General features: G+C 54.2%; 56 protein-coding genes, 1 tRNA gene and 1 pseudogene (2 of these 58 only partly in view). 25 read left to right on the top strand and 33 right to left on the bottom strand.

Going from position 1 to position 56,263, the window contains the following annotated elements; translation table 11 throughout:
* The 3 genes from PLU01S_RS08080 to PLU01S_RS08070 all read left to right on the top strand — a co-directional run.
* Positions 1-3,181 carry part of the coding region annotated (locus PLU01S_RS08080) for an Hpt domain-containing protein (RefSeq protein ID WP_139803979.1) on the top strand (this coding region is incomplete at its 5' end). 1,252 nt of the annotated region lie to the left of the window's left edge, so 3,181 of the 4,433 annotated nt are shown.
* Positions 3,174-4,196, top strand: coding sequence for a chemotaxis protein CheB (locus PLU01S_RS08075; protein WP_074824899.1), 1,023 nt, complete (start codon positions 3,174-3,176; stop codon positions 4,194-4,196). The genes PLU01S_RS08080 and PLU01S_RS08075, both read left to right, overlap by 8 nt.
* Before the next feature lie 11 nt (positions 4,197-4,207).
* Positions 4,208-4,687 carry a chemotaxis protein CheW gene (locus PLU01S_RS08070; RefSeq protein WP_010795382.1) on the top strand — a complete coding sequence of 160 codons (480 nt, stop codon included), beginning with the start codon at positions 4,208-4,210 and terminating at the stop codon, positions 4,685-4,687.
* Positions 4,688-4,723: 36 nt separating this feature from the next.
* Here PLU01S_RS08070 and PLU01S_RS08065 read toward each other — a convergent pair whose 3' ends face one another.
* From PLU01S_RS08065 to PLU01S_RS08045, 5 genes are all read right to left on the bottom strand, one after another.
* Complete coding sequence (locus PLU01S_RS08065; protein WP_074824896.1) at positions 4,724-5,443, bottom strand: 16S rRNA (uracil(1498)-N(3))-methyltransferase; 720 nt, start codon at positions 5,441-5,443, stop codon at positions 4,724-4,726.
* A gap of 167 nt (positions 5,444-5,610) precedes the next feature.
* Positions 5,611-5,958 (bottom strand): HopJ type III effector protein, encoded by a 348-nt coding sequence (locus PLU01S_RS08060; RefSeq protein WP_074824894.1) that lies wholly within the window; start codon positions 5,956-5,958, stop codon positions 5,611-5,613.
* Positions 5,955-6,248, bottom strand: a complete 294-nt coding sequence (locus PLU01S_RS08055) for a DUF1244 domain-containing protein (protein ID WP_010795379.1) — start codon at positions 6,246-6,248, stop codon at positions 5,955-5,957. The genes PLU01S_RS08060 and PLU01S_RS08055 overlap by 4 nt, the downstream gene beginning before the upstream one ends.
* A gap of 35 nt (positions 6,249-6,283) precedes the next feature.
* Positions 6,284-6,994 carry a dihydromonapterin reductase gene (gene folM / locus PLU01S_RS08050; RefSeq protein ID WP_074824891.1) on the bottom strand — a complete coding sequence of 237 codons (711 nt, stop codon included), beginning with the start codon at positions 6,992-6,994 and terminating at the stop codon, positions 6,284-6,286.
* Positions 6,995-7,089: 95 nt separating this feature from the next.
* Complete coding sequence (locus PLU01S_RS08045; protein WP_033351670.1) at positions 7,090-7,662, bottom strand: putative antibiotic biosynthesis monooxygenase; 573 nt, start codon at positions 7,660-7,662, stop codon at positions 7,090-7,092.
* Between the two features lie 280 nt (positions 7,663-7,942).
* Here PLU01S_RS08045 and PLU01S_RS08040 point away from each other — a divergent pair, with 280 nt between their 5' ends.
* Entirely contained in the window at positions 7,943-8,395 is a 453-nt protein-coding gene (locus PLU01S_RS08040) for a flavodoxin (protein ID WP_010795376.1), read from the top strand.
* 86 nt (positions 8,396-8,481) lie between these two features.
* Here PLU01S_RS08040 and PLU01S_RS08035 read toward each other — a convergent pair whose 3' ends face one another.
* On the bottom strand, positions 8,482-9,384 hold the full coding sequence (locus PLU01S_RS08035; protein WP_074824888.1) for a LysR family transcriptional regulator: 903 nt from the start codon (positions 9,382-9,384) through the stop codon (positions 8,482-8,484).
* An 88-nt stretch (positions 9,385-9,472) separates the two neighbouring features.
* Between PLU01S_RS08035 and PLU01S_RS08030 the strand changes: the two genes are divergently transcribed.
* Together PLU01S_RS08030 and PLU01S_RS08025 are read left to right on the top strand one after the other, a co-directional pair.
* Positions 9,473-9,847, top strand: coding sequence for a CidA/LrgA family protein (locus tag PLU01S_RS08030; RefSeq protein ID WP_010795374.1), 375 nt, complete (start codon positions 9,473-9,475; stop codon positions 9,845-9,847).
* Complete coding sequence (locus PLU01S_RS08025; RefSeq protein WP_074824884.1) at positions 9,840-10,523, top strand: LrgB family protein; 684 nt, start codon at positions 9,840-9,842, stop codon at positions 10,521-10,523. The genes PLU01S_RS08030 and PLU01S_RS08025 overlap by 8 nt, the downstream gene beginning before the upstream one ends.
* 33 nt (positions 10,524-10,556) lie before the next feature.
* Here the strand turns inward: PLU01S_RS08025 and PLU01S_RS26555 are convergent, their stop codons facing one another.
* The 9 genes and pseudogenes from PLU01S_RS26555 to yaaA all read right to left on the bottom strand — a co-directional run bounded on the left by PLU01S_RS26555 (position 10,557) and on the right by yaaA (position 21,616).
* Positions 10,557-11,285, bottom strand: a complete 729-nt coding sequence (locus PLU01S_RS26555; protein ID WP_376748366.1) for a methyl-accepting chemotaxis protein — start codon at positions 11,283-11,285, stop codon at positions 10,557-10,559.
* A 129-nt stretch (positions 11,286-11,414) separates the two neighbouring features.
* Positions 11,415-12,182, bottom strand: a pseudogene (locus PLU01S_RS26550) (MCP four helix bundle domain-containing protein); the annotation flags it as partial.
* Between the two features lie 125 nt (positions 12,183-12,307).
* Entirely contained in the window at positions 12,308-13,117 is an 810-nt protein-coding gene (locus tag PLU01S_RS08015) for a SirB1 family protein (RefSeq protein WP_010795371.1), read from the bottom strand.
* A gap of 157 nt (positions 13,118-13,274) precedes the next feature.
* Complete coding sequence (locus PLU01S_RS08010; RefSeq protein ID WP_074824879.1) at positions 13,275-15,893, bottom strand: DEAD/DEAH box helicase; 2,619 nt, start codon at positions 15,891-15,893, stop codon at positions 13,275-13,277.
* A 162-nt stretch (positions 15,894-16,055) separates the two neighbouring features.
* Positions 16,056-17,027 (bottom strand): 2-hydroxyacid dehydrogenase, encoded by a 972-nt coding sequence (locus tag PLU01S_RS08005; RefSeq protein ID WP_074824876.1) that lies wholly within the window; start codon positions 17,025-17,027, stop codon positions 16,056-16,058.
* 32 nt (positions 17,028-17,059) lie between these two features.
* Positions 17,060-17,935, bottom strand: coding sequence for a TIGR01459 family HAD-type hydrolase (locus PLU01S_RS08000; RefSeq protein ID WP_139208748.1), 876 nt, complete (start codon positions 17,933-17,935; stop codon positions 17,060-17,062).
* Positions 17,936-18,109: 174 nt separating this feature from the next.
* Positions 18,110-19,561 (bottom strand): mannose-1-phosphate guanylyltransferase/mannose-6-phosphate isomerase, encoded by a 1,452-nt coding sequence (locus PLU01S_RS07995; RefSeq protein ID WP_074824873.1) that lies wholly within the window; start codon positions 19,559-19,561, stop codon positions 18,110-18,112.
* Between the two features lie 497 nt (positions 19,562-20,058).
* A complete protein-coding gene (locus tag PLU01S_RS07990; protein WP_074824870.1) occupies positions 20,059-20,733 on the bottom strand; it encodes a PilZ domain-containing protein in 675 nt (224 codons plus the stop codon).
* A 106-nt stretch (positions 20,734-20,839) separates the two neighbouring features.
* Complete coding sequence (yaaA, locus tag PLU01S_RS07985) at positions 20,840-21,616, bottom strand: peroxide stress protein YaaA (RefSeq protein ID WP_010795364.1); 777 nt, start codon at positions 21,614-21,616, stop codon at positions 20,840-20,842.
* A 378-nt stretch (positions 21,617-21,994) separates the two neighbouring features.
* On the opposite strand from yaaA, the gene PLU01S_RS07980 reads away from it, so the two are divergent.
* From PLU01S_RS07980 to PLU01S_RS07960, 5 genes are all read left to right on the top strand, one after another.
* Positions 21,995-23,386 (top strand): PhoH family protein, encoded by a 1,392-nt coding sequence (locus PLU01S_RS07980; RefSeq protein ID WP_074824867.1) that lies wholly within the window; start codon positions 21,995-21,997, stop codon positions 23,384-23,386.
* 101 nt (positions 23,387-23,487) lie between these two features.
* Positions 23,488-23,964, top strand: a complete 477-nt coding sequence (gene moaC / locus PLU01S_RS07975) for a cyclic pyranopterin monophosphate synthase MoaC (RefSeq protein ID WP_010795362.1) — start codon at positions 23,488-23,490, stop codon at positions 23,962-23,964.
* A complete protein-coding gene (locus PLU01S_RS07970; protein ID WP_074824862.1) occupies positions 23,961-24,212 on the top strand; it encodes a MoaD/ThiS family protein in 252 nt (83 codons plus the stop codon). Before moaC ends, PLU01S_RS07970 begins: the two co-directional genes overlap by 4 nt.
* Before the next feature lie 2 nt (positions 24,213-24,214).
* The gene (gene moaE / locus PLU01S_RS07965; RefSeq protein WP_074824859.1) at positions 24,215-24,664 is read left to right on the top strand and encodes a molybdopterin synthase catalytic subunit MoaE; all 450 of its coding nucleotides are present in this window, start codon (positions 24,215-24,217) and stop codon (positions 24,662-24,664) included.
* Between the two features lie 36 nt (positions 24,665-24,700).
* A complete protein-coding gene (locus PLU01S_RS07960; RefSeq protein ID WP_074824857.1) occupies positions 24,701-25,090 on the top strand; it encodes a hypothetical protein in 390 nt (129 codons plus the stop codon).
* A gap of 45 nt (positions 25,091-25,135) precedes the next feature.
* Here PLU01S_RS07960 and rhlB read toward each other — a convergent pair whose 3' ends face one another.
* The 3 genes from rhlB to PLU01S_RS07945 all read right to left on the bottom strand — a co-directional run bounded on the left by rhlB (position 25,136) and on the right by PLU01S_RS07945 (position 28,496).
* Positions 25,136-26,587: an ATP-dependent RNA helicase RhlB gene (gene rhlB / locus PLU01S_RS07955; RefSeq protein ID WP_010795358.1), complete on the bottom strand. Its 1,452-nt coding sequence runs from the start codon at positions 26,585-26,587 to the stop codon at positions 25,136-25,138.
* Positions 26,588-26,692: 105 nt separating this feature from the next.
* Positions 26,693-27,631, bottom strand: a complete 939-nt coding sequence (locus PLU01S_RS07950; RefSeq protein WP_037030444.1) for a GGDEF domain-containing protein — start codon at positions 27,629-27,631, stop codon at positions 26,693-26,695.
* A 205-nt stretch (positions 27,632-27,836) separates the two neighbouring features.
* Positions 27,837-28,496, bottom strand: coding sequence for an alpha/beta hydrolase (locus tag PLU01S_RS07945; protein WP_074824853.1), 660 nt, complete (start codon positions 28,494-28,496; stop codon positions 27,837-27,839).
* A 403-nt stretch (positions 28,497-28,899) separates the two neighbouring features.
* Between PLU01S_RS07945 and PLU01S_RS07940 the strand changes: the two genes are divergently transcribed.
* From PLU01S_RS07940 to PLU01S_RS07915, 6 genes are all read left to right on the top strand, one after another.
* Entirely contained in the window at positions 28,900-29,928 is a 1,029-nt protein-coding gene (locus PLU01S_RS07940; protein WP_074824850.1) for an amino acid ABC transporter substrate-binding protein, read from the top strand.
* 71 nt (positions 29,929-29,999) lie between these two features.
* Entirely contained in the window at positions 30,000-31,175 is a 1,176-nt protein-coding gene (locus PLU01S_RS07935; RefSeq protein ID WP_010795354.1) for an amino acid ABC transporter permease, read from the top strand.
* 9 nt (positions 31,176-31,184) lie between these two features.
* Positions 31,185-32,282 carry an amino acid ABC transporter permease gene (locus PLU01S_RS07930; RefSeq protein ID WP_019364199.1) on the top strand — a complete coding sequence of 366 codons (1,098 nt, stop codon included), beginning with the start codon at positions 31,185-31,187 and terminating at the stop codon, positions 32,280-32,282.
* A gap of 13 nt (positions 32,283-32,295) precedes the next feature.
* A complete protein-coding gene (locus PLU01S_RS07925; RefSeq protein ID WP_010795352.1) occupies positions 32,296-33,063 on the top strand; it encodes an amino acid ABC transporter ATP-binding protein in 768 nt (255 codons plus the stop codon).
* A 132-nt stretch (positions 33,064-33,195) separates the two neighbouring features.
* Complete coding sequence (locus tag PLU01S_RS07920) at positions 33,196-33,462, top strand: GIY-YIG nuclease family protein (RefSeq protein ID WP_019364198.1); 267 nt, start codon at positions 33,196-33,198, stop codon at positions 33,460-33,462.
* A gap of 53 nt (positions 33,463-33,515) precedes the next feature.
* A complete protein-coding gene (locus tag PLU01S_RS07915) occupies positions 33,516-34,451 on the top strand; it encodes a glutathione S-transferase family protein (RefSeq protein WP_019364197.1) in 936 nt (311 codons plus the stop codon).
* Positions 34,452-34,494: 43 nt separating this feature from the next.
* On the opposite strand, the gene yejK is transcribed toward PLU01S_RS07915, so the two are convergent.
* The 7 genes from yejK to PLU01S_RS07880 form a co-directional block, all read right to left on the bottom strand.
* Positions 34,495-35,502 (bottom strand): nucleoid-associated protein YejK, encoded by a 1,008-nt coding sequence (gene yejK / locus PLU01S_RS07910; RefSeq protein WP_074824848.1) that lies wholly within the window; start codon positions 35,500-35,502, stop codon positions 34,495-34,497.
* Between the two features lie 84 nt (positions 35,503-35,586).
* Entirely contained in the window at positions 35,587-36,567 is a 981-nt protein-coding gene (gene rlmF / locus PLU01S_RS07905) for a 23S rRNA (adenine(1618)-N(6))-methyltransferase RlmF (protein WP_074824845.1), read from the bottom strand.
* Between the two features lie 16 nt (positions 36,568-36,583).
* Entirely contained in the window at positions 36,584-36,880 is a 297-nt protein-coding gene (locus PLU01S_RS07900) for a winged helix-turn-helix domain-containing protein (protein ID WP_074824842.1), read from the bottom strand.
* 74 nt (positions 36,881-36,954) lie between these two features.
* Complete coding sequence (locus PLU01S_RS07895) at positions 36,955-39,786, bottom strand: valine--tRNA ligase (protein WP_074824839.1); 2,832 nt, start codon at positions 39,784-39,786, stop codon at positions 36,955-36,957.
* A 94-nt stretch (positions 39,787-39,880) separates the two neighbouring features.
* Positions 39,881-40,249: a hypothetical protein gene (locus tag PLU01S_RS07890; RefSeq protein WP_074824838.1), complete on the bottom strand. Its 369-nt coding sequence runs from the start codon at positions 40,247-40,249 to the stop codon at positions 39,881-39,883.
* Positions 40,250-40,254: 5 nt separating this feature from the next.
* A complete protein-coding gene (locus PLU01S_RS07885) occupies positions 40,255-40,683 on the bottom strand; it encodes a DNA polymerase III subunit chi (protein ID WP_074824835.1) in 429 nt (142 codons plus the stop codon).
* Between the two features lie 69 nt (positions 40,684-40,752).
* Entirely contained in the window at positions 40,753-42,252 is a 1,500-nt protein-coding gene (locus PLU01S_RS07880; RefSeq protein WP_074824832.1) for a leucyl aminopeptidase, read from the bottom strand.
* A gap of 156 nt (positions 42,253-42,408) precedes the next feature.
* On the opposite strand from PLU01S_RS07880, the gene lptF reads away from it, so the two are divergent.
* Both lptF and lptG read left to right on the top strand, forming a co-directional pair.
* The gene (gene lptF / locus PLU01S_RS07875; RefSeq protein WP_074824829.1) at positions 42,409-43,521 is read left to right on the top strand and encodes an LPS export ABC transporter permease LptF; all 1,113 of its coding nucleotides are present in this window, start codon (positions 42,409-42,411) and stop codon (positions 43,519-43,521) included.
* A complete protein-coding gene (gene lptG / locus PLU01S_RS07870) occupies positions 43,514-44,575 on the top strand; it encodes an LPS export ABC transporter permease LptG (RefSeq protein WP_010795341.1) in 1,062 nt (353 codons plus the stop codon). Before lptF ends, lptG begins: the two co-directional genes overlap by 8 nt.
* A 50-nt stretch (positions 44,576-44,625) precedes the next feature.
* Here the strand turns inward: lptG and PLU01S_RS07865 are convergent, their stop codons facing one another.
* The 4 genes from PLU01S_RS07865 to PLU01S_RS07850 all read right to left on the bottom strand — a co-directional run bounded on the left by PLU01S_RS07865 (position 44,626) and on the right by PLU01S_RS07850 (position 47,259).
* A complete protein-coding gene (locus PLU01S_RS07865; RefSeq protein ID WP_074824827.1) occupies positions 44,626-45,105 on the bottom strand; it encodes an RDD family protein in 480 nt (159 codons plus the stop codon).
* A gap of 79 nt (positions 45,106-45,184) precedes the next feature.
* On the bottom strand, positions 45,185-46,105 hold the full coding sequence (locus PLU01S_RS07860; protein WP_074824824.1) for a bestrophin family protein: 921 nt from the start codon (positions 46,103-46,105) through the stop codon (positions 45,185-45,187).
* Positions 46,106-46,161: 56 nt separating this feature from the next.
* Positions 46,162-46,404 carry a hypothetical protein gene (locus tag PLU01S_RS07855; RefSeq protein ID WP_074825179.1) on the bottom strand — a complete coding sequence of 81 codons (243 nt, stop codon included), beginning with the start codon at positions 46,402-46,404 and terminating at the stop codon, positions 46,162-46,164.
* 768 nt (positions 46,405-47,172) lie between these two features.
* Positions 47,173-47,259: transfer RNA gene (locus PLU01S_RS07850), tRNA-Leu, on the bottom strand.
* Positions 47,260-47,362: 103 nt separating this feature from the next.
* Here PLU01S_RS07850 and queA point away from each other — a divergent pair.
* The 6 genes from queA (at position 47,363) to PLU01S_RS07820 (ending at position 53,355) form a co-directional block, all read left to right on the top strand.
* On the top strand, positions 47,363-48,406 hold the full coding sequence (queA, locus tag PLU01S_RS07845; RefSeq protein WP_074824817.1) for a tRNA preQ1(34) S-adenosylmethionine ribosyltransferase-isomerase QueA: 1,044 nt from the start codon (positions 47,363-47,365) through the stop codon (positions 48,404-48,406).
* A 10-nt stretch (positions 48,407-48,416) separates the two neighbouring features.
* Entirely contained in the window at positions 48,417-49,535 is a 1,119-nt protein-coding gene (gene tgt, locus PLU01S_RS07840; RefSeq protein ID WP_074825177.1) for a tRNA guanosine(34) transglycosylase Tgt, read from the top strand.
* A gap of 30 nt (positions 49,536-49,565) precedes the next feature.
* Positions 49,566-49,904 (top strand): preprotein translocase subunit YajC, encoded by a 339-nt coding sequence (gene yajC / locus PLU01S_RS07835; RefSeq protein WP_010795334.1) that lies wholly within the window; start codon positions 49,566-49,568, stop codon positions 49,902-49,904.
* A gap of 63 nt (positions 49,905-49,967) precedes the next feature.
* Positions 49,968-51,836 carry a protein translocase subunit SecD gene (gene secD, locus PLU01S_RS07830; protein ID WP_074824814.1) on the top strand — a complete coding sequence of 623 codons (1,869 nt, stop codon included), beginning with the start codon at positions 49,968-49,970 and terminating at the stop codon, positions 51,834-51,836.
* A 9-nt stretch (positions 51,837-51,845) separates the two neighbouring features.
* On the top strand, positions 51,846-52,754 hold the full coding sequence (secF, locus tag PLU01S_RS07825; RefSeq protein ID WP_074824812.1) for a protein translocase subunit SecF: 909 nt from the start codon (positions 51,846-51,848) through the stop codon (positions 52,752-52,754).
* Between the two features lie 55 nt (positions 52,755-52,809).
* The gene (locus PLU01S_RS07820; RefSeq protein WP_074824809.1) at positions 52,810-53,355 is read left to right on the top strand and encodes a glycine zipper 2TM domain-containing protein; all 546 of its coding nucleotides are present in this window, start codon (positions 52,810-52,812) and stop codon (positions 53,353-53,355) included.
* A 51-nt stretch (positions 53,356-53,406) separates the two neighbouring features.
* Here PLU01S_RS07820 and PLU01S_RS07815 read toward each other — a convergent pair whose 3' ends face one another.
* The 4 genes in view from PLU01S_RS07815 to PLU01S_RS07800 are tightly spaced (at most 27 nt apart) and all read right to left on the bottom strand, a layout consistent with a single transcriptional unit that may run on beyond the window.
* Positions 53,407-53,979: a BON domain-containing protein gene (locus PLU01S_RS07815; protein WP_010795330.1), complete on the bottom strand. Its 573-nt coding sequence runs from the start codon at positions 53,977-53,979 to the stop codon at positions 53,407-53,409.
* Positions 53,976-54,569: a phosphoheptose isomerase gene (locus PLU01S_RS07810; protein WP_010795329.1), complete on the bottom strand. Its 594-nt coding sequence runs from the start codon at positions 54,567-54,569 to the stop codon at positions 53,976-53,978. The genes PLU01S_RS07815 and PLU01S_RS07810 overlap by 4 nt, the downstream gene beginning before the upstream one ends.
* Positions 54,570-54,596: 27 nt before the next feature.
* Entirely contained in the window at positions 54,597-54,968 is a 372-nt protein-coding gene (locus PLU01S_RS07805) for a YraN family protein (protein ID WP_010795328.1), read from the bottom strand.
* Positions 54,965-56,263: the 3' portion of a penicillin-binding protein activator gene (locus PLU01S_RS07800; RefSeq protein ID WP_074824806.1), read on the bottom strand. Its footprint extends 456 nt past the window's final position; only the last 1,299 of its 1,755 coding nucleotides appear in the window; its start codon lies beyond the right edge, outside the window — the gene reads right to left on this strand; the stop codon is at positions 54,965-54,967. Before PLU01S_RS07800 ends, PLU01S_RS07805 begins: the two co-directional genes overlap by 4 nt.

The raw sequence follows: 56,263 nt of genomic DNA, 5'->3' as shown, positions 1-56,263 counted from the left end.
GGAGCCGACCAACCATAACAATCTCTGGATTCTGCAGCGCGACCTACATACTCTCAAGGGCGGGGCGCGGATGGCTGATATCGAGCCCATCAGCCTTTTGGCCCATGAACTTGAGACGTTATACGAGGGGCTTGTTGACGGTCGTTACCAACCAAGTGACGACTTGAAACCGCTGCTCCAGCGTTGTCATGACCGCTTGGCTCAGCAGCTTGACCAGTTGCAGAATCATCAAGCGCTTAGTCAGCCTGATGACCTGGTCGATGCGATTCAGGCCTATCGGCAGGGTATACAGCGGACGCAGCAGGTCGAGCAGGATGAAGACGCTGCGTATTCCGAGGACACGTCAACGTCAGAGGTTCAACCTTTCGAGCCTCTGGACGAGGCTGACGAGGAACTGATCGATATTTTCCTTGAGGAAGGTTTCGATATTCTTCAAAGCGCGGCAGGCTCTCTGCAACGTTGGCAGATGGATACGCATAACAGCTTTGAGCTGGAAGCCTTGCAGCGTGACCTGCATACGCTCAAGGGCGGTGCCCGTATGGCTGACATCACACCCGTCAGCGATTTGGCCCATGAGCTTGAATTCCTATACGAAGGATTAAGTGCAGGACGCCTCCGTTCGAGTGAGCACTTGTTTGGCCTTCTACATCAAAGCCACGACCTGTTGCTTGAGATGCTGGAAAGTGTCCGTAATCGCCAACCTGTACCGTCTGGCCAGCGTCTGGTGGAGGCCATTCATGCTTTCCGTACCAGCACGGATCAGCAGTTGGAGCAGCCTGTCAGCATTACATTGCCGTCTGCTCAAGTAGAAGACTCCGATGAAGACGAAATTCTGGAGATCTTTATCGAGGAGGCTGAGGACTTGCTCACCAATATGGAGTTGGCGCTCCATCGTTGGGAGGAAGTCGAAGGCTCGAATGAGGCCGTTGATGATCTGCTGCGCTGCCTGCATACCTTGAAAGGTGGTGCTCGTCTCGCAGGCCAGTTCGCACTGGGTGACCAGGCCCACTTGCTTGAACAGGAGCTGGGGGACGCCAGCCCATTGAACGGGCCCGTTGCCTCGGACCGTATTGTTGAGTTGAAAGGCAAGGCCCGTGACGGCTTGGCTGATCTAGGGGCACGAATTGCGGACCTGCGTGAACATTTCACCGCAGCGCCCATGCCTGCATTGGCTGTAGCGATTGAACCTGAACCAGTGAGCGAGCCCGAGCAACCTCTGGAGGTGCTTGCCCCTGTCATGGCCGCCGCACCGCAAGAGTCCAATGATCAGGTTCAGGTGCTGCCTTTCGTACAACGGGCGCAGGAAGCGGCGCGCAAAGACAGTAACCGTCGAGCTCCTCAGGAATTGGTACGCGTTCCGGCTGACCTGCTCGAAAACCTGGTTAATCTGGCCGGTGAGACTTCCATTTTCCGAGGTCGTGTCGAGCAGCAGGTTAGTGATATCGGTGCCACGCTCAGTGAGATGGAAGCGACCATTGAGCGGGTCCGCGATCAGTTACGTCGCCTGGATACCGAAACGCAGGCCCAGATCCTCAGCCGTCACCAGGATGAGCATGAGCGTGCGGGCTATGAAGAGTTCGATCCATTGGAAATGGACCGATATTCGCAACTGCAACAGCTGTCCCGCTCCTTGTTCGAGTCGGCGTCTGACTTGCTCGATCTGAAAAACACACTGGCATCCCGTAACCGTGATGCGGAGACCCTGCTATTACAGCAGGCTCGCGTCAACACGGAACTTCAGGAGGGCCTGATGCGTACGCGCATGGTGCCTTTCGACCGTATGGTTCCACGCCTGCGCCGCGTTGTTCGGCAGGTGGCGGGTGAGCTGGGAAAGCAGGTTGAGTTTGAGGTAAACAACCCCGAAGGCGAAATGGATCGCAATGTGCTGGAGCGCATTGTCGCTCCGCTCGAGCACATGCTGCGTAACGCGGTAGACCATGGTATCGAAAACAGTGAAGCACGTAAGGAAACAGGCAAGCCCGAAACGGGCAATATCCACCTCTCCTTGAGTCGTGAGGGCGGTGATATTCTGCTGACGCTTTCTGACGATGGCCGTGGTATCGATTTGTCTGCGGTACGTCGCAAAGCTATAGAGCGCGGGCTGATGGATGAGGGCAGTGAGCTTTCCGAGCAGGAGGTCATGCAGTTCATCCTGGAGTCGGGCTTCTCCACCGCTGCACAGGTGACTCAGATTTCCGGACGCGGCGTTGGTATGGACGTGGTCCACTCCGAGGTTAAACAATTGGGTGGAACCATGGGCATTCACTCGGTTGCAGGAGAGGGAACAACCTTTTCGATCCGTTTGCCCTTTACGGTGTCGGTTAACCGGGCACTGATGGTGCACTCTGGCGAGGACCTGTATGCAGTTCCGCTGAACACAATCGAAGGTATCGTTCGTGTGTCGGCGACGGAGCTGGAAGCTTACTATCAGGCCGGTGCTCGTTCCTTCGAGTATGCAGGCCAGACGTATGAGCTGAAATACTTGGGTGAGCTGCTGGAAAATGGGCAACGGCCTAAACTGATCAACCAGCCGCTTCCCTTGCCGGTTATTTTGGTGCGCTCGAATGACCATGCCGTGGCTATACAGATCGACAGCCTGGCCGGTTCGCGAGAGATCGTAGTAAAGAGCCTGGGCCCACAGTTTACCGGCGTGCATGGTATCTCTGGCGCTACGATTCTAGGGGATGGTCGAGTAGTCGTGATTCTTGACCTGCTGGCCTTGATTCGCAGCCGCTATGCTCGTGCCGTTGGCGCGCCGGCCGACCTGTCTATTGCGATCGACTATGCCGTGGAGACCGAAGTTGAGCGGCCGACACTGGTTATGGTGGTTGACGACTCGGTTACGGTTCGCAAGGTGACTAGCCGTCTGCTTGAACGGAGCGGGATGGACGTGATTACCGCTAAGGATGGCGTGGATGCGATTGCTCTACTTCAGGAGCGCAAGCCCGATATCCTGTTGCTTGATATCGAGATGCCGCGGATGGATGGCTTCGAGGTGGCTTCACTCGTGCGTCACGATGAGCATCTCAAGGACCTGCCTATCATCATGATTACGTCACGCACAGGCGAGAAGCACCGTGATCGTGCTTTCACTATTGGCGTAAATCATTACCTAGGCAAGCCGTACCAGGAAAATGAGCTTCTCAATCACATCCAACAGTTGGTCAAGGTAAATGACTGAGAAAGCAATAGTTCGAGTTGCCATTCTGGCTGATACCTCTTTGCAACGGTATGTGTTGCAACAGGTATTGGCTGGCAACGGCTATCAGGTGGTATTCAACAGCGATCCGATGCGGCTTGATGTGGAAGCCTTGCGAGCCTGTGAGACGGATCTTTGGCTGGTGGATCTGGCTGAGTCGGAAGACTCCAACGTGCTGGAGGATCTGCTTGAACATACCTCTACGCCTGTCCTCTTTGGAGAAGGCCAGGCACCTGAGTTCAGCTCGGATCTTTTCCCGCGCTGGGAGCGCCGTCTTATTACCAAGCTGAAGCATTTGGTGGGTGATACGACCGAGGCAGTTGGTCCGAGCCTTCAGGCGCTTCTGGCTGATACCGAGCGTCCGGAGCGACTGAGTTTGCCAGCGTCTCTGGCCTCAACACCCTTGCAGATGGGGGAGTCTGCCAAAGAGGTATGGCTGTTGGCCGCATCGCTGGGCGGACCGGATGCAGTAAAGACTTTTCTTGACGCTTTGCCAGGCGGACTCCCGATTGGCTTTCTTTATACGCAGCATATCGATGCCAATTTCGAGGCGACACTTCCAATGGCGGTAGGTCGCCACAGTCAATGGCATGTACAAATTGCGCAGCCGGGACTTGAGGTCAAGTGTGGTGAGGTCATAGTCGTTCCAACACAGAACGAGCTGAGCTTTCGTAATGATTCCAAGCTGGATGTCCTGAGCCGCAAATGGCCGGAGCCCTATACGCCTTCGGTCGACCAGATGATGCTCAATCTGGCTCAACATTTCGGTTCGCGTTGCGGCATGATCATTTTTAGTGGCATGGGTAATGACGGTAGCAGCTCAGCAGCCTATATGCGCCGAAGAGGTGCGGAGATATGGACTCAAAGCGCCGACAGTTGTAGTTGCGCCAGTATGCCAGAGACACTTCGAGAGGCAGGATTCTCTTCGTTCACGAGTGATCCGCGGGGGCTGGCCGAAGCACTGGTCAACCGCCTAGCCAAGCAGCATGCTCATTGAAAGGAGTTCCTATGAGCCAAACACCAGCACTCACAAGCACACCTGAAAACCTGACAGGACTGCTGCTTTCCCTTACGGACCGCACGCTTTTGCTGCCTAACGTTGCTGTGGCTGAGCTGATACCGTATCGACCGGTTGCCAAGCTGGCCGATCAGCCTGACTGGTGTTTGGGACAGGTAGCGTGGCGAGACCTTCGGCTCCCGCTGCTCAGCTTCGAAGCCGCCTCGGGAGCGCCGTTGCAGTTTGACCGTAACAGTACGTCAGCCCGGGTCGCGATCATCAATGCCTTGGGAGGGCGTGCTCATGTGCGTTTCCTGGCCATCCTCGTGCAAGGTATTCCACGTTCCATGAGAGTTACACCTGACCTTGAGTCGGCTGATGTTCCTCTGGATCCTCTGGAGCTGGCAGCTGTGAAGCATCAGGGTAGTGTAGTGAAGATTCCCGATCTGATTGCGCTGGAAGAAAAGCTGGCTGAAATCGGAGTGATTTAATCAGAAAGCCCGGTTGAGACCAGGCTTTCTAACCTTCTAGAAGTCTCCCCAGAGCTGCTGTGCTACAGCCAGCGCCACAACCGGCGCTGTTTCAGTCCTGAGTACACGCGGTCCCAGACGTGCAGAAACAAAACCGGCCTTCTGGGACTCTGCCACCTCGTTATCAGTAAGACCACCTTCTGGGCCTATCAGAAAGGCGAGACTAGAGGGTGGTGTGTGGCTGGTAAGCGGCTCCGCAACGGGATGAAGTACAAGCTTCAAATCGGCCTCGACCTTTCCAAGCCACTCGGCTAGCGTGACGGGGGCATGGATGATAGGGAGGGTTGAACGTCCGCACTGCTCACAGGCGCTAATAGCGACCTGCTTCCAATGTAGAAGACGCTTGTCGGCTCGCTCATCTTTCAGGCGCACCTCGCAGCGCTCCGTCATGACAGGAGTGATTTCGGCGGCGCCCAGTTCTGTCACTTTTTGTATAGCCCAATCCATTCTTTCCCCTCGGGAAAGACCTTGTCCTAAATGGACACGAAGCGTTGATTCCTCCATTCCGGAAAAGCGCTCCTGTATGTCCACGTGCGCCGACTTTTTCCCGATCTCGGTTAGCACTCCCTTGTATTCATAGCCAGACCCATCGAATAGTTGTACGGCTGTACCCGAGGTAAGACGTAATACACGCCCCATATAATGAGCCTGTGCTTCAGGGAGGATCTGTTGCCCGAGCGAAAGGGGAAGGTCGACGTAAAAGCGAGATAGGCGCATTGGCAGTCACAGGTTTAGAAAGCAGTCGCTGCCTATTATTACTGACCCATGAGCTGAAGGCACGGCTTGATTCAATTAGGTAAGTAGGATCTAGCCACTGAGCGCGAAAAAGTTATGAGCAACACTGTTGCGCCTTGATCGGTTCGGATCAAGGCGCAAGCGACAGATCAAACCGACTGTTTTGCTGCCAATGGCAGCTGGGCGAAGCGGACGCCTGCCAGACCATGGGTGATCAGCGAGCGGATGTTAGCGTGATCAGCACCTTCAGGAGTCGCAATAACGCTACGGTAATGCTCCCCAAAGGCCAACAGGGCTTCCTGTGTCTCGAAGCCCTCCAGCAGCGCAAGGCCTAGGGTTTTGCAGGAGCCTTCATTTTGGCCAGCTGCGTTTTCTACCGAACCATTTACAAAGGCTTGAGGCGTGTAATCATAGTGATCTGTAATGAAAGCCAGGGTATCGGCAAACAGATGCTCATCATTACGAAGCCGAGCGCGAAAGGTCTCGAGGGGAGTCATGGCTTGGCACTCTCCTTGAAAGCAGCAGCCTGTTCAGGTGTGGCTTCCTTCTGGTAACGCGATTTCCACTCGGCATACGGCATTCCATAGACGGCTTCACGTGCATCGTCCATGCTCAGTTCCACGCCCTTTTCATCCGCCGCCGCCTTATACCATTTCGATAGGCAGTTCCGGCAAAAGCCTGACAGGTTCATCAGGTCGATGTTTTGTACGTCGGTACGCTTGCGCAAATGTTCTACTAATGTACGAAAGGCCGCAGCCTCCAGCTCAATGCGCTCTTGTTCGGTCATGGGTCGATTCCTCCAAAAATGAATGCCTGGGACAATCAGGCATTCTTCGAATGACGCAGGTGGCGGCCACCATTGGCCGTAACCGTACTGCCTGTTGTATAGGTGGACTGCAACAGATAGCTCACAGCCTCGATGATCGGCGCGGCTCCAGGCTCATACGGAAGTAGAGCCTTTTTCAGCGTAGCCTCCTGATAATCAGCACTGCTGTCTTCTTTGAAAATGAGGAGACCGGGAGCAATGGTATTTACTCTGACAGTCGGTGCGAGCTTTTCAGCGAACGACAGGGTCATGTTACTCAGCCCCGCCTTGGTCGCTGCATAGGCGATGTGATTCTTGCTGCCTCGGGAGGCACTGTCGTCACAAATGTGGATGATATCGGCGCGCGTACTGGCAAGCAGGAGCGGCCCCAGAGCCAGGTTCAGGTGATACGGCGCTTCGAGATGTACCTGATACATGGTCTGGAAATGATGAAGCGAGTCGTTCAGCCAAAGCGATGCATTATGAATGATACCGCGCAGGCTTTTAGCGCAAGTGAGTACATAGTCGATAAACTGTTGCCTGTCTTCAACGGAGGTCAGGTCTACCTGAAAAGGGTAAACATTTTCCAGCGTCACCAGCTCGCCAGGATCGTTGCGGTACGTGGCTACGATCTCATACCCCTGACTGCTCAACGTCTTGGTCAAGGCAAGGCCGACTCGTTTATTGGCGCCCGTGATAATCAGCGGGGCAGCAAACGTGTGATGCATGGGATGGGGCTCCGACAGACGAAAGGGCTGTCTGCTAGAGCTTCGATACTCTGCAGACAGCTTTCGATTATCGCAAACCCTTCACCATCGTGACATCATGAATGACGGGTCGTAGCAGGCCGGAGTGTTCTCCGGCGAGCCTGCGAGGCATCACTATTGAGCCAGCCGGAAAGCAGGCGAGTTACCCATGGGATAAAGAAGCACACCATGATAGGGGTCAGGATCAGGGTGCTGAGCAATATTCTGGGTACCAGTGGCAACCCAGCCAACCTGTCGCCTAACAAGGCATTGAATAGCAGCGATACAGGAAAGAACGCAAGCCAGACAGCAATGCTTTGCTTCCAGCGAGGGGGTGTGCGGCGGGCATCGCCAAACCAGGTATCAAGGCCCTGTGCACGAAGCTCCTGCGGCTGCTCGAAGAGATCCTTGCCCCGCTCAAGCCAGTGCTGACGCGTCGAGGAATGTTCCCAGGCACCTAATGTCTGCTCATTAGAAAAACGAAACACGATCTGGACTTCATTATCGCCTGGCGGCGGGGAGAGGACGCCCGATCCAAGATAGCCTTCATAGCAGGTCGCCAAGCGCTCACCTTCGCGGAGCCATTCGAGAAAATTATCGTAACAGCCATCGGCGACACGGCGAGCCACCATCAGGGTGACGGGATGCATCATAGAACTCTCCACATGCAACTATCCGGATAGGACGGTCTGATCACACAGCGCCGGGTAGGCACTGCGGTCGAGAACAGGAAGCGACTCGTTTTGGAGTGCTTCGATCGCCTGAGTATCAGGCTGTGCAAGCATATACAAGGTTCATTCCATTTGCGTTAAATGCCGATGAGCGCTGGCTAGACATAAGTAGTAGGCGTCATGTCAGTGCAAGAAGCGCTGTGTGTGAACCAAAGGGCAGCATGGTAAGGTTAGGCATACCAGTGATTAAGGAGGTGTCATGAAGGTCGCCATTTTATGTGGCTCTGTTTACGGCACGGCTGAGGAGGTCGCCAGGCACGCCAAGCAGATTCTGGAGGCAGGTGGGCATGAGGTCTGGCTCAATTTGCGTGGAGGACTGGACGATTTGCTGGCTTTCGATGCCGATGCGTTTCTTGCCGTGACATCGACAACCGGAATGGGAGAGCTGCCGGACAACGTACAGCCGCTTTACTATGCGCTGCGCGATACGCTTCCGGATTGGCGTGGCAGGCCCGCAGCCGTGATCGGTTTGGGGGACGCCAGCTACGGCGATACTTACTGTGGTGGTGGCATGCAAATGCAGGAGCTGTTTGCCGAGCTTGGACTGCAGGAAGTGCTGCCTATATTAAAGCTCGATGCCAGTGAAACCGTTACTCCCGAAACAGACGCGGAGCCGTGGCTGGATCGTCTGATAACAGCCTTGATCCGCTGAGGGGAACGGTAGTCTGCTAGGTCATCAGGCGCTTATGGCTTGATGACTATGTTGTCATGGCAGACTTTAATTCAAGATATTCAGACTCAAGTATCCAGTTTGCCGAATTGCTCCAGGCTGACTTCCTGCATGAGATCGAGCCAGGCTCTTGCCGCCCGGGAAAGGTATGCACCACGCCGCCAGATAAAGGAGGCGTCCCACCGGAGGTCAGGTTGGGTCAGAGGAATGCGTACGACATCGGGACGTATCAGCTTTTGGGCCACGATTCGGGGTAGGAGAACAACGCCTTGTCCTGCTGCTGCCAATGCTATTAGAAAGTCCGCCTGTCCACTTCTGCCACCTTCTTGGGGCGTAAAGCCCGCTTCGCGGCACGCCTGTAACAGTCGATCGTTCAAGGTATAGCTCTGCTGATATAGCAAGAAGGGCGTAGCGGCCAGCTCCGCTAACGCCAATCGGGGCCTATTGGCCAATGGATGAATACATGACAGCACGGCATCCAAAGGCTCATTGCAAAAAGGTTGATAATCAAAAAAAGGATCATTAGGGGTAAGACAGCCACCAATCTCTATATCACCCTTGATGACCAACTCCTCCATGAGCTTGCTGCCACCTTCCACCAAGTGAACCGTAATTTGCGGATAGCGCTTACGGTAGAGGGAAAAGGGGGCTGCAAACAATGTTTCTGCACCCAGAATGGGCAGCCCAACGCGCAGTTGTCCTTGACCCAGGCGGGCTAGATCATCCAGCTCCGTCAGCATTTCGCGGTGTTGGCGCAATATGTGCTCAGCATGTTTGAGCACAACATGTCCTGCATCGGTCAATTGTAGGGCGGGGCCTGTCCGATCCAGCAGACGCAACCCCAGACTTTGCTCCAGATGGGCAATCTGCTTGCTGACGGTCGATTGAGTCGCGTGAAGCACGCGTGTACTGGCAGTAAAGCCGCCCTGGCGTACAACCTCGACAAACATGCGGAGTTGTTTGAATTCCATTTTGGAATGGCTCTGATTCTAATAATTCGCTTCTGGGATAGTAAGGCCGGGCGTATCCTTGAAGCCAGTTAAACGTAATGGATGTCTTATGGTTCCCCGTTACATGCGGACGCTGGTTGAGTTGGCTGTATTGTTAGGTATCTGGTGGCTAGGCGGATGGCTTGGGCAGTATTTCGGTTTGCCTATCCCAGCAGGTGTTCTAGGTCTGGCGATCCTTCTGCTATCTCTTGCGCTGCGAGTGATAAAACCAGAGTGGCTTGAAAGCGGTGCCCGTGTGCTGGTCGGTGAGATGCTGCTGTTTTTCATCCCAGCGCTGATGAGTCTGCTTGATTATGGGCCTCTTGTCCGGGAAGAGGGCATCCGTATTCTTATGGCGGTGTGCTTCAGCACGCTTCTGGTCATGATCAGTACCGCTTTGACGGTGGAATGGATGTTTCGTCGCAGGAGCCGCCAGGATGCTTGATTGGACTGGCGTGTTCTGGCTGCTTCTGACGTTGGGTGGGTATATCCTGAGCCGGATGATTTACAAGCGCATCAAGTGGTATGTGCTGGCCCCTATTGTCTTTGTGCCGACTATTCTTTACCTGATTGCCATTCCGACAGGCACGAGCTATGCGCAGTATTCCCACTACACCGGTTGGCTGATCGGCCTGCTTGGGCCGGCTACCGTCGCGTTTGCCGTACCGATCTGGCAGCAGCGTCGACTTCTGGTCCGTTATTGGCGAGCACTTATGGCCGGCATTGTAGTAGGCAGCTTTGTGTCAATCTTCAGCTCTTGGGCATTGGCCCATTTGCTGGCTTTGGAAGCGCCTGTCACGTTATCCCTGCTGCCACGCTCGATTACGACACCGTTTGCCATGCCTATGTCCAAGAACCTGGGGGGTGTACCTGAATTGACCGCTGCTTTCGTACTGGTCACAGGTGTTTTTGGCGCTGTGGTGGGTAGCCTTCTTCTGCGCTTTCTTCCGTTGCGCTCTGCTCTGGCGCGAGGTGCGATGTTTGGCGTAGGTGCCCATGGTGCCGGTACAAGCCGCGCTTACGAAGTAGGCATTGAGGAGGGGACAGTGGCCGGACTGACGATGGTATTGACCGGCTTGTTCAATCTGCTGGGCGCCCAACTGCTGATCTGGGTGCTTTGATGGAGGGGGTGCATCCTTGCACCACGTTCATCCTTAAACCTTGAAATGAGATACCAAGGTATTCAGCTCAACAGCCAGGCGCGACAGCTCTTGGCTGGCTGCCGTGGTATCACGAGCACCTTCCGAGCTCTGGACTGACAGATCCCGAATATTGACCAGATTGCGGTCTACTTCGCGAGCTACCTGGGCCTGTTCTTCGGCTGCGCTGGCAATGACTAGGTTGCGCTCATTGATCTCGCTGATGGCGCGGGTAATTTCTTCCAGCGCTTCGCCGGCACGACGAGCCACTTCCAGCGTAGAACCTGCTCGGGTCGTGCTGGACTCCATTGAGTTCACGGCCTGCTCAGTGCCGTTTTGGATACTCATGATCATCTGCTCAATTTCACGAGTCGACTCCTGGGTACGATGCGCCAAGGCCCGCACCTCATCGGCGACGACAGCGAAGCCGCGACCTGCCTCTCCCGCACGGGCCGCTTCAATAGCGGCGTTGAGTGCCAGCAGGTTGGTCTGGTCAGCCAGGCCACGAATCACATCAAGCACCTTGCCAATATCGCGTGATTGACTGGCAAGTTCACCGACCAGACATGCGGTCGTCTGAACCTCCGAGGTCATGTGCTCAATGGACGAAACGGTCTCCAGTACGCGACCCTGACCCTCCTGAGCCGCACTGGCAGAGTGCTTGGAGGCTTCGGACGTTGTCATGGCATTGCGGGCCACTTCTTCTACTGCCGAGCTCATTTCCGTTACGGCCGTTGCAGCCATCTGGATTTCGTCATTCTGGCGATTCAGGCCACGTGCACTCTCGTCAGTGATGCTGCTGAGCTCTTCAGAGGCGGCAGCCAACTGGCTCGAGGAGCCTGAGATGCGCTCTAACGTATGACGCAGTTTTTCCTGCATGGTACGCATGGCCATCAAGAGACGAGCGGGCTCATCCTTGCCGGTAACCTGAATGTGCTTGGTCAGGTCACCGCTGGCAATTTCTTCAGCCGCACGCAGGGCCTGATCAACCGGCTGCACGATGCTGCGCGTCAGCAGCCAGGCCAGGAGTACGGTCAGTAATGCAACGATGACCAACAAAGTAATAGCGGTGGCAACAGAGGTGGAATAGCTCTGGGCAGCACTCTGATTAGACTTTGTCGTTGAGTCTGCATTGATATCGACAAGTTTGCCTAACACCGCATTGATTGCGTCAGAGTTCTTCAGAAGCTCATCGTTAAGTACAGCCTTAAGCTCATCAAGTTGATTTGCTGAAGAGAGCTGCATCATGCGGTTCTTCAGCTGAAGATAATCACCCCACAACTTTTGGAAATCGTTATAAAAGCCGCGCTCCGCCTCCGATGCAATCAGCTTCTCATAGCGTGTCCGCGCAGCTTCAACCTGACTGATCCGCTGATCAAACAATGCCAACGTCTTTTGCAGATTCTCCGGTTCGCGGTTGATAAGCAAACGATAGGAGAGCACGCGCAGGCGCAGGGTTAGCGATGTAATTTCATCCAGGCTGGTTATGCTGGGGAGCACATTCTGTTCAAAGTTAATACTGTTCTGGCGGATATCACGCATCTGATAGAGCGAGAAAACGCCCAGGAACAAAGTGAGTACAGCTATGAACGCAAACCCCAGGAAAGCACGAGGTGCGATATTCAAGTTACGAAGGGTCATTGCTTAGGTCCTGCTAAGTACAGCGTAAAGGAGGTTGCTTGGCTATCGGCTGTGCTTGGCAGGACTTGATATCCGCCTGGCTGGAGACAGAAGGTTCTGGCTGTTAAGGCATATTTCCATGCCTATCAGTGAAGACGGCGGCGACTATCACTCAGCGCGGCCAGGCGATGGCTTAGGTGCAGTTGCTCGGCTGGGTCATCGCTTAACAATAGGGCATGCTCAAGGTCATAACGCTGGGCCTGAGGGCAGTCCAGCCGGCTATACAGTTCTGCACGAGCCAGATGATCCGAGACGCTGGGCGGCCCTACTTCCAGTACCCGCTGCGCATCTTTCAGGGCTGCCAATAGTTGGTTATCAAATTCATGCAACTGACGAAGATTTCGAGACAGTCTCTGGAGCAGTTCGCGAGGCTGAGCAGTGCGTAGGTGCTGCGCTTGCAGCTGGGCATGTGGACCAAACTGATAGGCGAGCAGTCCGCGGCAATCCTTGGAATAAAGTCGTCTTCCACTGGTAGGGTCAAGCAGGTGATCCGCCTCAGGGACACGTAGCAGGAAATGGCCTGGAAAGTTGACGCCAACCAGAGGAATGTCCAGTCTGCGGGCCAGCTCCATCGCGATCAGTGATAAGGAAAGTGGCTGTCCCCTTCGACGAGCCAGCACCTTGTGCAGCAACGCTGCCTGAGGCTTCAGCGGCCAGTCATCGGCGTGAAAACCCAGCTCGATCATCCGGCGTACGAGCTGCTGCGCGCGCTCGGCGGACGAGCCTTGATGATCAATAGCTGCCTCGACAGAAGGAATGAGATCCGTCAGAAGATGCTGAGCCATTTCAGGCTGAAAGGTCAGGTCATGTTCGGCAGCTATCCAGAGTGCTGCCTCAAATATAGCAGGTGGCTCACGGTTGAGCGCATCCAGGCAGGCTTGGCGCGGTAACTCCATCGCAATCTCCCAAACCCCATGCCAAAGTAGTGTAAGCGCAGGCAAACAGCATCCAGATCATAAGGGATATGGACTTTATTATGTTTGACAAGTTTAGACCGCTTCTCGAGTGATGCACCGCTCTGCTCAGACAAGCAGAACGGCCAAGGAGGAAAGTCTATTTACCCAATGGGGTGAAAAGCGCTTCGATATCCGCTTCCGACATTCGCCAGTCGGCTGTGTTCTCCTCAAGAATCCCTGCGGCAATACGGGATTTCTCATACTGCAATTGCTGGATTTTCTCTTCCAGGGTGCCTCTTGCAATGAGCTTGTACACAAAAACCGGCTTATCTTGCCCTATGCGATAGGCACGATCTGTGGCCTGGCTCTCCGCCGCCGGGTTCCACCAGGGGTCGAAGTGAATCACCGTGTCGGCCGCAGTCAGGTTGAGTCCCGTACCGCCTGCTTTAAGGCTCAACAGGAAAACCGGGGCCTCACCGGACTGAAACTGTTCGACAGGCGTACGGCGATCCTGGGTTTCACCGGTAAGGGTGACATAGTCGATCCGTCTTTCATCCAGCGCCTGCTGGATCAGCGCCAGCATGGAAGTGAACTGCGAGAACAGCAGGACACGACTGCCATTGGCCAATAGGCCTTCGAGCAGTTCCAGCAAGCCGAGTAGCTTTCCAGACGACTTGGCGGATGTTTCGTTGCCGTTGACTAGTCGGATATCGCAGCAGACCTGGCGGAGTTTCAGCAGTGCATCAAGAACGATAATTTGGCTTCTGGCCAAGCCTTTCTTGGAGATTTCGCTACGGACCTTCTCATCAAGTGCAACACGTACCGTTTCATAAAGATCGCGCTGTGGCTGAGTCAGCTCGACCAACTGGACAATTTCTGTCTTGGGTGGCAGCTCGCTGGCTACTCGCTGTTTGGTACGACGCAGAATGAAAGGCTTTACTCGTCCCTTTAATTGGGCGAGGCGTTGGGTATCGCCATTTTTCTCGATCGGTGTTCGGTAGTCGCGCTTGAAGTCTTTTATATCGCCTAACCAGCCTGGCATCAGGAAGTGGAACTGAGACCAAAGCTCACCCAGATGATTTTCCAGCGGGGTGCCCGTCAGGCATAGACGGTGTCGCGTATTGAGTCCCCGCGCCGCTTGCGCTGCTTTGGTTGCCGCATTCTTAATGGATTGTGCTTCATCCAATACCAGAAGATGAAAGGAGAAGCTGGCCAACTGCTCGGCATCGCGCGGTAGCAGGGCGTAGGTAGTCAGGATGATATCGTGCTCAGGTATCCGCTCGAACAGGTTACGCCGTTGAGTACCGTGGAGGGCCAGTACTTTCAGCTCAGGTGTGAACTTGGCTGCTTCGTCCTGCCAGTTGGGTATTAGGCTGGTAGGCATGACGATCATGGCAGGGCTGGTCAACCGGCCAGCCGTTTTCTCGACCAGGATATGAGCCAGGGTTTGCAAGGTCTTACCAAGACCCATGTCATCGGCCAGGATCCCGCCCACATCCAGCTCGCGAAGTGCCTGCAACCAAGCCAGGCCATCGCGCTGATACGGTCTTAACTCGGCACGCAGGCTTTCCGGGACGTGCAGGGGCGAAGCTGAATAATGGCGTAGTCGATGGGCGAAGTTTCTGAGCTGCTCACCACCCTGCCATGTCAGTGGGATATTTTCTTCAAGTTCAGCCAGCCGTACGGCGTCCAGATGAGACAAACGTATCTGCTTGGTATTAGCAGGTAACGAATGCCCATGCAGTTCCATGAGTGCGGCAAGCAAGGGCTTTAGTCTACCTAGAGACAGGGCGATACGTGCGGGGCGTCCTTGCTTGCGTGCAGCAGGGCTTTCCACGCGGAGCAGCAGGCGCTCATCGTCAGAGCGTCTGGCCAGTGCTCCCGGTTCGAATAATTGGGGATCCCGCCGGATAAGATCGATCAGGATAGGCAGCAGACTGACGCGCCGCCCTTGTACGACGATGCCGAGCTCCAGATCAAACCATTCATGATCAGGCGCCTCCTCAATTTCGCCGTACCAATTCTCCACCTCGGTCAGCTCAAAGGCGAATTCTGGACGCATATCTATCTGCCAGCCCGCTTCACGCAGCTGCGGAAGTGTGACTTCGATAAAGCGCAGCCAACTGGAGTCATCAGGCATTTCAAACATCTCGCCCGCATCTTCGGGCAAGGCTGCGCTTCGCCGTGTCGCTACTCGGAGGCCTGCATCCTGTAAGACTTGTCGTAGGCGCTGCTCGGCTTCACTGTGGCGTGTTGGCAGCGTTGCCGCGCTACTACGACCCGGTACAGGCTTGCCGAACACTTTTTTGCCGTCGTAAAGAAACGCCAGGGCAGCCCTGTGGCGGGTGACGGGGCGCATGCGTGCGGTTTGCCGATCATAGTCAACCTGTGTGTGGCTACCCAATACCAACAATGGCTTGGGCGGCTTGACCAGATTGATGGCTGTCTCGGCTGCTTCGCGGCGTGGAGGAGGGCTGCCGGCCCGCTGAAGGCGCTCCAGCTCGAACAGAACGGCAGCAGTATGCTTGCAGTTTCTGCCAGCACCACATGTGCATCGGCCATCAACAAACCAACCTCTTGGACCAGGCTTGAGCGTGATGGATTGGCGGTAATCCAATCCTGAAGGACTGCTGCATATGGCATAGACCAGCCCATCGGCGGCTGACCGGACCGTGGCGTAACCTTCTTGAGCATAGCGCCGGCCACGCTCATAGTTGCGCTCAGTAAAGGAGCCTTTCCAGTCTTGCCAGTGCAGATGGTCGAAACGTAGACGCATATGAAGCCTGTAACACGAAGCACAAACGGGTAATTGTGCCACAGACCGAAAGCGTCCCCGTACTGAAGTCGCTCAGGTTGCTCAAATAGATATGACTTAATTACGACAGCATGGCTTATCTAAAGAGTCTGCTGTTAAGCGCTGGTTTAAGATTGGCTTGATTTAACCCTTCCATACTTCAGGATTAACCAAATCCTGTGGCCGATTGCCGCTTAAGGCGGCTGTCAGATTAGAGACGGCGCGCTCTGCCATGGCATACCGTGTCTCGTGAGTCGCTGAACCGATATGCGGTAAGGTGACGACATTCTTCAGCGAGAACAGGGGCGATGATGAAAGCGGTTCCTGCTCAAAAACATCCAGGCCTGCGCCACGAATTTGCTGGTTGGAAAGCGCCTCGATTAGAGCCGCTTCATCAACCACTGGCCCGCGCGCAATATTGATCAGAATACCGCTGGGCTTCATGAGCCTTAGTTCACGTGCGCCGATCATCTGGCGAGTGGACTCTGTCAGAGGGACTACTAGGCAAACAAAATCGGATTCATGAAGCAGAGATTCAAGGTCTCGATACTCTGCCTTGAATTCTTTCTCCAGCTCGGGCTTGCGGCTGCCTGCATGATAAAGAATCCGCATGTCGAAGCCGAAGTGGCCGCGCTTTGCAATGGCTGCACCTATGCGACCCATACCTACGATTCCCAGCGTCTTTCGATAAACGTCCGTACCGAAATGCTCTTCCGTTACGCCTTTTGTCCATTGCCCTGCCTTGGTGTAGGCATCCAGCTCAGGCAGGCGGCGAGCGGTACTCATCAGCAGAGCAAATCCAAGGTCTGCTGTGGTCTGGGTCAGTACATCGGGGGTGTTGGTCAGTAGAATGCCCTGCTCGGACAGGTAGGGCACGTCATAGCTGTCATATCCAACCGAAACGCTGGAAATTACTTCCAGGTTTTCTGCATGTTGCAACTCATGGCGGCCTAGTGTCTTGCTGGCACCAATCAGGCCGTGTGCGTGAAGGAGGGCATGCTGGAACTGCTCATCGACATTGCCCTGAGTATCAATGACGGTAACGTTAAAGGCTTCGCTCAACTGTTGAACCAGTGGAGCGGGAAGACGATTATAGATAACGACATTCTTTCTCACGGGCAACGGATCTCCGTTAGGGTTTAGTCTCTTTAGACTAGACCAGCAGCGACATATTGAGGGCGTATCGAATAATCCATCAGGAAGCGCTCAAGTTGCTCTTGCTCCGGTTGCTCATTGAACTCCGCACCCAATGCCTCGCGGTGGATTCCAGTTGACGCCAGCCATAAGCAATCAATGTTGGCCGAAACTGCACCCGGTACGTCGGTGACCAGTGAGTCACCCACAAACAGCAGCCTGGTGGCGCCCAAGGTTGCCAGTTCTCGTTGAGCACAAAGAAACGCATAGGGATCAGGCTTTCCGTACCAGCGCACACTTCCGCCCAGCGAAGCGAAGTAGTCGGCCAGCTTACCGGCGGCGTAGTAGGGTAGGCCGCCAGAGACTACTGTGCGATCAGGGTTGGCGCAGAGAAACGGTAAATGTGTGAAGTCCTTAAGCGGGGCCTGACGAAGCGCCAGCTCATCCTGAGGGAAGCTCCCTACACCTAGGATGAGGGATGCCTGTTGGATGTCGGTTACGAATCGGCTGCGTATGTGCTCGGGCCAGCCAGTCTGACCTTCGCCAGGTCCGGTCAGATAGATACCCCCCTGTGCCAGTGCTGGTTCCTGGCTAATGGCGTCGATGGCCAGCTGCCCTGAGGTCGTTATACCGGCAAATTGCTCTCGAGCGATACCCAGTTCAACCAAGTGATCCGTCATGGAAGCGGCATCACGGGATGCGTTGCTCAGGAACCAGACAGGTTTGCCTTCGGTTGCACGCCGTGCCAGCCAGTTCTGCGCACCGGGAAAGGCGTCGTAGCCGTCAATCAGTACCCCCCATAGGTCGAGAATAAATCCATCGTACTGATCGCATACAGCATCCAGATCAGAATGGGAGACAAGGTGAGGAAGGGGCGTGGATGGCGTCATGGAAAATAACGTCCTGATAAGGTTGCAAAAGCTGAAAGGAGCCAGGGTACCTGCTTTAGCGATTGAGATCACTTCGGCCTAGAAAGCACAACACCGGCGCTGGGCCGGTGTTGTTGAATCTGGAGACAAGAGGACTCTTATTTTTATTTTTTCTCTTGGCTCAGCTCAGAGCGATTAACGCGCTACAGCGTTAGTGCTCTTGGTCTGTGGTGCGTCGACGCGACCGTAAACGTCTTCGTAGCGAACGATATCATCTTCGCCCAGGTAGCCACCTGATTGTACTTCAATGATTTCCAGCGGTACCTTGCCAGGATTGGCCAAGCGATGTACAGACGTCATCGGCAAGTAAGTGGACTGGTTTTCGGTCAGCAGGAAGGTCTTGTCATCGCACGTGACCTGCGCTGTGCCAGAGACCACGATCCAGTGCTCGGCGCGGTGGTGGTGCATCTGCAGAGACAGCTGAGCGCCTGGTTTGACAGTGATGCGCTTGACCTGGAAGCGCTGACCCATGTCGACGGAATCGTAAGAGCCCCAAGGACGGAACACTTCCAGATGGCTCTTGACCTCTTGGCGGCCTTGCGCTTCGAGCTTGTTGACCACCTTCTTGACGTCCTGGACCTTATCCTTATGTGCGATCATGACCGCATCTTTGGTCTCTACAACCACGACATCTTCGATACCGATCAGGGAGACCAGCTTGTTGGTGCTGTGAACGAGGCAGTTACGGGCTTCGTGCAGAACCACGTCACCTTTGGTAACGTTGCCATCGCTATCCTTGTCATGCACATCCCAGATGGCTGACCAGGAGCCTACATCGTTCCAACCGGCAGACATTGGAACTACACAAGCGCGAGTGGTCTTTTCCATGACAGCATAGTCAATGGAGTTGTCCGGGCAGACGGCAAACGAGTTGCGGTCGATAATGATGTGATCGCCATCAACCTGGCTGCGCTCAAGCGCAAGCAGGCAGGTATCGTAAATATCAGGATCGTGCAGCTTCAGCTCTTCCAGGAAGCGGCTGGCGCGGAAGATGAACATACCGCTGTTCCAGTAGTAATCCCCAGATTCTACGTATTGGGTCGCGCGAATGGCGTCTGGCTTCTCTACGAAGCGCTCGACGCGATTGACCCCTTCAGGCAGGTTGGCTGAGTGGGTTGCCTTGATATAGCCGTAGCCGGTTTCCGGGCGCAGTGCAGGAATGCCGAACAGCACCATTTCGCCTTTTTCAGCGGCTTCGGTGGCCGAATTCAAGGATGCTTTAAACGCATCGATATCTTCGATGACATGGTCTGCTGGCAGAACCAGCATCAGTTCATCTTTGCCATCGGCCAACAACTTCATGGCAGCAATCGCTACGGCAGGAGCCGTATTGCGACCAAACGGTTCCATGATCAAGGACTGAGGCTGGCACTTAACAGCCTTGAGCTGCTCCTCAACAATATAGCGGTGCTCGATATTGCAAACAATCAAGGGCTGCTGCATGCGTTCTTCGCAGGCCAGTCTTGATATGGTTTCCTGGAATAGGGTCTTTTCGCTTGCCAAAGCTAGGAACTGCTTTGGATACATTTTTCGAGATAGCGGCCAGAGTCGTGAACCGCTTCCCCCGGAAAGAATCACTGGAATCATGGCATTCTCCTTCAGCGCTTGCTGAGTTGTAGGTCGCAGTCCCTTCGGGCGGGACGAAGCGTCCGTGCTTCTAGTTCCTGCTTGAGCAGGGTTATGAAATAAAAAATAAAAGCCAGGCTAATTAGTTAGCTTTTTTAGTTACAAATTAATTACAGCTTATAGGCAGTACATCATCCCCAGGCTAATAAGCATTGAATTGCTCCACCCAAACGATGATCGTTACCGCTGATTAGAATGATAATTTAGGAAGATGGCTCGAATGATTCCTTTGTGCCATCAAGGTCTTCATTGACATAGTGCTCTTAAAAAAGTTCATTAAAGCCTAAGCACTCCAAAATGCCAGGGCAGGAATCAACTGTAGTAACGCTAGTTCCTCTGAGACTTCTTTTCTGTGAATCGTTCACCGAAAAAAGTGGCTTCTTTTCTTTTTGTGATCTGAGTCAAGCCACGAAGGAGAAAAGCAGCCCTTGTTTAGAGCTGCAAGAGAGGAGGTACGGCTAGGCGTGAGAGGCAGCGAAGATCTTTACAGGGGTACCTGTATAGGCCGCGGGAATTTGTGTTCCAGGCTCAATGGTCGCAATGACTACGTAAGTGGCGCCAGCTGCCTCAAGCGTTAAGGAGGTAATGATCCCTGACCTTGGCTGTTGCTCATCGAATAGATAAAAGTCGACTGACGAGCCTGGCAGAACAAGGCGATACTCATCGAATTCAAACCGCCCTTCGATGAGTGGTACTGTTCCGCTTTCTTTTATAAGCCCGGCGGCTCCTCTGCTTAGCCGTTTCTGGGCAAATGCCGAGTCGATCATATGACTGACGGTAACGTCATCATTAAAGCGATAAGCCTCAATCAGATATTGAAGCGCAGAAAGTTCTCTGGGGGCGAGGTTATAAAAGGCGCAACCTACCCGACCTGTATCCCGGTCAACTGATTTGATTTCAAATGTTACGTCAATAGCAAGACTAAGGGAGTTGATTGAAAAAAGCAGTTTGCCCTTGAGGTTATCGCCAGTACGGGCGGTAATCGATTTTGAGATAAAGCTAAATCCGCCTATGGAAAGCTCAAGCAATTGATGCTCCATGCCTTCACGGTGGGCGCCTTGATACCGGATCCTGGCTGGTAGCTGAACGCGTAGGTGTTGCCTTTGTGTAGAACTGGTGTCGGGTGCGCTCATTGGATCTATCTCCATTGTAAAATTTTCATCTGCTTTAACAAAAGCAGGCAGGCGAAACTAAGCATGATTAATAGGGAAGGCTTATATGAAGAAATTATCTGTTCATTTAAACAATATTGTCTCGCAGGAAGATCAATTTTTCCTGAGTAGAAGATTGTTCACTAAAAACATACCCTTCAACATCAAATGACTTTAAATCAGCAAGATCTCGTAACCGATTTTTTATAATGTAACGCGTCATGAGTCCGCGGGCTTTCTTTGCATAGAAGCTGATGATCTTGTATTGACCGCCTTTAAGATCCCGAAACTCGATATCGATAACGCGGCCCTTGAGCTGTGCACGTTTGACGGAGCCGAAATATTCGTTCGAGGCCAGGTTGATGAGAATATCGTCGCCCTGATTTTCCAACGCATCATTTAATCGCTGTGTGATGTGCGTGTCCCAGAAGGCGTAAAGGTCCTTGCCGCGTGAGTTGACCAGCTTGGTTCCCATCTCCAGCCGGTAAGGCTGCATAAGGTCCAGAGGACGCAAGATGCCATAAAGGCCGGACAGCATACGCAAGTGTGTCTGGGCAAAGTCAAAGTCAGCGTCGTCGAAATCCTCAGCCGCTAAGCCGGTATAGACGTCACCCTTGAAGGCCAGTAGAGCCTGTTTGGCGTTTTCAGGCGTAAAGTCTGGAGACCAGCTGGCAAAGCGTGCAGCGTTAAGGCCGGCGATCTTGTCTGAAACTCCCATGAGTTTTGCGATATCGGCAGGCGAAAGCGTAACGAGCTGATTGATCAACGCTTGAGCGTCGTCGAGGCATTCAGGCTGTGTATAGCGCCGAGTGGCTGGCGGTGTTTCGTAGTCAAGGGTTTTGGCGGGTGAAATCACCATCAGCATGGTATGGAGCTCCTTTCGATTAACGGCTCATTGTAGGCCGTGCACAAAACGTAGCTCCAGTTGGAAAAAGCTATATGGCATATGAAGGTAGGACGCTCTGTAAACAGCGGGCAAAAACTTTAGTACCAGATCGACAGCGTTGCCAGCGGTATTAGCCAATAAGAAAAAAATGGTGTCCAGTTGGAAAAAAGGGGTTTTGCCTGCTCAAAGATTAAGGTATTACCAAGAGGTCCGCTGCACGAACGGGGTTGCCCTTGAGTTGCAGGCTTGGTCCTGAAGCCCCGAGGTGTGGTGGCACCTTTCGCTGCGGAGCGCCGTATCGGCCTCCGTCGACTGGCCACAAGAGTCCCGTTGGGATTCTCGATGAGGTGAACGAGTATGGATGATCATGGACGCTCCCGCCCCACCCAGCCCACCCTCTATGTGCTCGACACCAACGTACTGATTCACGATCCTAATGCACTGCTAAATTTCGAAGAGCATCACGTTGCTATTCCGATGACGGTATTGGAGGAGCTCGATAAATTAAAGACTGGGAAACATAGCGTGGCTGCCGAGTGCCGTCAGGCGATTCGGCTGATTGATACCGTTCTTGCTGAGGCCTCTCCTCAGGATGTCGAAAAAGGTGTGCCCATACCGCGCGGCAAAGGGGAGACGAAAGGGTATCTCTCCATTCTGATGAACAAGCGGGCGGCCCCTGTTACCTGGCTGCCTGATAATCACAACGATAATCGCATCATCAATCAGCTGGTTGAATTGTGTACTCACCATCCCGGTGAGCGCGTAGTACTGGTAACCAAAGACATCAACATGCGTTTAAAGGCGCGGGGATGCGGGATTGATGCGGAGGATTACCATACCGATCAGCTGGTAGATGATATTGCACTGTTGTCGCGTGGCTATCACACCCTTGAAGGTTCTTTCTGGGATCGCGTCAGCAAGGTCGATTCACGGCAGGATGTAGGACGCGTCTGGCATCGGGTACAGCTGTCCGAGAGTTTGCCGCCAATGCACCTCAATGACTTCATTGTCGACGAGCAGGGGTTCGTTGGTTGGGTCAAGGCTGTTCGAGATGATGAACTCATCATTCTCGATATGCATCAGGAGCCTCTGCTGCATCAAGAGGCCTGGGGCCTTCGGCCTCGAGACATCTACCAGGGCCTAGCGTTGTTCGCTCTGTTGGATCCTGACATCCACCTGGTAAACCTGACCGGGGCCGCCGGGTCGGGGAAAACCATTCTTGCCCTGGCCGCAGCCATTGAGCAAACCATGGTTACCAAGCGTTATCGTCGAATCATCGCGACGCGTAGCGTTCAGGGACTGGATGAGGATATCGGCTTCCTACCCGGCACCGAGGCGGAAAAGATGGAGCCATGGCTGGGCGCCATTACCGACAACCTGGAAGCGCTGCATATGGATGATGAAAGTCCTCATAGCAGCGTCGACTACATCCTGAGTAAGGTGCCGCTTCAGTTCAAATCCTTGAATTACATTCGTGGGCGTAGTTTCCAGCAGAGTCTGATCCTTATTGATGAGTGCCAAAACCTTACGCCGCATCAGATGAAAACCATTATTACCCGCGCCGGTGCCGGCTCAAAAGTCATCTGTCTGGGTAACCTGGCGCAGATCGATACGCCGTATCTGTCAGCAACCAGTTCAGGATTGACGTATCTGAGCGAGCGTTTCAAGGGCTTCCCCCACGGGGTGCATATCACGTTGCAAGGCGTGCCTCGCTCGGTGCTGGCCGAGTACGCCGAAGCGCATATGTAATGACCTCCTGGCAGGAAACCGGCAAAGGATATTGCCAGTTTCCTGCTTATCCCGTTCGTCCATAGTAGAATCAAGGGCCTCTGTATAACGGAAGGCCAAACATGCTGACCCATCTTGATTCCCAGGGCCGCGCCAACATGGTGGACGTTACCGACAAGCAGGTAACGTTTCGTGAGGCTGTTGCTGAAGCACAAGTGCGCATGCTCCCTGAAACACTACAAATGATTCAGCAGGGCGGCCACCCGAAAGGTGACGTCTTTGCGGTGGCGCGTATAGCCGGTATTCAGGCGGCCAAGAAAACCCATGAATTGATTCCCTTGTGTCATCCGCTTCTGCTGACAGGCGTGAAAGTTGAACTCACTGCCTGCGAGCCCGATAGCGTTCATATTCAGGCAACGTGCAAATTGTCAGGCCAGACGGGTGTGGAAATGGAAGCCTTGACTGCTGCCAGCGTGGCGGCCTTGACGATCTATGACATGTGTAAGGCTGTGGATCGGGGTATGAGTATCGAAGCGGTTCGTCTGCTGGAAAAAAAGGGTGGCAAGAGCGGCCATTTCAAAGTGGAGCACGACGCATGATCGAAGTGCATTATTTCGCGCGTTACCGTGAAGCATTGCAATGCGAGCACGAGCGCATCCAATGGCAGGATGAATTTACTCAACTAAACGATCTTCGTGCTCACCTGGTCTCCAGAGGTGGGGTGTGGGCGGATGTGTTAAGCGAGCGAAACCTGATGTGCGCACGTAACGAAGAGCTATGCATGTTGGATGAGCCGTTGGTTGACGGTGATCAAGTGGCTTTCTTCCCGACTGTAACGGGAGGTTAGACATGACCATACGAGTGCAGGCCGAGGCGTTCGATCCTGGCGTCGAAACCAGCGCAATGCATGCGGCCAATGTAGGCGTAGGTGCCGTCGTAACCTTCATAGGCTATGTACGCGATTTCAATGACGGACTGGATATATCTGGTCTTTATCTGGAGCATTTTCCTGGCATGACTGAAAAGTCGCTGGCGAAGATCGCTCATGAGGCAAACTCTCGTTGGCCGCTACTCAAGGTGGATATCATCCATCGGGTAGGGCGTCTGGAGCCTGGTGAGCCCATCGTTTTCGTAGGTACGGCAAGCGCACATCGTCAGGCGGCGTTCGAAGCCTGTGCATTTATCATGGACTATTTGAAAACAAGGGCGCCTTTCTGGAAGAAGGAAGACACTCCCCAAGGCCCACGCTGGGTTGAAGGCAAGAGCAGCGATGTCAGCGCTGCCCAGCGCTGGAAGTAGGCCCATGCTCTGACAGCGTAAAACCGGAGGGCAGGTATGGTTTGGCTGTGTGCGATGGGAGCCGTTCTTGGGCTGGTACTTGTCATAAGCCTTTGTCAGCTGTGGCAATGGCTGAAGCTGACAGACAGCGCATTGACAGACGGGTATATCGTTTCTCTGGAAAAGGCCCCACTCTATCGGCTGACATTCAGCTATCAGGTCCAAGAGCAGCGCTACAGCCTGAACTTCCTGGATACGCTAATGGGGTATTCGTCTTCCAGTCTAAAAGCCTTGGCGGAGCAGGTAGCAGTAGACGATAGGATCAAGGTTTACTATTGCACCAGCGATCCTTCGTTCTGTTGTGTGGGCTTTAAACCGACACGCGGAAGTATCGTTAAGGTCTGGTTGTTGAACTTGTTGGGACCGCTGGCACCTTTTGGCTTTTGAGGCGCGCAAAGGGGGAGCAGAGTGTTCGACTCCGCCCCCGAGTCGTCAGGAATGCTTGCGTGGGACTGGCTTGAGTAACTCTGCCGGAGGCATATCGCATGCGATTTTGCGGCCTAGCAATGTCTCGATTGGCGGTAGGGCAAATGCGTCGTCCTCGCCTGCAAAACTGATTGATATTCCGCTGGTACCTGCACGACCTGTACGTCCTATCCGGTGTACATAGTCATCTGGATCTTCCGGTAGCGTGAAATTGATAACGTGGCTAATGCCATCGATATGAATGCCACGACCCGCGACATCTGTAGCGACCAGGACACGGATCTTGCCCTCGCGGAAGCCTTCCAGCGTTCGGATCCGTTTATGCTGCGGAACATCGCCTGACATCTGCGCTGCACTGATGCCGTCTTTAGTCAGACGTTCCTCAATACGACGTACCTCATCCTTACGGTTGGCGAAAACCATCACGCGTTCCCAGTTGTTCTGGCTGATGAGGTTGTATAGCAAACGATACTTGTCATCTGAAGACACTGCGTATACGCGTTGGTCAACGGTCTCGCTGGCTACGTTTTCAGGCTCGATTTCCACAATGGCTGGATCGACTGTCCACTGCTTGGCAAGGTTCATGACGTCCTCGGTAAAGGTGGCCGAGAACAGCAAGGTCTGACGTTCATTCTTGTGGGGGGTCTGGCGAATAATCTGGCGGACCTGGGGGATAAAGCCCATGTCGAGCATGCGATCCGCCTCGTCCAGAACCAAGACCTCCACCATGTCCAGATGAACCTCGCCACGCTGGTTGAAGTCCAGCAAACGCCCTGGTGTTGCGACAAGGATATCGCAGAAGCGCGACTCCAGTTGCTTGAGCTGTTTGTCGAAATCCATTCCGCCTACGAAGGTCATCACATTGAGGCCCGTGTACTTGGTCAGATTTTCTGCATCCTTGGCAATCTGTACAACCAGCTCTCGAGTCGGCGCAATAATAAGTGCACGTGGCTCACCCATGTAGCGCTCTTCAGGCGGCGGGGTGGTAAGCAGCTGGGTAATGGTCGAAATCAAAAACGCGGCTGTCTTGCCTGTCCCGGTTTGAGCTCGACCTATGGCATCTTGGCCTTTCAGTGTAAATCCCAGCACTTGTGCCTGGATGGGCGTGCAATAAGGAAAACCCAGGTCATGGATGGCATGCATCAGGCTGGGTGCAAGGTTGAAGTCGTGGAAGCGGACCTTGCCTTCCTGAGGCTCTACTGCAAAGTCATTAAGCGTCCAGTTGCTGACAGGCGCCTTGCGCTCGCGTCGTGGCTTTGGTGATCTGGTCGCTGCAGGTTTCCCGCTTTCTTTCTTCGGTGGCCTGGGCTGACGCTCGGCTTTCGCCTGAGTCGTGGGTTGTGCCTGTTCAGGCTGTGACGGGGTTTCGTCGCGCTGAAGGGGCGCAACCTTTTCAGGGGTGGGCTGAGGTGCTTGCGCATCTCCTTTGCCAAATAGTTTTTTTAGTGCCTTGAGCACGGTTTATCTCGTAATTTGAATAGAAATTAAGCCAGGAGTGTAAAGCAAGTTACGGGCCTGGCAAATGAGGCTTGATCGAGAGGAGGGAGGGGAGTGTTGCCTGTTTTAGCCAAACAGGCAATTTCTTCCGTTGCGCTTGGCTTCATAAAGCGCTTTATCTGCACGCTCTATGTGAGTCTCGAGCGTATCCTGTTTATGCATTTCAGCCAAGCCGATTGAAATGGTAACGCCTGGTAATTTGCCGGCAGGAGAGTAAAAGTCGGCGATACTGGCAAGGCTTTCCCGCAAACGCTCGCCAATCATTCGAGCTTCAGGCTTATCCAGCTCGGGAAGCAGAATGACAAATTCTTCTCCACCGTAGCGCGACATGCTGTCCTTAGGCCTTAACTGGGAGCGTAGGGTATTGGCTACCATGCAAAGTGCGTAGTCGCCTGCCAGATGACCATACGTATCGTTATAGCGTTTGAAATGATCCACATCGAGCATCAACAGGCAAAGCGGTTGCTGGTTGAATGCGCAGCGGGTACTTTCGCGCTCATAGAGCTGTTCAAGGCGCCTGCGATTAAACAGGCCGGTAAGCGTGTCGACATTCGCGTTGCGCTCGGTATCCAGAATGATTCGATTGTTCTGGCGGACACGCTCACACAGGATTTCAAGCAGGTTCTGAGTGGTTTTAGGAGAATGCTCCATCAGTTGGAACAGATCCTTGCGGTGCAGGCCTATGACTTCGCAGACTTCATCGGCGATCACGTACGCCGTTGGCTTGTGATTGTCGAGAAAGCTGACCTCACCTGCACAGTCGCCCTCACTCAGAACGGATACAGGTTGATTATCCAGCGACTCCAGATGAACCCTGAAGCGGCCCTGGACAATCATATAAAGGTAGTGATTATGTTCGCTGGGCGACAGAAGCATCTCGCCTGGGTTCAGAACACGCTTGGTCAGCGTGCGGGCCAATTTTTCAAGGTGCGACAGATCAACATCCCGGAACAACCGTAGATGGCGTATATGCTGAAGGTTTTCCTGCCACTGAGGAATAGCCATCATCAGCATGGCATTACAAGAGTGAAAACGGCGCCAGAAGGCATGGTCGCTCCAAAACTACAGAAAGCGGACGTATAGAGATCACTTCTTGACTGAGATAAGTAAAGAAAGTTCTTCATCCGTTGTTCAGTACTGTGAGCGTTATCTTGTTTTGTATATGAACTGGTACAAAGGCTCAACGACAACAGCCGTTAAGCCGTCCCTCTCAAGCCAAACGGTCCTGTAACCACTGAGTGATCAGGGCGATTTCTTCCTGTGTTACTTCATGGCCCATGGGGTAGTCCTGCCATTGAACAGGCACCTGCTCCTTGGCGAGAAAATCATAGGCTTCACGTCCCAACCCCAGCGGTACAACATCATCGAGCGTGCCATGAATGCATAGCACCGGAATGTCTCGCTGAGCCTCACGGGCAAGCGTTTCCTGGAAGCCGGGTGCATAGGTCGAAAGAGCCAGTACGCCACCCAGAGGTTTGTGGGCAATGGCGAAAGCAGTATGAAACACGACTGCTCCGCCTTGTGAAAAACCTGCTAGCACAATGCGTCGGGCATCAATGCCCATGTCTATCTGCTGCGTGATCAACTCATCGACATAGCGGGCCGACTCATCCAGTTGTGAATGATCAATGGCGCGTGCAGGTGACATGGCCAGGATGTCGTACCAGGACGGCATGGCCCAGCCGCCATTGATACTGACTGGGCGTGAAGGGGCCTGAGGCAGTACAAAACGGGTCGTCGTGAGCACGCGCTGCACTATTTCGGCCACCGGCTGAAAATCGTAACGGTCTGCGCCCAGGCCGTGTAGCCAGATCACGCATGAGTCTGCGGGTTGGGGGGATTCGATGATCAGCGGAGTTATTTCAGGCATGTGTGCTCCATAAGAGTGCGTTCTGATCGGCAGCGGTAACAAATGGTGCGTTAAGAGGATGTCGCATTTATATAAATTCTTTTGCAGTCTCAGTGAAGTTTACTAAGCCGCTTCGATTCTGCCATGTCGCTATAAGTGGTCCGCCTTTTGCTGTATCTGCAATGTGTGCTTTTTGATGCACCGACAGGTAACACAACGTTGTCATGTTGTCTGGTGTATTAAAGGCCACTCGGTCAAGCAAATAAAAACAAATATTTCCAGCAGCGAGCCGAGAGCGAAGGGGGTTGAACCTCTCAATTCCTCGATGGTTCTTGCGATGTATACGTTGCTCTCATGGCTGCGTACAAGCCCTAAAGGGCAAGCGGGACCGGATGCTGACTTTTATAACAACTGGAGGTTATCGATGAAAATGGTGAAATCCACCCTGGCGATTCTGACCACTGCGGCTGTATTGGGTGTCAGTGGCTTCGCCCATGCAGGTGCGACCTTGGATGCCGTGAAGAAAAAGGGCTTCGTGCAGTGCGGTATCAGTGATGGTCTGCCTGGCTTCTCCTATGCAGAGGCGGGTGGCAAGTATGCAGGTCTTGATGTTGATGTATGCCGGGCAGTGGCTGCTGCCGTATTCGGTGACGCCGAGAAAGTCCGCTATTCACCATTGACTGCCAAGGAGCGTTTCACGGCGTTGCAGTCTGGCGAAATCGATATTCTCTCCCGTAATACTACCTGGACCAGTTCACGGGACGCTGGCATGGGTATGAATTTCACGGGCGTAACGTACTACGACGGCGTTGGTTTTTTGGTCAATAAGAAGCTAGGTGTTTCCAGCGCTAAAGAGCTCGATGGTGCAACGATCTGCATTCAGGCGGGTACCACGACCGAACTGAACGTATCTGACTACTTCCGTGCCAATGGCATGAAGTACACCCCGATCACTTATGATCGTTCTGACGAAAGCGCCAAGTCCCTCGAAGCCGGACGTTGTGACGTACTGACGTCCGATCAGTCTCAACTCTATGCCCAGCGTATCAAGCTGGCGAACCCGGACGATTACGTGGTTCTGCCGGAAGTGATCTCCAAGGAGCCTCTCGGTCCTGCTGTACGCCGAGGTGATGATGAATGGTTTGCCATTGCAAAATGGTCGCTATTCGCCATGATCGGCGCTGAGGAACTAGGTATTACCTCTGCCAACGTGGAAGACATGGCCAAGAACGCCAAGAATCCTGATGTGGCTCGTATGCTGGGTGCCGAAGGCAACTTTGGTAACGACCTGAAGCTGCCCAAAGATTGGGCGGTTCAGATCGTCAAGCAGGTTGGTAACTATGGCGAGGTCTTCGAGCGTAACGTCGGCATGGGTAGCGCGCTCAAGATCAAGCGCGGCCTGAATGCTCAATGGAACAAAGGCGGCATCCTGTACGCACCTCCCGTGCGCTGATTTGCCTATCGCCGCGGCCTGGTTAATAGCCAGGTCGCGGCGTTTTGTTTCATCGCATCTCGGAAAACATCATGTCTAAATCAATAGGCACGTCTGGGTCGTTGATCAACGATCCGCGCGCCCGCGCCTGGGCGTTTCAGATACTGGCTATTGTGGCGGTCGCTGCACTTGGCTGGTACTTATTCAACAACACACAAACCAACCTGGAACACCGGGGGATCACCTCCGGTTTTGCTTTTCTTGAGCATAGCGCAGGCTTTGGCGTTAGCCAGAGTCTGATCGACTACAAGGAATCGGATTCTTATGGACGACTCTTTCTGGTCGGCCTGGCGAATACGCTTCTGGTATCCATCCTAGGTATCATCCTGGCCACTGTGCTGGGCTTTATCATCGGTATTGCTCGTCTTTCGCCGAACTGGCTGGTACGTAAACTCGCCGCGATCTATATCGAGACCTTTCGCAACATTCCGCCGCTGCTCCAGATATTCTTCTGGTATTTCGCTGTGTTGCGTCTGGTGCCTGGACCCCGACAGAGTCTCAGCTTCTTCGACACGTTGTTTTTGAACAACCGAGGACTGTACGTTCCAGCACCCGTGTCGGCAGAAGGTGTCGTACCGTTCCTGGTGGCGATTGCGCTAGCTGTTGTGGCCAGTATTGCCCTGGCGCGCTGGGTAAAGGTTCGGCGTGACAGGACCGGAAGAGGCTTTCCGCTGCTGATCTCGATTATCGCTTTGCTGATCGTTCTGCCAGGTTTGGCAGCCCTGATATTTGGTGCACCGTTCCATTGGACCGTTCCGCAGCTCAAGGGCTTCAACTTTCAGGGCGGCTGGGTGGTGATTCCTGAGCTGTTCGCCTTGCTGGTGGCACTCTCCGTTTATACCGCAGCATTCATTGCTGAAACGGTTCGTTCGGGTATCCAGTCGGTGAGCCATGGTCAGACCGAGGCAGCCAATTCTCTGGGGCTGAAGCCTAGTCGGACGCTACGCCTGGTCATCATTCCGCAGTCCATGCGGGTCATCATCCCGCCACTGACCAGCCAATACCTTAACCTGACCAAGAACTCATCATTGGCTGCCGGTATTGGCTATCCGGACATGGTGTCGCTGTTTGCCGGTACGGTACTGAACCAGACCGGGCAGGCGATCGAGACCATTGCTATCACGATGTCAGTCTATCTGGTTATCAGCCTGAGCATTTCGCTGTTGATGAACGTGTACAACAAGCGAATGGCTTTGCGTGAGCGATAAGAGGCGATCATGACTACACATACGTTCAAACCTGATCTGCCGCCGCCGAATCGCTCGGTCGGTGCGTGGGCCTGGATGCGGGCCAATCTCTTTTCCAGCATTTACAACACGCTGCTTACATTACTTGCTTTGTATCTGGTCTGGCTGTTGGTTCCGCCCATGATCAAATGGGCTTTCCTGGATGCAACGTTCAGCGGGACCGAGCGTTCCGACTGCACGCCAGGAGGCGCATGCTGGGTATTCATCAAGATGCGCTTTGGTCAGTTCATGTACGGGTTTTACCCGCCGGAACTGCGCTGGCGTGTGGATGTGGCGCTGGTTCTCGCGGTTCTGGGTGCTGCACCGCTGTTCATCAAAGCGATGCCCCGAAAGGTAGTTTATGGCATCGTTTTTCTGATCGTTTATCCCGTTGTTGCCTGGGTGTTGCTGCATGGCGGCGTGCTGGGGCTCGACGCGGTGCCTACCAGCCGTTGGGGCGGCCTGACGCTGACACTGGTCATTGCCTCTGTAGGTATTGCCGGTGCGCTGCCGCTGGGTATATTCCTGGCATTGGGACGTCGTTCGGAAATGCCGGCCGTACGCGTGTTGTGCGTGACCTTTATCGAGTTCTGGCGGGGTATTCCGTTGATCACGGTGTTGTTCATGTCATCCGTCATGCTGCCGTTGTTCCTGCCTGAAGGCATGAGCTTCGACAAACTCTTGCGGGCACTGATTGGCGTTATCCTGTTCCAGTCAGCTTACATTGCCGAAGTCGTGCGTGGTGGTTTGCAGGCGATCCCGAAAGGGCAGTACGAAGCGGCGTCAGCCATGGGGTTGGGCTACTGGCGCGCCATGGGGCTGGTCATACTGCCTCAGGCATTGAAGCTGGTGATCCCGGGAATCGTGAACACGTTTATCGCGCTGTTCAAGGATACCAGTCTGGTGATCATCATTGGTCTGTTCGATCTTTTGAACAGCCTGCACCAGGCTACCGTTGATCCAGCCTGGCTGGGTATGTCGACCGAAGGCTATGTCTTTGGCGCATTGATTTATTGGGCTTTCTGTTTCGGTATGTCGCAGTACAGTCAGCGTCTGGAACGCCGTCTCGACACCGGCCATCGCCGCTAAGGAGCGAATCAGCATGAGTGAAAATGCCAAGACTCTGGGCATCGGTGACAAGATCATGATCCAGATGCAAGACGTGAACAAATGGTACGGTCAGTTCCACGTACTTAAGGACATCAACCTGACGGTCCGACAGGGCGAGCGTATCGTGCTCTGCGGCCCGTCAGGGTCGGGCAAGTCGACCACGATCCGCTGTATCAATCGCCTGGAAGAGCATCAGAAGGGCAATATTGTCGTTGATGATGTAGAGCTTAATGGGGACCTGAAAAACATCGAGGCCATTCGCCGTGAAGTCGGTATGGTTTTCCAGCATTTCAATCTGTTCCCTCATTTAACGGTACTGGAAAACTGTACGCTGGCCCCTATCTGGGTACGTAAGCTACCGAAGAAGGAAGCCGAAGAAGTCGCGATGCATTATCTGAAGCGCGTACGCATTCCAGATCAGGCTCACAAGTATCCGGGACAGCTCTCCGGTGGTCAGCAACAGCGTGTGGCCATTGCCCGTGCGTTGTGTATGAAGCCCAAGATCATGCTGTTTGACGAGCCTACCTCAGCGCTTGACCCGGAAATGGTAAAGGAGGTGCTCGATACCATGATCGGCCTTGCTCAGGATGGCATGACCATGCTGTGCGTGACTCACGAAATGGGTTTTGCCCGAACGGTAGCAAACCGTGTGATTTTCATGGACAAGGGTGAAATCGTGGAGCAGGCCCCGCCGGATCAGTTCTTCGATAATCCTCAAAACGAGCGTACCAAGCTCTTCCTGGGTCAGATCCTTCACTGATCCATCAAGAAAGGCGCCTCAGGGCGCCTTTCTTACTAGGCTGTCCTTTTACCGGGCCAAGCGGGAGGATACAGCTACGCTCTCTGGTTGAATGGCTTGCTGTACGTGGACGCTTTACCCTTATCCTTGACCATGACTCATCCGCTGCGGCCGTGGTTCGTCTATCTGGTCAGAGCTGAAAATGGCTCACTCTACTGCGGCATCAGCGATAACCCTCAGCGCCGTTTCAAGGCTCACCAACAAGGCAAGGGGGCTCGCTTTTTTCATTCAAGTCCTGCCAAGGCACTGGTCTATACGGAGCCGTGTGTAGACAAATCTGCAGCGCTTCGCCGTGAACGCGCCATCAAAAAGCTGAAGAAGAGCATCAAGGAAGCCATGGCAATGGCTCAGGGAGGATAGTCTTTAAAGGGTGGGGCGGTTACTCTGAGCTTCTACAATAAGAGGACGTGCGCATGACCGATCTCATCCTGCATCACTACTGGACCTCTCCGTTTGCCGAAAAAGTTCATCTGCTGATGGGTTTCAAGCAGCTGTCCTGGCGCTCCGTCATTATTCCCCGTGTCATGCCAAAGCCGGATCTCACCGCATTGACCGGCGGCTATCGCAAGACGCCTGTGCTTCAGGTCGGGGCGGATATCTATTGTGATACGGCGCTGATCGCGCAGCGCCTGGAGCAGGCTAAGGCCACTCCCACGCTCTTTCCAGAGGGCCAGGAGTTTGCCTGTCGCGCCTTTGCAGCCTGGGCCGATAGTGTAGTTTTCCAGCACGCCGTGGCACTGATTTTCCAGCCCGACGTCATCGCCGAGCGCATGGCCAATGTTCCGCCTGAGCAGGCTCACGCGTTCATGGCGGACCGTAAGGCGCTTTTTGAAAAGGGAAATGCACCTCGGGTTACGGCAAGGCAGGCGGCCCAACATTGGCCCACCCTAATGGCACGACTTGAGGAGCAATTGGCGCGCAGCAGTGGCGAATACCTCTTCAATGCTCCCTCTATCGCAGATTTCTCGCTGGCGCATTGCCTCTGGTTTTTGCAGTCGGCCCGTCAGACTGCGCCTCTGGTGGACACTTATCCTGAAGTATCCGCCTGGCTAGGCCGCGTGCAGGGGTTCGGTCATGGCACTTATTCCGACCTGAGCGCAGAGGAGGCCATACGCATTGCGTATGATTCCGATCCTGCCCCTATTCCAGAAGGGGAAATGTTCTTGCCGGCGGGCCTTGCTCAAGGCGATCGTGTAGCGGTTTCAGCTCAGGATTATGGACTGGAGGAGGTAGAAGGTGAATTGCTCTATGCCGGGACAGAGGAAGTAATTCTAAGACGTGAGGACGAGCGTGCCGGCATTGTCCATGTTCACTTTCCCAGGATAGGATTCAATATCGAAACGCGATGAGGCTGACAGGCAGAGCGATCAGGGCTGTCACTCTGCCTGGCGGTCAGTCCTTGCGGCGCTTGATCTGATCTTTTAGCTGGGTAGGGACTTGTCGGATGATCAATACGTCCTGAGACTCGTGGTACTCTACCTGGGAGCCAAGCAGGTGAGCCTCGAAGCTGATGGATAGTCCCTCGGCGCGCCCCGTAAAGCGGCGGAATTGGTTGAGGGTGCGCTTGTCTGCAGGGATTTCAGGCGCAAGTCCGTAGTCCTTGTTGCGGATGTAATCATAGAAGGCCTTGGGCTGCTCTTCACTCATCAGCTCCGACAGTTCATCCAGGGCAATGGGCTCGCCAATACGGGCCTGGGTGCTGGCATAGTCGACCAGGGTGTCGGTTTTTTCCTTGGCTTTCTCCTCAGGCAGGTCTTCGCTTTCTACATAGTCGCTAAAGGCCTTGAGCAGGGTGCGCGTCTCGCTGGGCGCATCGACACCTTCCTGGCAGCCAATGAAGTCACGAAAATAATCCGAGACCTTCTTGCCGCCCTTGCCCTTGATAAAGGAGATGTATTGCTTGGACTGCTTGTTATTACGCCATTCGGAAATATTGATGCGTGCCGCCAAATGAAGCTGCCCGAGGTCCAGGTGTTTGGCGGGCGCTACGTCCAGGGTGTCGGTTACGGTTACGCCTTCACTATGATGCAGCAGGGCAATGGCAAGGTAATCCGTCATGCCTTGCTGATAATGGGCAAAGAGAACATGGCCGCCTGTTGAAAGGTTTGAGCCTTCCATAAGCTGCTTGAGGTGCTCGACGGCCTGCTGGCTGAATGCAACAAAGTTCTTGCCGCCGTCCAGATACTCATTGAGCCAGCCACTGAAGGGATAGGCACCAGACTCCTCGTGGAACAGCCCCCAGGCCTTGTTGGGTTTGGCGTTATAGCTTTCGTTGAGATCGGCCATCAGGTTTTCGATGGCCTGGGATGCCTCGAGCTCGGCTTCACGGGCATGCAGCGTAGCGGGCTGACCGTCGGGTTTCTTGTCGATCAGGTGAACGATAGCGTGGCGAATGGGCATGGGACTCTCTATCAATGAAGCGCAGGCGACATTGCCGCGAAAATCAGATGTGGCCTGATAGTGTACCGCACCCGTGCGACGGGCTTAATCGGCATTCTTGATCCAGCGTGTGCGGCGCCATTGGTCTTGAGCATCCGGTGAAAGAAAAGTCCAGGCCACCAGCCGGCTGCGTTTCTGACCTTGGGACATGTCGATCGTACGGATATCTACCGCATGGACCTGCTTTAGAGCAGCCACCAGACTGTCGACATTAGAAACCTTGGACACCAGAGTACTAAACCAGAACACTTGCGGACCATAGCAGGCACTGTCTTCTGCCAAGGTGCGTACAAAGCGGGCTTCACCGCCTTTGCACCATAGCTCAGCGCCCTGACCGCCGAAGTTAAGTACGGGCAATTTGCGCTTCGGGTCCAGTTTGCCAAGGTTTTTCCACTTGCGCTGACTGCCGCTGCGCGCTTCTTCCAGAGAGGTGTGAAAGGGCGGATTGCAAAGGGTTATATCGAAACGATCATCTGGGGCGATGATGTTTCGAAACGTGCGGTTCTGCTCGGTCTGCTGCCGTAACGATATGGCCTTGGTCAGCTGATTGCCTTGCAGGATGGTCTTGGCGGAGGCCAGCGCCGTTGCGTCGATATCGGCCCCAACGAAATGCCAGCCGTACTCGTGATGGCCAATCAGCGGATAGATGCAGTTGGCGCCAACCCCTATATCCAGCGCCTTGATCATAGCGCCACGAGGAACAATACCCTCATTACGTTCAGTCAGCAGGTCTGCCAAGGAATGAACATAGTCGGCGCGGCCTGGAATAGGGGGGCATAAATAGCCTTCCGGGATGTCCCAGTGGGCAATTCCATAATATTGCCGGAGCAGGGCGCGATTGAAGACTTTGACAGCGGCAGGATCGGCAAAGTCGATACTTTGCTTGCCGTAGGAGTTGATGATGACGAAGGGCGCCAGTTCAGGGCAGGCCTTAATCATCTTGGCAAAATCATAGCGCCCCTGGTGGCGGTTGCGAGGATGCAGAACCCCTTTAGGGGCAGCGGGGCGCTTGGGTGGTTGAATCATGAAAAGGCTCGAACGATTAGGGGTAGCCCAGCAGGGCTTTTATGGTGGGGAGGTTGGAGCGGATCCAGCGCTTATCGATAGCGCCCCAATCACGGATGACATAATGTCCTGCATGGTTGCGAGCGCCTTCGGTCTGCTCAAATGCACAGTCGATATCCAGATCGCTCAACGCCGAAAGGGTGTCCTGTGCAGTACGTCTGGGCATGCCTGTCGCTTCTATCAGGGCCGGTACACTCGTTGCGACTCCAGAGTCGACCAGCCAGGCGACGTACAGGCGGCGGTAGAAGCTTTTCTTGGTTTTGCTTACGTCCATTGTCCAATCCTTGAGCATCCATCGATAACAAACCAAAAGGCCCGCCTAAGCGGGCCTATGGTGGCATTCAACCGTTACAGGCTGGCGATTCGTCCACGCTGTTCGGCCAGCTTGGCGAGCGCCTGCTCGGCTTCGGCCAGCTTGGCGCGTTCTTTGGCAATCACCTCGGCTGGCGCCTTATCCACGAAGCCGGCGTTGTTCAGCTTGCCTCCGACGCGCTTTACCTCGCCTTCCAGACGCTGGATTTCCTTATCCAGACGACCCAGTTCAGCAGCCTTGTCGATCAGACCTGCCATCGGTACCAACACCTCCATCTCGCCAACAAGCGCTGTAGCAGAAAGCGGGGCCTCTTCATCGGCAGCCAGAATGCGGATCGACTCGAACTTGGCCAACTTCTTGAGCAGGGGCTCGTTTTCGCTCATGCGTCGCTGATCTTCAGCGCTGGCATGCTTGAGCAGAATGTCGATGCGCTTGGCCATGGAGATGTTCATCTCACCACGAATCTGACGCACTCCTAGCATCAGCGCCTTGATCCACTCGATATCACCCTCAGCCGCGCTATCGATACGGGCCTCATTGGCAATGGGCCAAGTCTGCAGCATGAGGGTTTCGCCCTGTTGGCTGGCAAGCGGTGCGATGCGATGCCAGATTTCTTCCGTGATGAAAGGCATGAACGGATGCGCCAGACGCAGTGCAACCTCCAGCACACGTACCAAGGTACGGCGTGTGCCGCGCTGACGTTCGATAGAAGCGTTTTCATCCCACAATACCGGCTTCACTAGCTCCAGATACCAAGCGCAGTATTCATCCCAGATGAATTCATAGAGTGCCTGAGTAGCCAGGTCGAAGCGGAACTGTTCTAGCTGGCGAGTCACTTCAGCTTCTGTACGCTGCAGTTGAGAGATGATCCAGCGATCCACAGAAGACAATTCGACCGGTTCGTCATTGACGCCACAGTCCTTGCCTTCGGTGTTTTCCAGCACGAAGTTGGCCGCATTCCAGATCTTGTTGCAGAAATTGCGGAAGCCTTCGACACGGCCCATATCGAATTTGATATCGCGGCCGGTGGAGGCCAGGGAGCAGAATGTGAAACGCAAGGCATCAGTACCGTAGCTGGCAATGCCTTCCGGGAATTCAGCACGGGTCTGCTTGGCAATCTTTTCCGCCAGCTTGGGCTGCATCATGCCGCTGGTGCGCTTCTGCAGCAGGCTCTCCAGATCAATGCCATCGACGATATCCAGCGGGTCAAGCACGTTGCCCTTGGACTTGGACATCTTCTGGCCCTGACCGTCGCGTACAAGACCGTGAACGTAGACGGTTTTGAACGGAATCTGCCCAGTCAGGTGAGTAGACAGCATGATCATCCGGGCGACCCAGAAGAAGATGATGTCAAAGCCGGTTACCAGAACGTCGGTGGGGTGGAACGTCTTTAAAAATTCGGTCTGTTCCGGCCAACCAAGGGTAGAGAATGTCCACAGACCCGAACTGAACCAGGTGTCGAGAACGTCGTCGTCCTGGCGCAGCGCGATCTCGCCCAGATTGTGCTTGCTGCGGACTTCCGCTTCATCGCGACCAACGTAGACGTTGCCAGCCTCGTCATACCACGCCGGAATACGGTGGCCCCACCAGAGCTGACGGCTGATGCACCAATCCTGAATATCACGCATCCAGGAAAAGTACATGTTCTCGTACTGTTTGGGTACGAACTGAATAGAGCCGTTTTCCACGACCTCAATGGCTTTTTCAGCCAGAGGCTTGGTGGAGACGTACCATTGATCGGTCAGCCAAGGCTCAATAACAGTGCCGGAGCGATCGCCCTTGGGTACTTTCAGCGCATGGTCTTCAATTTTCTCTAGAAGACCGGCAGAGTCAAAGGCCGCTACGATCTGCTTGCGGGCTTCGAAACGATCCAGGCCCGCGTATGCGGACGGAATCCCTGCGTCGACTTCAGTGTTTACGCTGCCATCCAGGTTGAATACTTGTGCGGTGGCGAGTACCGCTGCGTTTTTATCGAAAATATTGATCAGGGGCAGGTTATGGCGCTTGCCGACCTCATAGTCATTGAAGTCGTGAGCAGGGGTGATTTTGACGCAACCTGTGCCAAATTCTGGATCACAATAATCGTCGCCCACGATCGGGATGCGACGGCCTACCAGCGGCAGCTCGATGAATTTGCCGATCAGTGCCTTGTAGCGCTCATCTTCAGGATGTACCGCTACGGCGGAGTCGCCCAACATGGTTTCCGGGCGGGTCGTGGCAACGATCAGGTAATCCTTGCCCTCTGCCGTCTTAGCACCATCAGCCAGGGGATAGCGCAGGTTCCACAATGAGCCTTTCTCATCATGGTTCTCGACTTCCAGATCGGAGATAGCCGTATGCAGCTTGGTATCCCAGTTGACCAAGCGCTTGCCGCGATAAATCAGGCCGTCCTCGTGCAGACGGACAAAGGCTTCCTTGACTGCTTCAGACAGACCGTCATCCATCGTGAAGCGTTCGCGTGACCAGTCTACGGAAGAGCCCAGGCGACGAATCTGGCGAGTGATGTTGCCGCCAGACTCGTTTTTCCATTCCCAGACTTTCTCAAGAAACTTCTCACGACCCAGATCATGACGGCTGACGCCCTGCGCACTTAATTGGCGCTCCACCACCATCTGGGTGGCAATGCCTGCGTGGTCCGTGCCGGGCTGCCACAGGGTATTGCGGCCCTGCATGCGGCGGAAGCGGATCAGGGCGTCCATGATGGCATTGTTAAAGCCATGGCCCATGTGCAGGCTGCCGGTGACGTTGGGCGGCGGAATCATAATGGTATAGGGCTCGCCGGAGCCCTGAGGCGCGAAGTATCCCTTGGATTCCCAGGTCTGGTACCAAGAGGTTTCGATGTCGTGTGGCTGGTAAGTCTTGTCCATGTACGTTGGCAAAGGCGTCTGAAGAGGGAAAGCCTTTGAGTATAACGGGGATAACGGTCAGGTGCGATTGATCGCAGCACTGACCGTCTTGTAATCAGGCCTGCCCACGCTGCCTGATCAGTTCATCGAGGCGGGCATCCAGACGTTTTTGCAGTTCGGCTTCAACTTTAGGTGCGAATTCGGCAATGACTTCCTGGAGTATGAGGCGCGCTTCCTGGCGAAGTAGCTCCTCCAGGGATTCCTCGTTCTGTCGAGAAACGCGCTCCGGTTCGATCTGATCAAGCAGCGGAGGAATGGCGCTTAGCCGTTCAATAGAGGGTACGACCACATCGGACAGTACAGGAATACCATCCTGGTCCAGCCGGTCGGTAAGCATGGGAAGGTCGTGTTTATCCAGTAGCTGGCGGATCGATTCCAGATCATTCATGAGATGTGCCGGGCGAGGCGGGAGGTCTTTGTCCATGATTGTCAGACTCGCGGCAGACGATGGTCTTGTAAAGCATAGCCGCGCTCTCGGTAAAAGCGGAAGTTCTCACGAGCCGCTTTGCGTATTGAAGCCTCTTCGATGACCAGTTCGGCAATTCTGCTGAAGCTGGCAAAGAAAGCAGGAATACGAGTATCCAGGTTGATCAACAGTTCGCCGGTTCGCTCCTGTTGGGTGTCAATACCCAGCAGGACTGGGCTATCCGGCTTGTTCTCGGCAAAGTCGTGAGGCAGGAAACTGTCGGGACGGAAGTCCCAAAGCCGTTCGTCCAGCTGACTGCGTTGGGCTTCGTCAGCGCAATGGATATACGTCTGCATCTGCTGTCTCCACGCTTTTTCGGCGAGGCGGCATGCAAACGTCAGTCGGGCGTCAGGGTCGTCGCTGGGAAGAACATAGAAGTCGACACGGGTCATGTCTGGCTCCGGAGTATGGCTGGCAGCAGCGGCGCGATAGGGAAGCGAACCCTATCGCGCTGCACCGATTCAGCCTTGGCTGCGGTCTAGCAGATACTGCATAAGCAATGGGACGGGGCGGCCGGTAGAGGCCTTGTCCTTGCCACCACTGATCCAGGCGGTGCCAGCGATATCCAGGTGAGCCCATTTGTAGTTCTTGGCAAAGCGCGACAGGAAGCACGCTGCCGTAATGGTGCCTGCTTTAGGGCCACCAATGTTTGCGATATCAGCGAAGGGACTGTCGAGTTGCTCTTGATACTCATCATGCAGAGGCAACTGCCATACGCGGTCATCAGCCGCATCGCCGGCGGCTTTGATCTGCTGGATCAGGTTGTCATCGTTACCTAGCAGGCCAGAGACAACCGACCCCAGGGCTGTGACGCAGGCGCCGGTCAGTGTAGCGATATCGATCACGGACTGGGGCTTGAAGCGCTCGGCATAGGTTAATGTATCGCACAGCACCAGACGGCCTTCAGCGTCTGTATTGAGGATTTCCACCGTCTGACCGCTCATGGTTGTGACGATGTCGCCAGGGCGGGTCGCCGTTCCACTAGGCATGTTTTCGGCGCAAGCCAACAGGCCTACCAGGTTGATTGGGAGCTTGAGCTCGAGCGCGGCACGGAATGTACCCAGTACGCTGGCAGCACCACACATGTCGTATTTCATCTCATCCATACCCTGGCTGGGCTTGATGCTGATGCCGCCGGTATCAAACGTAATGCCTTTGCCGACCAGAACATGGGGGGCTGTGTCTTTTGCAGCACCCTTGTATTGAAGCACTACCAGGCGGGGCGGTTGCTCGCTGCCTTGTGCCACGGCGAGAAACGAACCCATGCCCAGCTCGCGCATCTTCTTTTCGTCCAGTACATCGACTTTGATGCCGGTTTCCTTGTACTGCTTGCCAAGTGCTTTGGCTTCGTCCGCAATGTAGGCGGGGTTACAGATGTTTGGCGGCAGGTTGCCAAAATCCTTGGCATAGGCAACGCCTGCAGCAATGGCCTGGGCATGGACAAGGCCTCGATCCATATCAGCTTGAGCGGCCTTGCTGCCTGCCAGAATGATTTTCTTTAGAGCACGAGGCTCGGCTTTCTTGCTCTTGAAACGATCAAAAACATACAGGCCATCCGCCAGCGTTTCAGCCAGCAGGCGAGCCTTCGCATAGCTGTCACGCTGCTTGACGTTTACATCGCCGAGGAAGAAGGCGGCATCAGTACCGCCCAAACCTTTGAGTACGCCTAATGCTGCGCTGACCACTTTGCGATATGCGCGATCGCCCAGGCCTTCTTCAGTATTTCCAATGCCCACCAGCAAAACGCGCTCGGCTTTCAGACCGGTAAGGCCGGTCAGCAGCAGCGTCTGCCCCGGTTTGCCTGCCAGATCACCGCGCTTGACTGCAGCGCTCAGGGCGCCACCGGTAGCGGTATCGACCGTGGCCGCCGAAGCGTCCATGTAACCATGTTCACCAACAGCAAGAACCAGTGTGGCTGTTTTCAGTGTTTCCGGACTTGCACTTTTAACGAGAAATTCCATTACGAGAAGCTCCCCAAGACAAACGAGTAGGTTTGCAGGATAATGCCAGCTATTTTCGCCGGGGCCGCCCTGCGGGCTGCCTTGCGCGGGTCGGTTTAGCAACGGCGGCTAGTTTGAGCGTACGCGCCTGAGCCTGACAACCCTGGAGAGCCTTGTTTGATCGTCTTTCGTTATCTAGCACGTGAAGTTCTCACCACCATGGGCGCGGTAAGCGCCGTTTTGCTGGTGATCATCATGAGTGGTCGCTTCATTAAATATCTGGCTCAAGCTGCGCAGGGTATCCTGGATCCTGGCGCCTTGATGATGATCATGGGATACCGGATTCCCGGTTTCCTGGAGCTGATTCTGCCGCTTGGTCTATTTTTGGGGATTCTGCTCTCCTATGGCCGTCTGTACCTGGAAAGTGAGATGACGGTCCTTTCCGCTACCGGAATGAGTCAGCAACGCCTCCTGGCCTATACGATGGCACCGGCAACACTCATTGCGCTTGTTGTTGCCTGGTTGAGTCTGTCGCTGACCCCTATGGGCGTTCAGCGTGTGGGTGAGATCCTGAATCAGCAGGATGCGCTGACCGAGTTCGACACCCTGGCGCCCGGTCGCTTCCAGTCGCTGCGTGATGGCTCGCGGGTGACCTATACCGAAGCGCTCAGCAATGATCGTACCCAGCTCTCGGGCGTCTTTATTTCTGAAAAGAATGAAGCCAAGGCCGGGTCTGATCGGGGCATTGGTGTGCTGATCGCCGATAAGGGCCACCAGGAAATCCATTCCGATGGCAGTCGTTACCTGATTCTGGAAAATGGTTTTCGGTATGACGGTACCCCAGGCCAGGCGGACTATCGTGCGGTTCAATACGATACCTACGGAGTGTTGCTTCCTAAACCTGAAGTCAGTACGGATGTAGGTGCACGCGAAGCGATTCCGACACGTGCCCTGATGTCCAGTGATGACATCCGTCAGAAGGCCGAGCTGCAGTGGCGTCTTTCCATTCCGGTGCTGGTTTTCATCGTGACGCTGATTGCCGTGCCGTTATCGCGTGTCAATCCACGTCAGGGACGCTTCCTTAAACTACTGCCCGCCATCCTGCTTTATATGGCCTACCTTTCCCTGCTGATTGCCGTCCGTGGTTCGCTCGATAAGGGCAAGCTTCCGCCTTCCATCGGTCTTTGGCCGGTTCATCTGTTGTTTCTTGCGTTAGGTTTGCTGCTGGCCTTCTGGGAGCCGTTGCGCCTGTCCATGCGCCGCCGTGCTACGGAGAAAGGTCATGAGTAAACTCGATCGTTATATAGGTCGCTCGGTTCTAGTCAGTATTCTGGCTGTTCTTGGCGTTATTCTTGGATTGGCCTTGCTGTTTGCCTATATCGATCAGCTAGGGGATTTCGATGATAACTACGGCGCCCTGCAGGCGCTTACGTATGTACTGTTGACTGGCCCGCGGCGGGCTTATGAGCTCCTGCCCATGGCAGCGCTGATCGGCTGTCTAATTGGCCTGGGCTCGCTGGCCAGTAGCAGTGAGCTGATCATCATGCGAGCCGCTGGTGTCTCGCTGGCTCGAATTGTCTGGGCTGTCATGAAGCCTATGCTGCTGATCATGCTTGCAGGCGTGCTTATTGGTGAATATGTCGCTCCCTGGTCGGAAAACATTGCTCAGAGCAACCGTGCAATGGCGCAGGGTGGCGGTGATGCCCAGAGTTCCAAGCATGGCTTGTGGCATCGTCAGGGACGTGAGTACGTTCATATCAATGCAGTGCAGCCCAACGGTGTTCTGTTTGGTATTACACGTTATCAGTTTGATGAGCAGCGCCATTTGCTGTCGGCAAGCTTTGCCAAGCGTGCCGAGTACCGAGGCGACCATTGGGAGCTGCAAACGATCTCCACGACCCACTTCCGTGATCGTCACACCGAGGTCATAACAGCTCCAACAGAAAATTGGGACATCGAACTGACACCACAAATACTCGACACCGTTGTGATGGAGCCCGATGCTTTGTCCATTTCTGGTTTGTGGTGGTACATCCATTACCTGGCGGATCAGGGGCTTAATAATGCCTCTTACTGGCTGGCGTTCTGGGGCAAGGTATTCCAGCCGCTGGTGACAGCAGCACTTGTATTAATGGCCATTTCATTCATCTTCGGCCCGCTGCGCTCGGTAACATTGGGTCAGCGTATTTTTACCGGTGTGGTAGTAGGATTCGTATTCCGTATTGCTCAGGACCTGTTGGGACCTTCCAGTCTGGTATTTGGATTCTCACCCATATTAGCGGTCCTGGTGCCTGCAGGAGTCTGTGCATTGGCAGGCATATGGTTATTGCGTAAAGCGGGCTAATGTCTTCACAAAAAAGGCTGAACATTCATCTGTTTGGCCTTTTTTGTGTCCTACTCCAAGATATGTATGGTTTGACTCTTGGAAGCCAGATCAGACCAGCTTCGCTTGCGTGTATCGACGAGTATCCATAAAAGGCCTACCCCCAGGCAGAGATACGAGAAAAGAGCGGCGGCGAAGCGCAGGGCGGCTTGAGGCAGACTAATCCTTGTGCCGTCGGTATTTTGTATTCGGATCTTCCAGGCCTGCATGCCGAGCGTTTGGCCGTTATGTATCCAGTAGCCCGCAAAGTAAGCAAAGCTGACCAATACAATCAGGATGCTCAATATAGGGTCGCCTATCAGCTCCCCTTGTTCGGCCATTGCCTTGAGGCGGGAACCTCCCATCCAGGCCGCCAACCCGCCGAAATAACCCAATGTAGCCACCATTATCAAGGCAACAAGCAGAATGCTGTCATAGAGGCTTGCAGCTAGTCGCCTGGCAAGACCGGCGGATGGGTATTTTCTGGTAGGCAGAGATAGGGTTCGTGGCATGAGGCGTTGCTGTTCGTAATAAGCGTTCTACTGCAACACCTGGTAGTTAGCATGGCAAGCCTGTCTTTCCTCGAAAGGCTTACAGCAATAAACCGTCCTGAGGATGTAGAGGGGGCGGGAGGTCTCGTTCATCCAGCAGTTCAAGCAGGGAGATTTCCAGACCTCTGCACATGGCATTGAGTGGCAGGTCGTTTGGCATCTTATCGAAAGGGTCCGCTATCTGATCTCCCAGGGCATCCAGTCCAAAAAAGGTATACGCCAGTACGCAAACAGCAAGTGGGGTAAACCAGCCAATGCTATCCACCAGGCAGAACGGTAGTAGAAAACAGTAAATGTGTACGGTGCGATGCAGCATCAGAATATAGGGATAGGGGATAGGTGTATTTCTGATGCGTTCACAGCCTCCCAGCACATAAGAGAGGCGACTGATCTGTTGATCTACAGAGCTAAGAAGAATTTCGCTGGAGTTGTGTTGCCGCATCAACTGACTGATGTTCTGTCCAATAAGACCCAGTATCACATTAGGTCGATTGGCGGCTGCCAGCGCCCGGGCGCAATCGTTCTGTATCAGAAGGCGCTTCAGGTCGGGCGTTGGGTCATCGTTTCTCAAGTGGTCGCGAAGCGCATGGCTGAATGCGGTCAGTTGAAGGGCTATGGAGCGTCGCTCTTCAACAGTCATTCCAGGAAAAAAACTCAACGTTTGCCGCACTAGGTTGCGAGAGACGATGAGCAGTTCTCCCCACAGGGTCCGCGCTTCCCAAAAGCGCTGGTAGGCCACGCTATTACGAAAGCCCAAGAATATCGCCAGCGTCAGTCCCCAAAGTGTAAAAGGCGTAGCTGTCAAAATAACCTTGTAGTGGTAGAGGGTGCCATGCGTGGCTACGACAAAGGAGCTTAGCAGCACCGTGTAGAGCACTCGCTTCCAGATGGCGGGAATAATGGAGCCTTTCAGAGAAAACAGCAGCACCCATAGCGATGGGGTCTGAGGGCGTACGATCATGCTAACCCTTATGCTCAAATACCAAACGGTGGGAAGTGGGCGTCAGCCGAGTGCCGCTAGCATTCGGAAATATCACCATAAAGACGCAGGGTTCGTTTCTGAATTTCTTCTTTTATCTCATCGGCGACAGCCTTGAGCAGAACGGCATGATGAAGCTGGGTGGCGTGTAGATCCCTCTCGACAATGATGCCGTGGGGTGTCGTGACAATGACTCTGGCGAAATTCTCATCTCTTTCCAGGCATTCTACCTTGCCTTCGCAAGCGAGTTGACTGACTAATGCGGCCAGCAGGTTCTTCATATCCATATCCCCTCAGATGTATCAGAATGACATGACTTCCGGTCCCTGAGTTCTCGCCGTTTGGCGGAAGAGGCTTGGAGGAGTGTGCCTGGCGCTCATGCACTATTAAAAAGCCTCGTGCAAGACGAGGATTTAAGATAAAGCGTCAACTGGCTTTTAATCACCATTGGAAAGCGGGCCTGTAATACGTCGGCGCAGGCTTGTGATAACGGGCACGATGACGTGGCGGCGGAGCGTAATAGTGTCTTGCGTGGAGCCTATGGTAGTGCAGCCTTTGAAGCTGACGGTAAGTAATAGGGGCTTTGTAATTCTCATGGTGAGGCGGCGGCCCATAAACCCGCTCACGCTCAAAAGCCGCGGCTTCACCTGCACTGATAAGGCAGCCGATGAGTAAGGTTACCTTCAATATTCGACCTGGCATACGTACCTCCTTCAGCAAGAGTTTTTGCCTCGCTGCTATAAAGCACCGTACGGCTGTCGCGTGACGTCAAGGCAGGTAAAGGTTGGGTAAAGCGGTGAGGCAGGAAGACCGCTCAAGCCTGCGTTAAACGATGCAGAGCGATGCATAGAGAGATCGGGAGGATGAATCTTTCGCGTTGGCTTGTAATGATCTACTCCAAGGCACGCCTGAGGCGCTTTATACCAAGGAAGTAGTTATTACTTGGGAGAAACCAGAAGAGGGCAGGATAGTGAGACACAAAAAAACCGGCTCAAGAGCCGGTTATTCTGATGTTTCGGGACTTGGTGGGAAGTCCTGAAAACTTTGTATGGTGCCTCGGGAGAGACTCGAACTCTCACTCTGTCGCCAGAAACGGATTTTGAATCCGCCGCGTCTACCGATTCCGCCACCGAGGCAATGGCGGCGCAGTATAGGGATGAGATTGTTTCGAGTCAACGCTTTAAATGGTCTTATTTCATCTCTTCCGGTAAGCTGTGCGACCTTTCGAGATGAGCCTGCATGCAAGTTTCCGATTTTTATTTTGAACTACCTGAATCGCTCATAGCACGTCATCCGCTATCCGAGCGCCGCGCAAGCCGGCTGCTGGTGCTGGACGGACCTTCTGGAGCGATCAATCATCAGCAGTTTTCCGACCTGCTGGACTATCTGCGTCCAGAGGATCTCATGATCTTCAACGATACGCGGGTTATTCCTGCGCGATTGTTTGGGCAAAAAGCCAGTGGCGGAAAGCTTGAAATACTTGTCGAGCGTGTCCTGGATGAATTCAGGGTCTTGGCTCATGTGCGTTCCAGCAAGTCTCCCAAGCCGGGTGCAGTCATCCATGTCGAGGGTGGCGGAGAGGCGGAAATGCTGGCGCGGCATGATGCGCTGTTTGAGCTGCGCTTTGCAGAGCCTGTGCTGGGGCTTCTGGAGCGGGTAGGGCACATGCCGCTGCCGCCCTACATTGATCGCCCGGACGATGAAGAGGATCGTGAACGGTATCAGACCGTTTATGCCCGCAATGCAGGGGCTGTGGCTGCACCGACGGCAGGGCTGCATTTTGACGAAGCCATGCTGCAAGCCATTCGCGAAAAAGGTATCGAAACCGAATTCGTGACGTTGCATGTAGGGGCCGGTACGTTCCAGCCCGTTCGGGTCGATCGCATCGAAGATCATCATATGCATCGAGAGTGGTTGCAGGTCAGTCAGGCGGTCGTCGATGCCGTCGAGCGCTGCAAGGCGCGGGGTGGGCGAGTCATTGCAGTGGGTACGACCAGTGTCCGCTCCTTGGAAAGCGCTGCGCGTGACGGTCAGCTCAAGGCTTTTAGTGGCGATACGGATATCTTCCTCTATCCTGGCAAACCTTTTCACGTTGTCGATGCGCTGGTGACCAACTTTCACCTGCCCGAGTCGACGTTGCTGATGCTGGTTTCGGCTTTCGCAGGTTATCCCGAGACAATGGCCGCCTACGCCGCTGCCGTTGAGAAAAACTACCGTTTCTTTAGTTATGGTGATGCCATGTTCATTACCCGTAACCCAAACGCCAAAGGGCCAGAGTCCTGAAATGAGTTTCATGAAGTTTGAGTTGCTGGCGACCGAAGGCCGGGCCCGTCGAGGCCGACTGAGCTTTCCTCGCGGCGTAGTCGAAACCCCTGCGTTCATGCCGGTTGGCACATACGGCACCGTCAAAGGCATGTTGCCACGGGACATTGAGGCAATTGGGGCACATATCATCCTGGGGAATACATTCCACCTGTGGCTGAGGCCTGGGGTCGAAGTCATTGGTCGTCACGGCGATCTGCATGACTTCATGCAATGGAAGGGCCCTATCCTTACGGATTCTGGCGGCTTTCAGGTATTCAGCCTGGGGGCGCTGCGCAAGATCAAGGAAGAGGGCGTGTACTTTGCGTCGCCAGTCGATGGTGCCAAGGTCTTCATGGGGCCGGAAGAGTCCATGGCCGTTCAGCGAGCGCTGGGATCGGACATCGTCATGATCTTTGATGAGTGCACGCCGTATCCTGCCGACTTCGATACAGCCAAGCGCTCCATGGAGCTGTCGCTGCGCTGGGCCAAGCGTTCACGTGTAGCCCATGGCGATAGCCCTTCGGCGTTATTTGGCATTGTCCAGGGCGGAATGCACGAGGAGCTACGTCTGCGTTCGCTGGAGGGGCTGGAAAACATCGGTTTCGATGGTTACGCCATCGGCGGGCTTTCAGTGGGAGAGCCGAAGGAAGAAATGATCAGGGTTCTGGACTTTCTTCCGCCGCATCTGCCTGCTGACAAACCTCGTTACCTCATGGGTGTTGGAAAGCCGGAAGATCTGGTCGAAGGTGTGCGGCGTGGCGTCGACATGTTTGATTGTGTAATGCCTACACGTAACGCACGTAATGGGCACTTATTCATTGATACCGGCGTTCTCAAGATTCGTAATGCTGTCCACCGGCATGACGATTCACCCTTGGATCCGACCTGCGACTGCTATACCTGCCGCAACTTTTCCCGTGCTTATCTGCATCACTTGGATAAATGCGGCGAAATGCTAGGCAGCATGCTGAATACAATCCATAACCTGCGTCACTATCAACGGCTGATGTCTGGTTTACGTGATGCTATTCAACAGGGTAAATTGGCCGACTTCGTCGATTCCTTCTATGCGCGCCGCGGCTTGCCTACCCCGCCGTTGGCAGATTGATTTCCAGACTTTGCAACAGGAGTTATTGCAATGAGCTTTCTGATCCCCGCTGCCTATGCCCAGGAGACTGCTCCGGCGGCCGCCGCACCAGGTGGTGAATATATTCAATTCATTTTCCTGATCGGTTTCGTGGTCATTTTTTACTTTCTGATCTGGCGTCCACAGGCCAAGCGTGCCAAGGAGCACAAGAACCTGCTGGGCAATCTGCAGAAGGGTGACGAAGTGGTAACGTCCGGTGGTATCGCTGGACGTGTAGTAAAGGTGACGGATGATTTCGTGGTTATCGAAGTATCCGATACTGTCGAACTCAAGTTCCAGAAAGGTGCGATTGCCGCTACGTTGCCCAAGGGCACGTTGAAAGCAATCTAATCCTACCTCTAGGTATATGCACGGGGCGCGCAAGGCGCCTCGTTTCTTAATCCGGGCGGTGTCATGCTCAATAAATATCCCTTATGGAAATACCTGCTGATCCTGGCAGTGCTGGTGGTCGGCTTCATTTATTCCGCGCCCAATCTCTACCCCGATGATCCTGCTATTCAAATCAGCAGCTCAAGCACGGAACTGACGGTGAGTCAGGCGGAATTGGATAACATTACCAAGGCGCTGGCCGACGCCAATATCAGCGTAAAGGCTGTCGATCTTGCCAGTGATGGTAAGCGCGGGCTCATTCGGTTGAGTAAGGCAGATGATCAATTGCCGGCTCAGGACGTAGTGCGCAAGGCCTTGGGTGATGACTATGTCGTTGCGCTTAACCTAGCCCCGACTACGCCCGAATGGCTGCGCAAGCTTGGCGCAAGTCCAATGAAGTTGGGTCTTGACCTGTCGGGTGGTGTGCATTTCCTGCTATCCGTTGATATGGATAAGGCTGTCGATGCACGTATGAAGGTGTACGACAGCGAAGTGAAGACACTGCTTCGTCGCGAGAGAGTCCGCTACCGCAGTCTTCCCCAGCAGGGCAATGTCATTCAGCTAGGCTTTGCTGATGCGCAAGCACTGGAACAAGCGTCCGATCTGATCCGAAAGAATTACAACGACTTCGTTCTGACAAATGAAGCGCGTGACAATCTTCAGGTGCTACGTCTTGAACTGTCTCAGGCGAAGCTGACGGAGATTCGTGAATATTCCATCAAACAGAACCTTACTACTGTTCGTAACCGTGTGAACGAGCTGGGTGTGGCCGAGCCGCTTGTTCAGCGTCAAGGTGCCAACCGTATTGTAGTAGAGTTGCCTGGCGTACAGGACACTGCAGAAGCGAAGCGTATTCTCGGCAAGACGGCGAACCTGGAGTTCCGTCTGGCAGCAACGCAAGATACTCCGCGCAGTGCTACAGAAAGCTTTGAGTTCCGTGATGTCGGTCGTCAATCCGTTCCGTTGGAACGCAGTGTAATCATCACGGGCGATCAGGTTACAGACGCTTCTGCAAGCTTTGATGAAAATGGTCGCCCACAAGTGAACATCAAACTGGATGGTCACGGTGGTGATCTGATGAGTCGTGCTACGCGTGGGAACATTGGACGCAGCATGGCCGTTGTGTTCATTGAGCAGAAGCCGGTGACTCGCTACGAGCGTCAGACCGTTAATGGTGTTGAAAAGGATGTCGCCGTACCAAGCTTCCAGGAAGATCGCCGCATTATCAGTCTGGCTACCATCCAGTCAGCGCTGGGCAACAGTTTCCGTATTACAGGGCTGAATGGTTCTGGTGAGGCCTCCGAGCTTGCGCTGCTGTTGCGTGCTGGTGGTCTTGCCGCGCCCATGTATTTCGCTGAGGAGCGAACGCTGGGTCCAAGCCTTGGTGCAGATAATATTGCCAAGGGCCTTGATGCTGCACTCTGGGGAATGGCTTTTGTCTCCCTGTTTATTATCGTGATCTACCGCGTCTTTGGTGTGATCGCGACAGTGGCGCTGGGCTTCAACATGGTTCTTTTGATCGGGTTGATGTCTGTCCTTAATGCAACGCTTACGCTGCCAGGCATTGCCGGTATCGTTCTGACAATGGGTATGGCGGTTGATGCCAACGTATTGATCTTCTCGCGTATCCGCGAAGAACTGGCGAATGGTATGCACGTACAGCGAGCCATTCATGAAGGTTTCAGCAGGGCGTTCAGTGCGATTATCGATGCCAACCTGACTACGCTTCTCGTCGGCGCGATCCTGTTTGCAATGGGCACCGGCCCGGTCAAGGGCTTCGCTGTCACAATGTCGCTCGGTATTTTCACCTCCATGTTCACAGCCATCATGGTGACTCGCGCAATGGTCAACCTGAGCTTTGGCGGCCGTAACATCAAGAAGCTGTGGATTTGAGGAGCTGCGATGAAACGAACCATTAATTTCATGGGCGTACGCAATGTTGCGTTCGCCCTGACACTGGTGCTTACATTGATTGCCATTGGTAGCCTGGCTATCAAGGGACTCAATTTCGGCTTGGATTTCACAGGCGGAACCCTGATTGAGCTGCGTTATGAGAAAGCAGCGGATTTGGGAAGCATTCGTACTCAACTGGAGCGTTCGGGCTTTAAGGATGCTGTTGTTCAGAGCTTTGGTGCGACTACCGATGTGCTGGTACGTATGCCTGGCGATGATGCGCAGCTAGGTCAGAAGGTTGCGGCTGCGCTGCAGCAGGCCAGTAAAGATAATCCGGCTTCTGTTACGCGTGTCGAATTCGTAGGTCCCCAGGTAGGGGAAGAGCTGCGGGACCAGGGTGGACTCGGAATGCTTCTGGCGCTAGGCGGGGTATTGCTTTACGTCGGCTTTCGTTTCCAGTGGAAGTTTGCGTTGGGCGCGATCCTGTCTCTCGTGCACGACGTTATTGTTACGCTTGGCGTGCTGTCGTTCTTCCAGGTTACGTTCGATCTGACTGTTCTGGCTGCAGTACTGGCTATCATTGGCTATTCATTGAACGACACCATCGTGGTGTTTGACCGGGTACGTGAAAACTTCCGTGTTTTACGCAAAGCAAGCCTGATCGATAACATCAACATCTCTACTACGCAGACACTTCTCAGAACCTTGGCGACATCCATTTCCACGTTGTTGGCAATTACAGCATTGCTGGTTTTTGGAGGCGATAACCTCTTTGGTTTCTCGGTTGCCTTGTTTATTGGTGTGCTCGCAGGGACTTATTCTTCGATCTATATCGCAAACGTTGTGTTGATCTGGCTGAATTTGAACTCGGAAGACCTGATACCACCAGCAGCAAAGGAACTTGATGACAGGCCTTGATGTCCGAGGCTTGGAATAAGGTGGATGCCTTGTTGGTAAATCAGGAGAGATTGACGTGAATAAATCGATGCTCGTTGGAACGGTATTGGGCGCAGTTCTGGTTACGGCTGGAGGTGCTGTTGCCTATGGTGTTTCAGATCGAGGTCCAAAGTTCGCTGAGGTCGTAGCCGTCCAACCGGTCAAGGAAACGATCAAAACGCCCCGTGAAGTCTGTAAGGATGTAGCGGTTACACATCGCAGGCCTGTACAGGATCAGCATCAGATTGCTGGGACTGCCATCGGTGCTGTAGTCGGTGGTCTGCTGGGTAATCAGGTCGGCGGGGGTAATGGCAAGAAGCTTGCTACTGTTGCCGGGGCTGTGGGTGGAGGTTACGTAGGTAACAAAACCCAGGAGCATATGCAGAACTCCGATACCTATACCACCATGCAAAAGCGCTGCAGCACGGTTACAGACGCGAGCGAAAAAGTGGTGGCTTACGACGTCAAGTATCTGCTGGATGGCAAGGTGGGGCAGGTCCGCATGGATCGTGATCCCGGTAAGCAGATCCCTGTGCAGGGTGGCCAGCTGGTACTGGCCGAGCAGACTGCTTCCGTACAGTAAGAAAAGTGACCACAAAAAACCCGCCATATGGCGGGTTTTTTTATGCTCGAATCAGTCAATGTACTCGAAGAGTTTCACGATCCTTTGAACACCAGAGACGCTCTGAGCAACGTTTGTGGCCAGATTGGCTTCTTGGTGCGTCACCAGGCCAAGCATGTAAACAATGCCATTTTCCGTGACTATCTTGATGCGAGAGGCAGGCACACTGTTATCAGTAAGCATCTTGCTTTTGATCTTTGTGGTAATCCAGGTATCGTTGTTGCGAGCTAGCAAAGAAGAGGGCTCAAGTACCTGAAGTTCGTTATGAACCAGCTTTACACGTTGTACGTTGCGCGCAACCTGCTCGGCCTGTGCCTTGAGTTCTGGACGCGGAGTCTGGCCGGCCAGTAGAACTACTCCGTTATAGCTGACAACGACAATGTGCGACTTATCCAGGTCAGGGTTGGCCTTGGATATATTCACTTTTGCCTTGGTCTCGATCAGTGAATCATCAATCTTGCTACCGATGGTCCGCGTGCCGCGGTTGTCCGCGATGGGGTCGTCACGGGTTGCGCTTAGAAAGCCGCTGCAGCCGCTGAGTACGACGGTGAGGGCGAGGCAGGACAGTGCCAAGCATTTTTTCATTCTTCACTCCCGAACAGTTGCTGATCTATCTGGTCGCACAGGCAGTGGATGACTAGCAGATGCACTTCCTGAATGCGTGCTGTTACTTTGGCTGGGACGCGAATCTCGATATCTTCTGGCAGAAGCAGCGAGGCCATGCCGCCCCCGTCTCGCCCGGTAAGCGCTACAACTGTCATCTCGCGGTCATGGGCAGCTTGTATGGCCTGGATTATATTGGCTGAGTTTCCGCTGGTAGAAATGGCAAGCAGTACATCGCCAGGCTGGCCCAGCGCCCGAATTTGCTTTGAGAAGACTTCGTTGTAGCTATAGTCGTTCGCAATTGAGGTCAGGGTCGAGCTGTCGGTTGTCAAGGCGAGGGCGGGCAGGCTTGGGCGCTCACGCTCAAAACGATTGAGAAGCTCTGATGAAAAATGCTGGGCATCTCCTGCGGAGCCACCGTTTCCGCAGGACAGGATTTTTCCTTCATTCAATAGTGCATTGACCATTACCTGGCTGGCATGCTCGATGTGAGGAACAAGCACATCCATGGCCTGACGCTTGGTCTCAATGCTGTCCAGGAAGAGTTTGGTAATGCGGGCTTGCGTGTCCATCGGGTTTGCTTGACCTTGTAAAACTACTCAGGAATCGAATGCGTTCTTTATCCATTCGAGATGCGAAGAGGTACTGCCGACAGCAGGGCTGAGCGCAACAACATCAAAGCGGCAAGGGGATTTAGCCCAACGAGACTCGCTTTGAAGAAAAAGCTGTGCGGTTGCAATCAGACGTTGACGCTTTCTGGCGTCAATGCTTTCAACGGCTCCGCCCCAGGCAATATGACGCCTGGAGCGTACTTCCACAAATACTACTGTATCCCTGTCGAGCATGACCAGATCAAGCTCGCCGCTACGCCGCGACCAGTTGCGGACTACAAGTTTGAGCCCTTGTTTCTGCAGGTAGGCAAGCGCTTGATCTTCGGCGGCCTGCCCACTTTCTCGCGTCGTGGTTTTCACAGCGTACCGGATTGTGAAACGGGCTGAACCTGCCCATTGACGAACTGGGCCCAAGGTAGTCTGCGCACCACGCGCTGCGTTGGGCTTAGCGTCAGGTCACCTGACAGGCCATTTATTTGCGTATTGGGGAGCGCCTTGAGCTGTGGCAGACGAGTAGAAAGCAAGTAGGCATCTGCTCCCATGGCATATAGGCGACCCAGGCTGCTGGACGCTTGGGGCCACTGGGTGACGACCTTGCGGCGAACAGGATCGTTGGTATTAAGCAGCCACGGTGTTTCGCAGAACTGAATTCCGTTCAGGTCCTGATCCTGAGCAGGGTTGCTGCTGCCGGAATACAGGTGTGAAGTGGCGTAGACGGGTATATCTCCAGCATATTGATACGCCAGCGTAGGCTTGATCTGGCGAGCCTGTTGGGGTGTTGCTGCAAGGAAGATAAAGTCGATGCTTTGCCCGCCCTGACGGTTTTGCAGCAGACGCGTAATCTGGCGTGCCAGCTCTACCGGCTGATCGATTCGCTCGGCTCCAAGCAGCATGCCGCCTTTTGCCCGCCACTCCTGGTCAAAGGCTGCCAGTACACGGTCCCCCCAATCGCCGCGTGGAACCATCGCTACCGCAGTGTGCTTGCCTTCTTCTGCTGCGCGGTCGGCCGCTTCGCGTGCCTCATCCTCTGCCGCCAGACCGAACTGATAGAGCTGCTTTGGGCCTACGCCTTGGCTGTCGCTGTAGTTGAGCGCAAGAGTAGGCAAAGGTAGCTGTTGATGATCGCTGAGTTGCTTGACCAAGCTTTTCTCTAGCGGACCAACCACCAGCTGGGCGCCGTCGGCTTTGGCCTGACGATAAAAGTCGTCAATGGAGCGGACCTGTGTGCTGTCGTAAAAGGATACGGCAGGAGGTGTCTGGCCGTTTTGCTGACTCTCGTAAAGCGAAGCCATGAAGCCGTCCTGTAAGGCGCGGGATACATTGGCAAGTTGTCCCTGTTGCGGTAGCAGCAAGGCGATATGTGTCAGCGGCTGTTGCTCCAGGTTGCGCAGCTTTTCAAGCGCTTGCGGAGGATGCGAGGCGGCTGGATGATTTGGATTCTGCTTGCGCCAGTCGTCAATGGCGGCGAGCTGATCATCCAGTGAGCCGTTTGAATGAGTGATAGCGGCCAGTGCCAGCCAGCCATTAAGCTCATTGTTGCCTGCCACAGGTTGGAGTTGGTCGGCAGGAAGAGCCGAAATCAGACTCCAGATGGCTTCGTGGTTGGCGCTGGCCTGATCACTTTTGAGAAGCGGGGCAATGAAAATGCGCTCCTT

Origin of the sequence: Pseudomonas luteola NBRC 103146, from assembly GCF_002091675.1 — a bacterium.
Classification (GTDB): domain Bacteria; phylum Pseudomonadota; class Gammaproteobacteria; order Pseudomonadales; family Pseudomonadaceae; genus Chryseomonas; species Chryseomonas luteola.
Note: the sequence above shows the minus strand (reverse complement) of the source record. Positions and strands in the feature narration are given on the sequence as shown.

Coding starts and splice junctions, on each gene's coding strand:
- PLU01S_RS07880 (WP_074824832.1), bottom strand. CDS start 42,252: ATGGAATTTCTCGTTAAAAGTGCAAGTCCGGAAACACTGAAAACAGCC.
- PLU01S_RS07930 (WP_019364199.1), top strand. CDS start 31,185: ATGACTACACATACGTTCAAACCTGATCTGCCGCCGCCGAATCGCTCG.
- rlmF (WP_074824845.1), bottom strand. CDS start 36,567: ATGATTCAACCACCCAAGCGCCCCGCTGCCCCTAAAGGGGTTCTGCAT.
- PLU01S_RS07855 (WP_074825179.1), bottom strand. CDS start 46,404: ATGAAGAACCTGCTGGCCGCATTAGTCAGTCAACTCGCTTGCGAAGGC.
- PLU01S_RS07810 (WP_010795329.1), bottom strand. CDS start 54,569: ATGGACACGCAAGCCCGCATTACCAAACTCTTCCTGGACAGCATTGAG.
- PLU01S_RS08060 (WP_074824894.1), bottom strand. CDS start 5,958: ATGACTCCCCTCGAGACCTTTCGCGCTCGGCTTCGTAATGATGAGCAT.
- yejK (WP_074824848.1), bottom strand. CDS start 35,502: ATGCCCATTCGCCACGCTATCGTTCACCTGATCGACAAGAAACCCGAC.
- PLU01S_RS08000 (WP_139208748.1), bottom strand. CDS start 17,935: ATGACGCCATCCACGCCCCTTCCTCACCTTGTCTCCCATTCTGATCTG.
- PLU01S_RS07980 (WP_074824867.1), top strand. CDS start 21,995: ATGGATGATCATGGACGCTCCCGCCCCACCCAGCCCACCCTCTATGTG.
- PLU01S_RS08065 (WP_074824896.1), bottom strand. CDS start 5,443: ATGCGCCTATCTCGCTTTTACGTCGACCTTCCCCTTTCGCTCGGGCAA.
- PLU01S_RS08035 (WP_074824888.1), bottom strand. CDS start 9,384: ATGGAATTCAAACAACTCCGCATGTTTGTCGAGGTTGTACGCCAGGGC.
- PLU01S_RS08040 (WP_010795376.1), top strand. CDS start 7,943: ATGAAGGTCGCCATTTTATGTGGCTCTGTTTACGGCACGGCTGAGGAG.
- PLU01S_RS07995 (WP_074824873.1), bottom strand. CDS start 19,561: ATGATTCCAGTGATTCTTTCCGGGGGAAGCGGTTCACGACTCTGGCCG.
- PLU01S_RS07815 (WP_010795330.1), bottom strand. CDS start 53,979: ATGAAAAAATGCTTGGCACTGTCCTGCCTCGCCCTCACCGTCGTACTC.
- PLU01S_RS07885 (WP_074824835.1), bottom strand. CDS start 40,683: ATGACCCGTGTCGACTTCTATGTTCTTCCCAGCGACGACCCTGACGCC.
- PLU01S_RS08010 (WP_074824879.1), bottom strand. CDS start 15,893: ATGCGTCTACGTTTCGACCATCTGCACTGGCAAGACTGGAAAGGCTCC.
- PLU01S_RS08015 (WP_010795371.1), bottom strand. CDS start 13,117: ATGGAGTTACCGCGCCAAGCCTGCCTGGATGCGCTCAACCGTGAGCCA.
- PLU01S_RS07920 (WP_019364198.1), top strand. CDS start 33,196: ATGACTCATCCGCTGCGGCCGTGGTTCGTCTATCTGGTCAGAGCTGAA.
- PLU01S_RS07925 (WP_010795352.1), top strand. CDS start 32,296: ATGAGTGAAAATGCCAAGACTCTGGGCATCGGTGACAAGATCATGATC.
- PLU01S_RS08030 (WP_010795374.1), top strand. CDS start 9,473: ATGGTTCCCCGTTACATGCGGACGCTGGTTGAGTTGGCTGTATTGTTA.
- secD (WP_074824814.1), top strand. CDS start 49,968: ATGCTCAATAAATATCCCTTATGGAAATACCTGCTGATCCTGGCAGTG.
- PLU01S_RS08070 (WP_010795382.1), top strand. CDS start 4,208: ATGAGCCAAACACCAGCACTCACAAGCACACCTGAAAACCTGACAGGA.
- tgt (WP_074825177.1), top strand. CDS start 48,417: ATGAAGTTTGAGTTGCTGGCGACCGAAGGCCGGGCCCGTCGAGGCCGA.
- yaaA (WP_010795364.1), bottom strand. CDS start 21,616: ATGCTGATGGTGATTTCACCCGCCAAAACCCTTGACTACGAAACACCG.
- PLU01S_RS07990 (WP_074824870.1), bottom strand. CDS start 20,733: ATGAGCGCACCCGACACCAGTTCTACACAAAGGCAACACCTACGCGTT.
- PLU01S_RS08025 (WP_074824884.1), top strand. CDS start 9,840: ATGCTTGATTGGACTGGCGTGTTCTGGCTGCTTCTGACGTTGGGTGGG.
- PLU01S_RS26555 (WP_376748366.1), bottom strand. CDS start 11,285: ATGGCTGCAACGGCCGTAACGGAAATGAGCTCGGCAGTAGAAGAAGTG.
- PLU01S_RS07960 (WP_074824857.1), top strand. CDS start 24,701: ATGGTTTGGCTGTGTGCGATGGGAGCCGTTCTTGGGCTGGTACTTGTC.
- PLU01S_RS08055 (WP_010795379.1), bottom strand. CDS start 6,248: ATGACCGAACAAGAGCGCATTGAGCTGGAGGCTGCGGCCTTTCGTACA.
- PLU01S_RS07945 (WP_074824853.1), bottom strand. CDS start 28,496: ATGCCTGAAATAACTCCGCTGATCATCGAATCCCCCCAACCCGCAGAC.
- moaC (WP_010795362.1), top strand. CDS start 23,488: ATGCTGACCCATCTTGATTCCCAGGGCCGCGCCAACATGGTGGACGTT.
- PLU01S_RS08045 (WP_033351670.1), bottom strand. CDS start 7,662: ATGCATCCCGTCACCCTGATGGTGGCTCGCCGTGTCGCCGATGGCTGT.
- folM (WP_074824891.1), bottom strand. CDS start 6,994: ATGCATCACACGTTTGCTGCCCCGCTGATTATCACGGGCGCCAATAAA.
- queA (WP_074824817.1), top strand. CDS start 47,363: ATGCAAGTTTCCGATTTTTATTTTGAACTACCTGAATCGCTCATAGCA.
- PLU01S_RS07860 (WP_074824824.1), bottom strand. CDS start 46,105: ATGATCGTACGCCCTCAGACCCCATCGCTATGGGTGCTGCTGTTTTCT.
- PLU01S_RS07900 (WP_074824842.1), bottom strand. CDS start 36,880: ATGGACGTAAGCAAAACCAAGAAAAGCTTCTACCGCCGCCTGTACGTC.
- PLU01S_RS07895 (WP_074824839.1), bottom strand. CDS start 39,786: ATGGACAAGACTTACCAGCCACACGACATCGAAACCTCTTGGTACCAG.
- PLU01S_RS07890 (WP_074824838.1), bottom strand. CDS start 40,249: ATGGACAAAGACCTCCCGCCTCGCCCGGCACATCTCATGAATGATCTG.
- yajC (WP_010795334.1), top strand. CDS start 49,566: ATGAGCTTTCTGATCCCCGCTGCCTATGCCCAGGAGACTGCTCCGGCG.
- PLU01S_RS07865 (WP_074824827.1), bottom strand. CDS start 45,105: ATGCCACGAACCCTATCTCTGCCTACCAGAAAATACCCATCCGCCGGT.
- secF (WP_074824812.1), top strand. CDS start 51,846: ATGAAACGAACCATTAATTTCATGGGCGTACGCAATGTTGCGTTCGCC.
- PLU01S_RS07940 (WP_074824850.1), top strand. CDS start 28,900: ATGAAAATGGTGAAATCCACCCTGGCGATTCTGACCACTGCGGCTGTA.
- PLU01S_RS07935 (WP_010795354.1), top strand. CDS start 30,000: ATGTCTAAATCAATAGGCACGTCTGGGTCGTTGATCAACGATCCGCGC.
- PLU01S_RS07970 (WP_074824862.1), top strand. CDS start 23,961: ATGATCGAAGTGCATTATTTCGCGCGTTACCGTGAAGCATTGCAATGC.
- moaE (WP_074824859.1), top strand. CDS start 24,215: ATGACCATACGAGTGCAGGCCGAGGCGTTCGATCCTGGCGTCGAAACC.
- PLU01S_RS07950 (WP_037030444.1), bottom strand. CDS start 27,631: ATGGCTATTCCTCAGTGGCAGGAAAACCTTCAGCATATACGCCATCTA.
- PLU01S_RS08075 (WP_074824899.1), top strand. CDS start 3,174: ATGACTGAGAAAGCAATAGTTCGAGTTGCCATTCTGGCTGATACCTCT.
- lptG (WP_010795341.1), top strand. CDS start 43,514: ATGAGTAAACTCGATCGTTATATAGGTCGCTCGGTTCTAGTCAGTATT.
- PLU01S_RS07915 (WP_019364197.1), top strand. CDS start 33,516: ATGACCGATCTCATCCTGCATCACTACTGGACCTCTCCGTTTGCCGAA.